Consider the following 56,437-nt stretch of genomic DNA (forward strand, 5'->3'; position numbering starts at 1 on the left):
CAGTCTCTCTGCCGATCCCTTTGATTTTACAAAGCGTAGAGCTGCTGGCTTGAAGAATAGCTGAGGCGGATCCCAATGCCTCAATCAGGCGACGGACACGTACTGGCCCTACTCTTGGGAGGAGATTGAGGGCGATTGTGGCTTCGCGCGTGGTCATGATTATTTATTGTTAGATGAGTGTGTTAGGGTAGCAATGGATTGAGAGTGATGGCAAGAAGGATTGGTGTTGAGTGCTTGTATGGGACAAAAAAAGCCACCGGCACAGAGGTGCGGGTGGCTCATGCGAAAAGCGAAATATAAATATGCTGGCGGCTATTTTTTGTAGACAGCGTCAGGGTCGAAGGTGAGGTCTTCTGTAAAGGCTAGTCCAGCTGGTGCTTTGCCGGCTTCGAGGTCAACTTTACGGTAGAAGCATGAGTTTCGGCCGGTGTGGCATGCTCCAGCACCTTGTTGATCGACGTAGACGATAACAGCGTCTTGGTCACAGTCTGTACGAATTTCGACGACTTTTTGGGTGTGGCCAGATGTGGCGCCTTTGTGCCAGATTTCTTGTCTACTACGTGAGTAATAGACGACTTCCCCCAGTTCGAGGGTCATTTTGAGTGATTGCTCATTCATGTATGCGAGCATGAGTGGCTCTTTTGTCTCTGCGTCCATCGCGACGCAAGGGATCAAGCCATGTTCGTCAAACTTGGGGGCAAAGATTGGCTTTTCCTCTACCGCTTTTTTGTCTTGGCGTTCACCGAATGTAATGGATTCAGACATCGTTCCTGCGGGTTATGCTGCTGAAAGTGCGAGGCGATCATCAGAAGCGATCAGCTCGGTGAGTGAATCCCAACCATTTTCGGTCTGGAGGTTGAAGACGCGAAGGTAGAGGCTGACGAGCTGTGGATCGAATTTTTCCACGAGGGTATCGACAGCTGCCTTGAGCTTATCTGCATCGAGGGTTTCAGGAAGGTCTCCATCTACTGAGCCTTTGCCATCGTGCTCGATGTCCATGGCGTCACAGAAGCTGACAAGGAGGTCTTGTTGGCCTTGCATGAAATAGACTTGGAAGAGGTGCTCGCCCACCATGTCACAGGACTTAAGCTTGAGAGTTTTGTGCATCCAAGCAATTTGGTCGGCGACTGGCTTCTTTTGGATGAAGACGGGTCGAAGTTTACGGTCGTTGGCGAGGGTGGCTACGGTTGTTTTGTAGAGTTCGCGCTCCTCGTTACGCATCCATTGGAAGAGGTCCACGATGATGGATGGTTTGATGTTTTGGTAAATTTCGTATGCGTTCACAATAGTGTCTTGGTGATTGATGCAGCGGGAGTGAAGCAGTTCTTTGCGATCCGTCAAGGGCAGAGCCGAGTGATTCTAGGGGGCTTATTGCCAAGAGGTGGAGAGAGACTCGGGTTCTTCGAGATCTTCAGCGTTGTTGGGAATGCCAGCATTTTTGTCTTGTTCGCCGTAACTCCATATGAGCGAGCGCTTTCCTTTGACTTTGCGAGCTGACTTACCGGTGTCACCAGCGAATGGTTCTTGGATGGTATTGTCGTAATCGCCATCAAGAATGATGTGGAAGTCGGTGCCGAAACTCGAAATGAGATCTGAAATGGATTCATTTGCTGCATATTCAACACCAGTTCTGCCGCTGCTTGCGGTCGGAATGGCCTCAATGAAGTTTTTGCCGTCCACATTACGTGAGCTATCGCTATCATTCAGCCCAGCCAGCTCATTGAGGAGGTCGATTACCTCGGCTTTGGAGAGTTGATTATCGTTGCCAGTCTCAATAGGGAGGTAGCCGTAGTCTGAGTAGAAATCTTCGACGCCGCGTTCAATGATGGTTGCGATTTCAAGGTTTTTCTCCCTTTTTGAGTCACGGATGAGCTTCCCGGCTACTGGATAAATTGCCGCAGCGAGAACCGCAATGATGGTCATGACAACTAGTACCTCGAGAAGGCTGAAGCCATTTCGGGAGCGTGGATTTTTTGATGGGTTGTATGTGATCATAGAAAACTGAGGCACACTACACAGTCTGGAGGGACGATTCCAATCACTTTTTTTCACTGCTTTATGAGGGCATTTGCGGACTTGACCTTGCAGAGTGAGGGTACTACTTTGTATATACATTTTTAGGGGGCTGAGTCAGGCAGCTTCTAATTTCCAAAAAAAGTATTTCCACCTCAGCCAGAAATCCCTAGCGTACCTCGCAATCCATGAAAAACTCTACACAAAACCTAACCAGATCCTCGCGCAATGGCTTTACATTGATCGAGATGCTTGTGGTATTGGTGATCATCTCGACGCTGATTGGCATAGGAGCTCAGGTGATGAAAAATGCAACCTCAGCGCAGGGAACAGACACAGGAGCTTCGATGGCAGAGAGCTTGTTTGCGGAAGCCCGAGGGATGGCAAAAACGAGTGGAGTCTCCACGCGTGTCGTTATTTACGAAGGGGGGGGAACGGGAGAAGAGCGTGAAAAGCACCTTCGCTACATGGGGATTGTACGGCAGTACCTCAATAACGGAGGAACGCCAGGTGATCCCAGTGATGACACCTATACATGGAGTGATCGTTTAGAATCTCGTGGTGTTGAATTGCCTAAGAATGTTTATTTTAACGCGAACTTGAGTGGAGATCCCAACACCATGGACGTGCAGATTCCAGGGATAAGCGGCCCACAAAGCTGCTATTATTATGAATTTAATGCTGAGGGTATCTTGGCCGATCCAGTGGGTTCTGTCCCTGCGGTATTTGCGGTCCAGTCTGGGGTTTTATATCCGACTGATGATACGCCCAGAGAAGCCAAGAAGGGGAGTCGTGAGGTGAGTGGTTTTGCGATTTGGAAGCGAGGCAACACAACGATGTTCCGCAATCCAGATCAAATCCCAGGCTTGGGGAATGGAGATCCCACATTCTAAAACCAGAACTTGAAAGAATTTATGAGAAAAACCCAAATTTCCTCGCGTCGCGGCTTTTCCTTAGTGGAAGTAGTGATCGCAATTGGTATTGTCGCGGTGTTGTTGACGACATTTATGGCGGTATTTGGTCCGGCTCAAAAGAACATCAACCGAGCTCTGGGAGTGGCGGACGCGAATCGCTTGGTGACGACACTTGAGAATGAGATGGCTGTCTTACGTGAAGGAGAAGAAACTGAGTATGTGGATGCAAATGGCAATGCATCGGCATTCGAAAAAGCTTTCCAGTGGATTAAAGATTCAGCAACTGAGAGCAGTGCTCTTGTTGTTTATCAATACCAAGCTGTACCTGATTCAGAAAACGCTGACGGCACCCTGAAAGCTGCTGATTTGGCTTTAGTGAAAGATGAGAGCAAATTTGCAGGGGTGGATTACATCACACAAACCGTCGCGAGATGTATTAGTCGCAATGCGAGCAGCTTCATGCAGGATGAATTAGCCCCAGGTATTGTCCAAGGTAAGGTGTATGCAGTGCGCATGACTCAACTCGTCAAAGGTACTAATTCTGGAGATGGTTTGGTTCTTGGCACACCTGGAACCATTGCGAATCCAGTGGATAGTGATGTCTCCAATCCCACAGACAGTGCGACCTACGATGATGCCTACATCACGCTTCAAGTTGAATTCTTTCCTCTGAACAACAACCTCTATGACTATGTTACTGGAGGGTCATGGGAATTTGATAAATTGGGAGCGCCAGTAGCGACTCAGAACATTGCTGTCCGCCGCTAATACTGTTATGAAAAAATTTAAAGCACAGAGAAAAGGTTTCACTCTCATCGAGTTAATGACTGCAGTGGCGATCACAACAGTCATCATTGGAGTGTTGATTGGGACTACGCGTATGTCCATGGATGCGTGGCAGGAAAGCAGAGATAAGGCAAGGGCGTCGCGACTTGCAAAGGAGAGCATGGAGGTCATGGCTCGAGACCTTGAGGGAATTGTTATTCGTTCAGGAAACGACTATGAATGGCTCTACGCCAAGATGGACGGTAGTGAGCAGCAAGGCCCCCATAGTTCTGCGCAGTTAAATAACCCATTGGAATTTGTTTTCTTAACTGCAGCTACTGATCGTTATGATGGAAAGATTGGTACCTCTGATGACAAAGGTGGGGATATTTCTACAGTCATTTATAAGCTCGTTTACAAAGATCAGTTTGAGGGGGTGTCGAGTGGCACACCTTTTCCTGTGTTCTCACTTTATCGGAAATTGATCAATCCCGATGAGACCTTCAACAAGTATTTAGCCCAGACCTCGATCCAAGGCCTGACCCCCTCTGATGAAATCACCGACCCTAACAATTTCATTGCTGAGAATGTATACAACTTAACGGTGACCTTGGTTTTTGAATATATTGACACTAATACTGGTGTATTAAAGCAGAAGCGGGTTCCAATTATGACGAGTGGTTCCTCTTTTGTGGAGGTGAGTATTAAGGGTGACGAAGTACAGACACCGGGTTCATCTGAGACATTGCCTGTTGATGCAAGACTTGCGGGAGCTGAGCTAGGGATTATGGTGCTTAACGACACTGCTGTGCGCCAGCTGAGCGTTCCAAGTTTACCCGATAGTCGTGTGAAGAGCATTATTAAGGAAAATAGTCACTTCTTCACTAAGTCGGTAGTTCTGCCAAGACCTTAAATAGGCGGTCATCGATCTATCATTCTTCTTCAGCGCTCAGTAAAGAACTGAGCGCTTTTTCGTTGAGTTCGATGCTGTGTGTTGCACCGTCGAGGATGTTATCAGCAAGGGCGTTTTTCTTGGATTGCATTTGCTGAATGCGTTCCTCCACGGTTCCTTCGCAGATCAGTTTGTGGACCATGACGGCTTTATTTTGGCCAATACGGTAGGCGCGGTCGGTGGCTTGGTTTTCCGCGGCAGGGTTCCACCAGGGGTCGTAGTGGATGACAGTGTCAGCTCCTGTTAGAGTGAGGCCCGTTCCTCCAGCTTTGAGCGAGATGAGAAAGACTTCACCTTCACCACCTTGGAATCGCTCAACGAGCGACTGACGGTCTTTGGTAGCGCCGGTGAGGATGAGGTAGGAGATCTCTTGCTCTAACAAGTATGATTCGATGATTTCTAACATCGAGGTGAATTGTGAAAAGATCAGCACGCGATGCCCCTCTTTCCTGAGGGTGGTGAGCATATCGACCAGGTATTTGAGTTTCGCTGATTCAGCGGTCGAGTTTGAGGGGGAATCGTCGTTATCAAAATTGATGAGGGCTGGGTGACAGCAAACTTGTCGGAGCTTGAGCAAGGCGTCGAGGAAGACAATCTGGGCTTCTCCTCCGCGCGCGACGATTGCTTGACGGACTTGTTTATCCATTGCTGAGCGCACAGTTTCGTAGAGGTCTTTTTGCTCTTGGTTGAGTGTGATGGTGTGGAGGATTTCTGTTTTAGGAGGTAGCTCTTTAGCGACATCGTGTTTAGTGCGTCTGAGTATGAGCGGGCCAATTTTTTTATTGAGTGTGTCTTTTTTTAGCTGATCTTTTTTTTGCTCGATAGGGGTGCGATAGTTTTCATTGAAGTGGCTGCGTTCACCAAGGAGTCCTGGCATGAGGAATGCAAAGAGGCTCCAGAGCTCACCGAGATTATTTTCAATTGGGGTGCCAGAGAGGCAAAGCCGGTGTGAGGCATGTAATTGTCTGATAGCTGTGGAGACTTGAGCGGCAGGGTTTTTGATATGTTGGGCCTCGTCTAGAATGATGAGGTGGTATTGTTGCTTCAGGTGGTGTTCTAGGTCTCTATGGATGAGAGCATAGGAGGTGAGAACGATGTCGTATTGGCCGAGTGTAGCGAAATGTTTATGGCGCTGAGGTCCTTGGAGGATGAGAGTTTTCAATTCTGATGTAAATTTAGCCGCTTCTCTCTGCCAATTGACAACCACAGATGTAGGCGCGAGGACTAGGCATGGCCGGTCTTGATTCCGCCTCGCCTCTTTTTCCGCGAGGATATGTGTTAGTGACTGGAGTGTTTTTCCAAGGCCCATGTCGTCAGCTAGGATGCCGCCGAATGCGTGGCGGGTGAGAAATTGCATCCAATAGAAACCATGAAGTTGGTAATGGCGGAGAGTGGCGTTGAGACCTGCAGGGACTGGAACAGGTGTGACTTCGTCAAGGTTTTGAATTTGCTTGGCTATGGTTTCAATCTCCTTGGGGACTTCGAGTGGTATGTCTTCGCCTTCTGCTAGAATGGCGGCATCCAGAGTGCTCACCTTGATTGGGCCTTCAGTGAACTTGAATTCTAACAATTCACCTAAGGTGAGAAGCATGTGGCGGAATCGGCCAACTGGGAGTGCTAGACCTCGGCCATCAGGTAAGAAAATGAGAAACTCTTGTCCTTTAGGGAGTCCTTCTGTCGCCTCGAGAAAGTTATTTTCTAACAACGCTGCGAGTATTGGTTGGAGATCGAAGTGTTCACCATCGATTTCAAAGCCTGCGGAGAGGTTGAACCAGCCTTTTGCTTCCTCTACCATTTCAGCTCTCCAGGTGTCGGATCTAAAGACGAGTGGTTGGTGACCGACGTAGGGGGAGAACTGGACATCCCAGGAGCGAGCTTCAAGTGCTGGGGTGGCTTCGTGGCGGAAGCGTTGCCAGTAGAACTCTGGGTGAGGCCATTCTTTTTTATCGGGCGTCCAGAGTTTAGAACGTTTCTCTTGTGGTATTGCGGAGGTGTCGGCGAGCCATTTTGGGGTGGGATCCCATTTTTTGGATGCTGACTTTTTTGTTGAGGGCTCATTTGGCAGGAGGTTGAGGGCGTAGAGGGTCTGCAGGGCCAGCATCTCAGCTTCTCGGTCACGCTGGATTTTTTTATCTGGAGTGACGATGGGCGGGAGATTACCGGAGGGTTCAAGTGGGACCTTTGTCTCTTCATAGAGAGCATAGGCTTCAGCATAGATCTTGGGAGTTCTCTTGGTTCCGCCGTTTATGGCCTCCTTCTCGACTCTTAGAATAAAGCTTGGCCCTTTTGTGGGCTCTGGAGCTTTCGTGCGATTGGTAGATGGAGCGAGCTGTTTGCCCGTTTGGACATTTTCGAGATGAGGGGTTTCGCCAAATGCAATAGCGAGTCTTTCGCCTCTCGATAAATAGTTTAGTAAGGCAGCGGCATGCTCGCAATTTAATTGAACCGAGCAAGAGCAGGATGCATCGAATTGTAGAGAGTTCTCTTCTAACCAGAATGCGATGATGCTTTCGAATTGGTGTCCACTGCCATCTTGGATGTAGGCAACGATTTCGATGTCACTTGTTTCGAGTACCTCAGCTTTGGGTGGTGACACCTTTTTAGAGCGGGCCAATTTCTCTCCGTTTTGGAGGCAGCTACTGGAAAAGGAACCTTTCCAAGATGCGGATTGTAGAAACTCTGAAAGAGCCTGGGTCGTGAGTGGTTCGCTCATGCTTGCTTTCTTCTAGAGCGAAATCGCGCATTTGCAAAGAGAGCTGATGGAAAAGAATCGATGGGGGAAGCTCTCTGCCGAAATAGGAGTGGTCTGGACGTAAAAGAGCGGCAGATTCGCATCTGCCGCTCTCACACCTACGATCCCAATCGCTTTGGATTGTTATATTATGAAGCCTCTGCAAAGCCACCCGAAAGCGGCTTTATCATCGGCTGATCCTTTTTTCGCAAATTTTTACGCATCTTGGCAAGCGCAACATTCTGTAATTGACGAATTCTTTCGCGAGTGACCCCGAATTCGAGGCCAACTTCCTCTAAAGTCTTAGGTTTCTGGCCATCGAGTCCGAAGCGCGCATCGATAATTCTTTGCTCGCGTTCGTCCAAAACGTCCAATAATCCGTCTAATTCGGTGTGCATATTCTTACTTTCGAGTGCCAAAGCTGGGTCGACAGCCTTTTCGTCGCCAATAATTTCACCGTATTCTGAGGTTTCACCTTCTTGCACTGGGGCATCGAGTGAGGCTGGTCGCTGGGCTGCTTGTTTGAGCATAGCAAGCTTCTTGCGAGGGATGCCGAGCTCTTCAGCGAGTTCACTGTCAGTTGGTTCGCGGCCCAAGTCTTCAGCAAGCATGTTAGCGATGCGTCTCATCTTGGAAATTTTATCGACCATATGGACGGGAAGGCGGATAGTCTTGCTTTGGTTAGCCAGTGCTCGTTTGATGGATTGTTTGATCCACCAAGAGGCATAGGTGCTGAGTTTACCGCCTTTCTCTGGGTCAAATCTCTCGACAGCTTTCATCAGGCCGATGTTGCCTTCAGATATAAGGTCGGAGAGTGGGAGGCCGTAGTTGGCGTAGTCTTGGGCGATTTTTACGACGAGGCGAAGGTTCGCCTTGATCATGTGTGCCCGTGCTTTCTTGTCTCCGTTCTTAATCTTCTCAGCAAGCTCGATCTCTTCAGCTGGTGTGAGGAGGTCGGTTTTGGAGATTTCCCTGAGGTAAATCCGGAGTGAGTTCTCGCTGTCGTATGATTTCATAGTCTTTGTCTTGGTTGTTTAACCTTGTGTAATAAATGTCTAAGTTTTTGTCGATATTGTTATCGAGTTTTTATTATGACACTGCTTATTCAATGGTGTTAGCGCTGTTTGTTTTCCTTTTTGTCTAAATTTTGAAAAAACAATTTGTAACGCCTGTTCAATTGGTAGGAGGCACAATGGGCCGATTTAATTCTGAGAATTTTGCATTTTTTTCCTAACGAGCGTATGTTTCCTATTGGTCTAGGGTTGCTGGGGCCATCTAACGCAATCGGAAGCACCCGTGCTGCGCCTTAACGCAACACGGGTACCGACAACACACATGGGGGGGAATTTAAAATTTTGCAGTGGCCGATCTAGTTTAAGTCGGCAGATCGGTCATTTTGAGGAGTGGGGGTACCGAGCTGTTCAAGCCAGTGAGTGAGGAAGAATTTCTTTTCAGAAAAGTTAAGTAATTTGTCAGATGTACCGATAATGGGTCGCAGGGTGGTGGGGAGCTGTAGGGTGACGAGGGTGAAGACGAGCATCCAGACTTTGAGGTGGCTGGATTTACTAACACCGAGGGACGTGGCACAGCGGCTGAGGAGTTTGAAGCCGAAGGTAAGGCAGATCGTCCATAGTGCAATGCAGAGGAACCCAAAGAAGCTTATGGAGTTACTGGAGGTGGAGAAGAGCCAGACGACAGGGGCAAAACCAACGAGGAGAAGGGATAGAAGGGAGATGGAGCATAAGAGGAGTGCGATGATGGTGAGAAAGCGGACATTGAGGCCTGCTAGACAGGCGAAGATGTAGAGGCTGGGGAGGCAGATGAGGGCGCCGAAGCTGAGGCCTAGGAGTATTTTGAGGGGGGCAGCCCAGAATTGTTCACCGCCGCTGAAGGAGCCAACGACGATGCCAAAGAGTGTGAGACAGAGGCTGGAGATCATTATGAGAGGAAGCCAGGGGAGCTGATCGCTAGATTGGATCGTATGGATGAGATCACGTGGTCGTTTGAGCAGGGCATTTAAGAGAACGGAGAAACTGAGTGGCTCCTTAATTTGGACGGGAGCTTGGAGTCTTTCCGCTTTTTCTGGGGTTGGCGGGGATGGTGGTTGATTCTTATCGTTCATGGAGTGAGTTGATTGTGTTAGAGGAAGTGTTGGAAACTGCGCCATACGGTCTCGTAGAAAGTGCCTCGGAAGGGGTCGTCACGGAGAAAGGCGACTGCGAGATTGGGAGAGCCAAAGAAGGGGCGAAGAACCCAAGATAGTTGTGCGCCAACGAAGAGGTTACCGAGGAGCCAAGCGAAGAAGGTTTGGAGTGCGGCTTGAGGGGATGTACAGAAGTGTTTTAGGAAGCCGAGGAGTGTGGCGTGTGAAATGATGCCAGCATAAGCGATGAGCAAGGTGTGCAATAGCAAGCTTGCGGCGTGAAAGTCTGAAGCCCCGGTCTCGTGTGGGTGTGGAGCTTGAAATGCGAGAGCCAAGGTAATGGGACTGAGCGCGCCGAGAATGATTGCCATGGTGGCGAAGCCGGTTAGCAAGAACTGCAAGCTTTGGCGTATACTTATGCCACTATCTAGAACTTGCGCGAGCAGTCCATTGATCAGGCCATTGACGAGTAATGTGAAAAAGAGAAGGAGGGGAAATTTGATAGCGACATAGCTGGCCATGAGACCTCCATGCCAGAGCCCCATGGAGAAACCATAGCTGGCACAGCCGAGAATGATGCATGGAATCGTGGTGGCGAGGAGACCACGGGGTTTGTGGGTGAGCCATTGGTTAAGTAAACCATGGTCGCCTCGGCATAAGCCGGGAATGAGTTGACCAAACTGTGGGAGGCTGACTGACATCTTGAACTTCTCATAGCATGCCTAAGCATTGTGAAAGTTTGATGAAGCCTCTGTGAATTCTATGTTAGAATTTTAAATTTGTTGGGGGGAGGGTGTGTTTAGTGCTCGCATTCTCCATCGATAATAGGGGCGAAGGGGCCTGTGCGGTAGTAGGTGCCGCCGAAGTATGCGCGAGCCCCGTGGTAGTAGGTGGTGTTTGTTCCAGAGACTTCCATTGTAGAGGACTGGTAGCCCTTACGAAAATCCAGCCAAGTGATGTCTTTTTTATCTTCTAGAGTGCCTTTGTCAGTGAAACGGGCGGCGTCTTGATTGGTAGTGGCTTTACCTTGGACCTGCCCCGTGTGTGCAGTGGGACCGCGAACCACGAAAATTTCAAAATAGAGTGAGCCGTCATCTTGGGTGAAGATTGCCATGGTTCCGCCAAATCCATCTTCATAGGTTCCGTCCCATTTATTCTTAGGATTGGGTTTGACGCTCGAGCGTATGCGCAAGTAGTTCGCTCGTTGGTGAGTGAGCATCGTCATCCGTTCGAGAAGTTCCTCTTGTGGGATTTTTCCGTTGAGTCGCTTTTCTTCAGCTAGTTTATGAGAGAGCCATTCGCGCTGGGTTTTCTGAATCTCGGAAAAGGTGTATTCCGGGAGAAGCTTTCTGGCTTTTTGGTATTGGGCGTTCAGTTCTCTGTCTGCAGCTTGGTACTCACGTGTGACCTCAGCGAGAGATGAGGCATGGGAGTATGAGCATAGTAGAGTGAGTGCGAGGAAACTACGTAAGGAGGTTTTCATGGTGGCTGCTTTTCTAACAGTATATAGACATCTATCAATGTAAGAATTGGTAGAGACTTTGTGGGGTAGGGACTACGGCATCTCATTTGGTTGACTCAAATTGGAGACTGGTGGGGTGGTGTTGATATGAGTGTCTGGGTTGAAATCTTCCCATGGGTTCGAATAGAAATTTTGTAGAGGAGGCGTTCAGTGTCATCAATTTCGGCCCCTCCTGGCTTGGTGACACCGCCCTGCCAAGTGACACGAACGACTTGTTTTGTACCAGGTGGGCAACCGCTACCACCTCCTAAGGGAAGACGGGTAGCTCGCTTACCAATTTCCCATTCAGATTTGGGGACGATTTGGGCGAGTACCATGGTGGGGCCATCTTCGAGCCGTGTGACTTTGGCTTTTTTACCTCGAAAATTTACTTTGTGATCTTTGGAGAGGAGGTTGCCCACGATTTCTACTTCAACTGGTTGGTCGTGAATGCTGCCGTATTCCCCCACTAACAAAACTGTTTTCAATTCGCCCAAGTCATTTGCTGGGGCAAGGGTGACGCAGGTGAGTGATCCAGAGGTGCCTGATTCTGTCGTTATTTTAAAGTCTCCAGCTTGGAGTGAATGGATATCGAGTTCATGAGAGAAGACGACGGGCATGCCGTCTTTTCCTCCAGTATCTTTGTGAATGAATCTATTGAGGATTTGGGGGAGCGAGCTGTCTAGTCCATAGAAGGCTGATAGGAGTTCAGCTTCTCTTCCATCGGGGTGCTTGAAATTTGTAATATTAGTGACAGTGGAGTCTACGGGGGAGTCGTCGGTAAGCGCTGCAAACATGGGAGGGCGTGTCAGCGTGTAGACTAGGATGATCAGTGGTAGAGTGATAAGGGCTGCGAGGGCTAGGTAGCGTTTTTTCATATGCTAGAAGTCAGGCTGTTAGCAAGTGGTGGAGGTGCGCGAATATTTTCTAGCACGACATGTATAGCAGACTATAGAGAGGGCTTGTGGGATGGATAGAAAAAAGCCGCAGGGAGATCTTTGCGGCTTTGGTGTTGGGGGGCTTGGTTTAAGAATGTAGAGGGATCAGGCAATTTCGGTTTTCCCGAAGTACGGCACGAGAGCCTCAGGGATGGTGATAGAGCCGTCAGGATTTTGGTATTGCTCGATGAGGGCGACGTAGAGCCGTGGAAGCGCAGTGCCTGAGCCATTGAGCGTGTGACAGAAGTGGTTTTTGCCATCGGCGTCTTTGAAGCGGAGACGGAGTCGGCGTGCTTGGTAATCACCAAAATTGGAGCAACTTGAGACTTCGAGAAACTTATCTTGGCCGGGTGACCAGACTTCGATGTCGTAGGTTTTGGTTGCGGAGAATCCGATATCACCGGTGCAGAGTTCGATGGTGCGGTAATGAAGGCCGAGTTTTTGTAGGGCGGCTTCTGCATGACCGGTAAGTTCCTCGAGCACTTCAAATGACTTGTCTGGGTGCACGGCTTGGACGAGCTCGACTTTATCGAACTGGTGCATGCGGATGATACCACGGTTGTCGCGACCGGCAGAGCCAGCTTCACGGCGGAAGCAGGGTGTGTGTGCGGTCATTTTGATGGGAAGTTCGCTTTCCTGGAGCAGGGTTTCTCTCACAAGGTTTGTGACGGGAACTTCAGCGGTTGGAGCGAGGAACATGGCGCCATCTTCGAGGCCGTACATGTCATCTTCAAACTTTGGAAGTTGACCGGTGCCTTCCATACAATAGCGGCGGATGATATGAGGCACGTTGACTTCAGAGTATCCGTGTTCTTCAGTCTGGAGGTCTAGAAGGAAATTGATCAATGCTCGCTCGAGTTTAGCGCCACTGCCTCGGTAGACAGCAAATCCAGACCCAGAGATCTTTGCTGCGGCATCAAAGTCAATGAGGCCGTGTTTTTCAGCGAGGGCGACGTGGTCGAGCGGATCGGTGATTTCTGGTTTATTTCCCCAAGTGCGGATTTCTGGGTTGTCAGCCTCATCGCTGCCGACTGGGCAATTTGCATGCGGCAGGTTGGGGATGCTCATGAGGAGGTGGTTTTGGCGCTCGGTGACGGTGTCGGCCTCGGTATCGAGGACTTTGATTTTTTCACCGATGACTTTGACGGCTTCTTTGGCAGTTTCAGCTTCATCGTGCTTCCCTTGAGCCATGAGAGCGCCAATTGCTTTGGACGAGGATTTCCGCTCTGACTGGAGTTGTTGCTTCTCAGTCTCCACAGCGCGACGGCGTTCGTCGCAAGCGAGGACTTCATTGATGAGATTCTGCGCGTCACCACCACGGGTGGCGAGGCGTGCCTTTACTTCTTCAGCGTTATCGCGGATTTCTCGGATGTCGAGCATGGTGGGGGTTTACATGGTCAAGCTTGCGAGGTCAACCCTGACGCGCAGATCTGAGAGAGATTTGAGTGGTGGGCTCGAGTCCGCTCTCAGCGGTGATTTAGTGGGTGTTAGAAATCAAAAATGCTTGTTGTGAGAGTGCGGCGTATTTGCCACCGAGGGCACAGAGTTCATCATGGGCGCCGGATTCGATGATACGGCCTTGGTCGAGGACGTGGATGATGTCTGCATTTTGGATAGTTGAGAGACGGTGTGCGATGACGAAAGCCGTGCGGGTGTGCATGAGGTTATCTAGCGCGTCTTGGATGAGCTTTTCGGTTTTGCTGTCAACGCTGGCGGTGGCTTCATCTAGGATGAGGATGGGTTGGTCTTTTAGAAGGGCTCTGGCAATTGAGAGGCGTTGTTTCTCTCCTCCTGAGAGTTTGACGCCACGTTCACCAACGTTGGTATCTAAACGTTTTGGCAGCTCTTCGATAAAGCCTCGAGCGTTAGCAGCGTCTAGGGCTTTCCAGAGTTCATCGTCTGTGGCGTCGCGTTTACCCAACAAAAGGTTCTCCCTAACAGATCCATTGAAGAGGAAGGCATCTTGGGTGACGTAGGCGATAGAAGAGCGTAGGGAAGGTTTATTGAGGGTGTTGAGTTCGATGCCGTCGATGGTGATAGATCCCTGATCGTATTCGTAGAAGCGGGTGAGGAGGTTAACGAGTGTTGATTTACCAGCACCGGTAGAGCCTACGAGAGCGACAGTTTGCCCAGGTTGGGCAGTGAGGTTGATGTGGTGGAGGGTTGGGATCTCGTCATAACTGAAGGAGACGTCTCTAAAGACGACTTCTCCGCGTGCAGGTTGGGGGAGGAGGACACCTTCGTCGGCGTGAAGTTCATCTTCGGTATCGAGAATTTCAAAGACACGTTCAGCGGCTGCTTTAGAGGAGAGAGCCATTTGGTTGAGGCCGTGGAGTTTGGTGATGGGCTCGTAGAGTGCCCACATGATCGTGAAGAAGTAGAGGTAGATTTCAGTACCTACGCTAGGGTCGGAGATGATGCGGTAGCCGCCAACTCCGAGGACGAGCACGTAGCCTAGGGAGTTCAGGAAGCTCATACTGGGGGAATAGACGGCCCAGTATTTCATGACCTTGAGGGTGGCATGTTTTACTTTGGTGGAGAGTTGGTTGAAACGGTTGAGTTCATCAGCCTCTGCCGCATACGATTTGATCTGGTTGACGCCGGCAATGTTATCGCTGAGCAGTGCGTTCATTTCACCTGTGTAACGCTTCACATCACGGTGTCGGTCACGCGCATTTTTTGTATAGATGCTGGCGCCGATAAGAAGAAAGGGGAGAGGAGTGAGTGCTGTTAATCCCAGAATAGGGTCCTTCCAAATAAGGAAAGCGGCCACTCCAAGGATTTGTAGAACAGCGATGAGTCCTTGTTCTACTCCGTCGATAAGCAGGCGCTCCATTGCTGGCACATCCTCAGCTACGCGTGTCATGATATCTCCAGTGCGACGTGAGTCGAACCACTTGAGGGGGAGCCGTTGGAGTTTTGAATAGAGTTCTGAGCGGAGGTCGTAGATAGCTTTCTGTTCGAAGACGTTATTGATGAGGATGCGCAGGCAGTTAAAGATATCACGTCCGAAGAATGCAGCGAGGGCGATGAGTGCGTATATGAGAACCTGTCTCTTACTTTCTGACTTATAGGAGTCAGAACTGGTATCGGGAATTTGTTGGCGGACTTGGTTCGCTAGATCCGGGGAGTTAGAATTTGCTGGATCTTGTTCGAGCTTTCTGGCAACTTGTTCGATTTGCTCGGCATTTTTTTGATCTTCAATGATTTCCTTGTAAATGCGTCCGGACATTTCAGGGAAGACTGGCAGCATGACAGTCATAAGAATTGCGCAGAGAAGCTGGGCGCAGGCGAGCTTTGGGTAGCGACCGTAGTAAGAGAAAATGCGGCGAATCGTCTTCATGAAGATGCGTTCGAATGTGGGCTGATCTTACAAAAAAGTAAAGCGAAGCGAAAAATCAGTGAATTTTAGGGTTGTAGAGTGGGGGAGGATCCACCTAGTGTCCATCATCACACCCGAAAATCCTACGTAAACAACCGCATACAAAAACCACTATGGCTACAAATATCTTTGGAGGTCTCACCATTGTTGTCTTGGCATTATCCATTTGGATGGGCTTCAAGAACAACGCTGAATTTGAGAAGCAGGTGAAGCTAAAAGAAAAGGCTGAGCGTCGCTTGAAGGCTGGACAAGAAGATCTAGCAGGCGTGACTCAGAAGCGTAACGAAACTGTTGCAACGAAAGACGAGACTCTTGAAGCTGACAAAGCTGAGCAAGAGAAGTTGACGACAGTGAGTGACGAGATCGCAGCAATCAACAGTGACATTAGCGCTAAGGAGAGTGCTGTGTCAGCTAACGAAAGCAAGATTGCTTCTAACGATGACATTTTAAAGGGTCTTCCAGATCCGGACGTATTGGTTCCACAGATCACTGCTACGAAGAACAAGATTGCGACACTCAAGTCTGACATTGCAACAGACGAAGAGAAGCTCAGTAACATGAAGCAGCGTGAGGAGAGCACGAAGGCACTTGCTGCGAATAAGCGCAATGTCATTGAGTACCAAACAAATGGTAAATCACTTCCATCACTATCCACTTCTATCAGCAGCGTCTATCGTAACTGGGGTTTTGTAACTCTCAGTGGAGGTAATGCACAGGGTGTGGTACCTGGATCTATTCTTGATGTACTTCGCAATGGCGAGGTGATCGCAAAGTTGAAGGTGACAGCAGTAGAGCAAAACCGAGCTGCAGCAGACATCATTCCTGATGCGATGCCTGTGACGGTGGCAGTTCGCTCTGGCGACCGTGTTGTAGCAGAGAAAGAGGCCAAGCAATAAGGTTACTCCCGAATTCTAACTCATTATTACTTACTGAATATTATGAAAACACCTTTATTCGCTGTAGCATGTGCTGGTATCGGAGCTGCAGGCATTTTCTCATACACTAAAATTTCTACCCATCAGGCTGAGCTTGATGAGACAAACGACCGCAAGCAACAGATCATCGTTGTAGAGAATTCTTATGCAAGCATGCAGAAGGAATACGACGAGGAGAAAGAAAACCTCAAGAAGGCTGAGGATGCTCTCAACGAGACCAAGGCTGAGATCGAGCTTAAGGAATCACAGAAGTTGACCCTTAAGCGTACTCTCAAGGATCTCGACAACAAGATTGCGACTCAAGAGGAGAAGATTGAAGAAGTTGAGCAGTTGATTGCCAAGGTTAAGGAAGCATTCAAGGGACAGGATGTAGCGCTCGATCAAGTGCCACAATTTGTTGAGCAACTCAACGAAGAGCGCAAAGATCTTGAGAAGAAGAGCGAGGAGCTCGCTATCGCCATTGAAGAAGTCCAGAAGAAGCTTGATACTAACAATGCTGATTTAGCAGATCTCAACAAGCGTGAGTCCGAGCGTATTGCTAGCCTTCGCCAGAACAGCATTTCTTCACTCATTACAGCAGTGAACAACAACTGGGGCTTTGTGATTATCAAGCCACATCCACAGGCGTTGATTAACGAAGATTCACAGTTGATTATTGTCCGCGGTGCTCAGCACATCGGACGTCTCAACATCAATGCAGTGGAAGCCAACCGTGTGATCGCAGACATTGACTATGACAGCTTGGTTGCTGGTGCGCGTGTACGTTCAGGCGACCGCGTGATCTTAGCGAAGGCGAATAGCCGCTAATCTACCAAGGATCTATTACTTTAGACAAACGCACTGTCAGAGATGGCAGTGCGTTTTTTGTTAGTGAGGGGGGGCAATCTGTGCTATGAAACACAACACAAAAAAATGGATGAGGTATTGGTAAAGAAAGAAGGGGAGCCAGTGAGGCAATTTGCGGTGATGTTACAGAACAGAGCTGGGGCATTGGGATCGTTGGTGCGTTTGGTGCGTGGAGCAAAGGTGGAGATCATTGGGATTAGTATTCAGGACTCTAAGGATGCGACAATTGTACGTTTATTGGTGACGGACCCAGATGCTGTTTTTTGTTTATTTGCGGAGCGAGGAATTCCTTACACGATGTGTGACATGGTGGTGGTGGCATTGCGGGAGTCAGGTATTGGTTTAGGGGCATGTTTGGAGGCACTGATGGCTGCGGAAACGAATGTGGACTTTGCGTATAGTTTGATGGCGCATCCCGACAGGCAAAGTTTGGTGGCAATGCATCTGGAGGATTATTCATTTGGGATCGATGTTTTGACGCGTTCTGGGTTTAAGGTATTGTATCAGGAGGATTTGTCCCGATAGATTGGCGCAAAATGACAAGGTTTTTGAGTGAGAGTGAGTTGTGAGTTGCGTATGACTTGGAAAGCGGGGCTCTGACGAAATTGTTGCTTGTCGTTGGGGCCGACTTGGTGAATGGTCGCGCCTGTCTATGAATGAGCAAATTTTACAATCCGCAGCGGCACAGGCTCGTGGGTTAGCAATCGACGCAGTTCACGCATGTTCTTCCGGTCACTTGGGTCTTCCACTTGGCTGTGCAGAAATCGGTGCAGTTCTTTTTGGCGACAGCCTTAACTACAACCCAGCTGCTCCTAAGTGGCTCAACCGCGACCGTTTCATCCTCTCAGCAGGTCACGGTTCCATGTTCATCTACACATGGCTCCACCTCAGTGGCTACGCAGTATCTCTCGAGGAAGTGAAAAACTTCCGCAAGCTTCACAGCATCACACCGGGGCACCCAGAATTTGAGGAAACTCCAGGTGTGGAGGCAACAACTGGTCCACTTGGTCAGGGCATTGCAAACGCTGTGGGTTATGCTCTCTCCGGTAAGCGCGCGGCAGCACGCTACAACACAGCTGAACACACCATTTTCAACCACAACATCGTTGCTCTCGCTGGTGACGGATGTATCCAAGAAGGTGTAGCGCGCGAAGCTATCGAGTTCGCTGGTCACAACGGTCTCGATAACCTCGTTCTTATCTACGATAGCAACGATGTTACTCTCGACGCTATGGCTGACGTCTCCCAAGGAACTCAGGCAGAAGCCTACTTCCAGTCCCAGAACTGGAACGCAGTGACTATCGACGGTCACGACTTTACAGCTGTGAAAGAAGCTGTTGATGCAGCCAAGGCAAACTCTAACGGCAAGCCATCTGTGATCATTGCTAAGACTGAAATCGGTCGCGGTATCCCGCAGGTAGCAGGTACTCAGAAGGCGCACGGTGAAGGTGGCGCAGGTTTCGCTGCTGAAGCACGTGCAGGCCTCGGTCTTCCAGAAGAAACATTCTTCGTGTCTGATGAGGTGCGTTCCTTCTTTGCAGCTAAGGCAGAAGAGTCTGCAGCAGCAATGGCTGAGTGGCAGGCAACATACGACGCATGGGCAGCAGCTAATCCAGCACTTGCTGAAGAACTCAGCAACGGCGTGGCAAAGGCAATTCCATCTGATCTTCTCGACCGTATTCCAGCATTCGATGCAGACTACAAAGACGCAACTCGTGGCACGGGTGGTTCTGTCATCAACACAGTGGCTCAGGAAGTTCCTCAGCTTCTCACAGGTTCCGCTGACCTCTTCGGTTCTACTAAGAACTACATCAAGGACGGCGGCGATTTCTCCGCAAAGGACGCATCTGGCCGCAACATCTGGTTCGGTATCCGTGAGCACGCCATGGGTGGTATCCTCAATGGTATCGCTTACGACGGTTTGTTCCACGCATCTGGCGCGACATTCTGTGTATTTGCGGATTACCTTCGTCCGTCGATCCGTATTGCAGCGCTTGCTAAGCTTCCTGTGACATACATCTTCACTCACGACTCAGTCGGTGTTGGTGAAGACGGTCCTACCCACCAGCCAGTAGAAACAGTTTCCGGTCTCCGCGTGATTCCTAACCTCGACGTTGTACGTCCTGGTGACCCAGAAGAAGTGGCTGCAGCATACGCAGGTGCACTTGGCCGTGTTGATGGCCCTACAGCGCTTATCTTCACCCGTCAGGGTATCCCTAACAACAGCGATGTGCCTGTAGAAGTTCGCCGTGAAGGTGCGCTCAAGGGTGGTTATGTTCTCAAGCAAGAAACTGGTGACCTTAAGCTCATCCTTATGGCTTCAGGTTCTGAAGTTGGCCACATCGTTGAGGCTGCTAAGGAACTCGGCGACGGTGTGCGCGTGGTATCCATGCCATGTCTTGAACGCTTCGAGCGTCAGAGCGACGAGTACAAGAAGTCTGTTCTCCCATGTGAGTGCAAGAACCGCATCGCAATCGAAGCTGGTGTTTCTGGTCTTTGGTACAAGTACACAGGTTGCGAAGGGAAGGTGCTAGGCATTGACCGCTTCGGCATCTCGGCTCCAGGTAATGTGGTTATGGAAGAACTCGGCATGACTGCTGGTCACGTGGTGGCGGCAGCGCAAGAGCTTCTTGGCTAAGCCGACAAGAGATTCAAACATGCAGCCTACCTTCGCGATGAAGGTGGGCTGTATTTTTTCAAGAATTGTGCAACATTTTCTCACGCTAGGGGTTTTACATATCAGAAGAGATCATCATAGATTGGTTAGCGAGAAAGGATTGTTGTATGAAGAGAGCCCTATTTACCAGTAGCATTAGTATTATCGGCATTGCATTTGCTTTGCCTGTGATGGCTCAGGGGCCGGCAAATGGTGAGCGGTCACGTCCGAGTCGAGAAGATTTGCTGAAACGTTTTGATGCTGATGGCGATGGCAGTATTTCCGAAGAGGAAAGGCGTGCGATGCGCGAGGCAAGGGCTGAGCGTGCAAAGCCTGGATTTCATGGCGATAGGGAGCGGGGCGATTGGAGAAAGCGGTCAGCGCATGGTGGGCGTTTTGATAAAGAGGTGATGGAGCGCTTTGATAAAGATGGCGACGGGAAGCTCTCTGATGAGGAAAGGAAAGAGGCTAGAGATGCGATTGCTAAGCGCTACGGTTCACGTGGCGACAAGATGCAGAAAGAATTGCTCAAGCGCTTTGATAAAGATGGGGATGGAAAGTTATCTGAGGATGAGAGGCGCGAGTTGCGCAGATCATGGGAGAAGCGTAAGCGTGGTCATTCAGAGTGGATGGAGCAGGCTAAGAAGCGTTTCATGTTACAATTTGATGAAGACGGTGACGGCCAACTTTCAGAAGAAGAAAAGGCCAAGGCCAAGGAAGTCATCGCCGAGAGAATGTCTGAGCTTAAGAAAGAGCTGATCGAAAAGTACGATCTCGATGGGGATGGGACTCTTTCAGAAGAGGAACGGAAGACTGCGCATGAGAAGGAAAAGGCTGAGATGCTCGAACGTTTTGATGCTGACGGCGACGGTACTCTGAATGCTGAGGAGAAGCAAAAAGCGATGGAACATATGATGGAGCATGCTCCATTCCGTCTGATGCACCAGCTTCGTCAGGGCGGGCATGGTAAGAAACCGCATCACCATCGCGGTGAAAGGAGGGATAGCCCGAGCCCAGAGAAACGTGGGGGACGCGATTTTTAGTCGAGCGTTGCTTGCATTTTTTGGATGGATTTTTGCAGCTCGGAGCTTGGGATGATGAGGCCGAAGGTGCGAGAGAAGCGTGCGATGTGTATCCCAACAAAGCTACCATCTTGGCTAAAGATGGGGGTTCCGGCGTCATCTGCGTAGAGTGGAAGTGCATGGCGGATCGCCGTGGGGTAGGGCGCGCGATGTTTGCTGATGATGGTTTTGTCATCGAGTGGCCCAATAGACCGCTTTTTTGAGACGACACGCGGAGAGTCGGTGGCGACATTCCAGACTGGTCGGCCTTTGTGGTCTGGGGCGAGCAAGAGGGAGCCGGCGCCAACTGGAAGTGCTTTTGTGGGCCAGGTCATAGGGGGGAAGGGCATGGCTTCTTTTGCTTTGAGCAAGGCAATATCCCAAGTTGGGTCGGTAGCTACGAGTTTTAGCGGAGTGTGTTTGGGTCCAATTTTGGCGCTGTATTGGCTTTCTTGTGGAAGGAGGCTGTGCTTGCAGACGATGAATTGGGAATCGAGAGCGATGCCATGTGCGAATGGTTGATGAGGTTGGTCAGAGGGGTGGAGCAATAGGTTGCGTTTTGCATCGGTGGGGAGTTTGGGAAGTTGTGCGAGGTGTGCTGGGTCGTCCAGTCCATGAGAGATAGGTTGTTTGCGAGAGATGGCCATAGCATCTCTGAGCATATGCATGGCTATTTTTTGTTGGTCGATCCGCACTTCACCATTCTCGTCAGCGAGTTCTTGGAGAAAGTCTACTGTGGGTGGGTAATGTTGTTGGACCCGCTGCATGAAGGTTTGCTGGATTTGGTTCAGAGTTTCGGCGTCGAGTGTGACGGAGGTGATGGCTTCACCGTCTGGGGCGTTTTTGGCATCGCCCCACCGCTCACCTTTGGTGAGTCGAGGTCGGTCTTTGTGGAATTGATCAATTGCTGGAAAAATATTGAATCCGAGGAGTCCGGCGGCACTGCTATCCATGCCGATCAGTTTGCCATCGAGAGAGAAGAGTGGGCCACCTGAGTCACCTGGTTGGATGTTGCAGTCGGCAAAGAGGTAATAGGCGCTGCCATCTTCGGATTGGCTATGGCTGGTGATGCGGCCTAGTCGCGCTTGTGCTGGGCGGCCTTCAAGGTAGCCAGAGGGATGGGCAATCGTGAAGCAATAGTTGCCGGTGGTTGGGGCTGATTTTGCGAGTGTGCAGTGTGGCCAATCCTCGGATTTTGGATCTGAGATTTTGAGCAAGGCGAAGTCGCTTTCACGGTTGAAACCGAGCAACTGGGCTTTGAGCTTGCGGCCGTCATGGAGGATGATTTCTGGGGTGGGTTCTTCAGCGAGGTTCCGAAACATGTGTGCAGCTGAGATAACATAGCCACCTGGGGAGATGATCACTCCGCTGCCGGTGCCTTTATTTGAAACGGCGACGCAAGATTCTTTGACTTGCTTGAGGGAATCTTGCATTTGCTGGCAGATTTTCAGTGGTGGCTGGGCGTCGGCTGCAGTAGTGTTGGGGAGGTACGATACGAATGCCAGCAGGCAGGTTGTGAGTAGGTTGAGAACGGTGAGGTTTTTCATGGGCATCTGGGAATGTGTGGATTAGAGCGGGGCTGGGCCAAGTGCTTGTCTGCAAAAAACGATGGATTGTATGCACTCTGGAGAAGAAGTTGAGGTGCGCTGTATGGGGCGTGCGGGAAATGAGAGGAAATTTCCACGTCAGTGGGCATTTGGCGGTTGCGTTTTTGGCCAACATAAGGAAAGTCGCTCTGAGCCAATTTTCAAATTCACATCACATAGAGAGATATGAGCGATTCCAGATACCGCATTGCTATCGGCGCCGACCACGGCGGAGTAGAACTTAAGGATGCTATTGCGCGTCACCTCATGGCGCAAGGCCACGAAGTTGCTGACTACGGCACAAATTCCAAAGATTCTGTAGACTACGCAGACTTTGCTAACGAGGTGGCGATCGAGGTCAGCCAAGAGCAATTTGATTGCGGGATTCTCTGTTGTACCTCTGGAGTTGGTGTGAGCATGGCTGCGAACCGTTTCGTGGGTGTGCGCGCTGCAAACGTGCAAAGCGTGGAAGACACGAAGGTAGCACGCGAGCACAACGACGCGAATATCTTGTGTCTTGGTCAAAAGCATGTGGATGAAGCAACTGCTTTATCGATGGTGGACGCCTTCCTCGGTACCGAGTTTGAAGGTGGGCGCCACGAGCCACGTATCAAGAAAGCATCAGGGAGTGCCATTGCGGTGAGTGATCCGGATGTATTCGCAGCGATCCACGAAGAAGGATTACGTCAGCGTAACAACATTGAGTTGATTGCCTCAGAGAACTTTACCTCACGCGCAGTGCAAGAAGCACAGGGCAGTCTCCTCACTAACAAGTACGCAGAAGGTTACCCAGGCCGCCGCTGGTACGGTGGTTGTGAAAATGTAGACGTGATTGAGCAAATCGCGATCGATCGACTCAAGGAACTCTTCGGTGCTGAGCACGCAAACGTGCAGCCGCACTCTGGTTCTCAGGCAAACACAGCAGTTTATTTCTCCGTTCTCAAGCCAGGCGATAAGATCCTTACGATGGATCTTGCACACGGTGGTCACCTTACGCACGGTCACAAGGCAAACTTCTCTGGTAAGTTCTATGAAGTGACTCACTACGGTGTGAGTGAAGAAGACGAGCGTATCGACTACGATGCACTTGAGAAAGTGGCGGAAGAGCTCAAGCCCGCACTTATTACTACTGGTGCGTCTGCTTACCCACGTGAGATTGACTTCGAGCGCATGGGGCAGATCGCTAAGAAAGTTGGAGCCTACCTCTTTGTAGACATGGCGCACATTGCTGGTCTTGTCGCCGCTGGTGCACACAACAACCCAGTGCCACACGCTGACTTTGTAACATCCACTACACACAAGTCCCTCCGCGGGCCACGTGGTGGTATTATTCTCTGTAAAGAAGAGCACGCTAAGAAGATCGACTCCACAGTCTTCCCAGGTATCCAGGGGGGGCCACTCATGCACGTGATTGCTGCGAAGGCAATTTGTTTTGGTGAAGCTCTCCAGCCTGAATTCAAGGATTACTCAGCTCAGGTAGTGAAGAATGCGCAGGCAATGGCAGCACGCTTGGCGGAGCATGGTTACCGTATCGTTTCTGGCGGTACTGACAACCACCTCATGCTTGTGGATCTTCGTCCAAATGGCCTCGACGGTTCTATTGCAGACGCAGCACTCGATGAAGCGGGTATCACAGTGAACAAGAATTCCATTCCGTTCGACACTGCTGGTCCATTCAAGCCATCTGGTATCCGTATCGGTACTCCTGCGATCACGTCTCGTGGCATGAAGGAAGACGACGTGGTGAAAGTGGCTGACTTCATCCACGCGGCGATCGAAAACCGCGAAGATGAAGCGAAGCTTGAGGAAATCCGTCAGGAGGTCTACGCCTTCAACCGCGCGTTCCCACTTCCTCGTTAGTATACGAGCAAAAGCATTTAGACTAAGCCCTCAGCTGAGTGATCGGCTGGGGGCTTTTTTTGCGAGTTAGCTCGTTGGTTCGTGGTTTGGAGCGGAAAGCTTTTTGAGTGTGAGCAGAGGCTTCTCTCTTTAAACGAAAAAAGCCACCGAGCTGTTACTCAGTGGCTTTTGGTCGAGATAGCAAAGGAGTTTCTTACATCTGAGGCACTCCAACGGCCAGACGAAGGAAGCATTGGTCATCAGTGGCATCGACACTGGCTTCTTGCATGGAGTCTGCGTCGAGTGAGGATTTTGTGACGCCTGAGGTGGTCCAGTTTTTGAGGTCGTTACTGGTTTGAACGGCGTAGAAAATGCCAGCTTTTCCAGCGTAGTACTCGATACTTGCTTTGCCATTGGTGACAGCGAGTTGGGGCATGTTTGATACGTTATTTTCAAGCGGTGAGAGATTGAGTGCGTATTCAGTAAAGACAGTGATGCCGTCTGAGCTTGTGTCTGTGGACATATCGAAGTTAGGTGCGAGACCGAATTCCATGAGCCATGGTGCGGTGTCCATACTGATGTCTGTTCTTGAGATCATTTGGGTATTGAGCCCTTCGAAGGTGGTCCCCCAGCTCGCGGAATTGACCTCGTGGTAGTAGACGATGGCTGAGGTGTTAGTGTTTCTAAAGGTGTTGCTTACTACGGATGGCTGATTGCCCTCGAATAGGATGTATTTGAGGGTGTCCATGAAGGAAAATGCCTCTTTGCCAATTGAGTTTACTGAGTTTGGAATGACTAATGTCTGTATGGCGTCACAGTCGGCAAAGGCTTCTTCGCCGATACTGGTGAGTTGGCTGGGGAGAGTCACTTTGGAAAGGTTCGGGCAGTCGAGGAAAGACTGATAGCCAATGCTGGTAACGGTTTCTGGTAACTCCAAGGATGTAATGGCTGTGTAAGAGAAGCAGGTGTCAGGGATACTGGTGATGTTTGGAGGGTAGGTGATGGAGCTCAGGTTTATGCAGTCATAAAATGCTTCCGCACCAAGGCTAGTGATATGCGTAAGGTCTATCGATTGGAGACTGTCACAGCTGGCAAATGCACTATACTCAAGCGTTGTAATATTTGAGTGAAGGGTGATCGCTGGGAGTGAGGAGCAGCGGTCGAAACAACTGTCAGGAATAGTGTCAATACCACTTGGGAGATTGATCGATATGAGTTTTTCACACTGTCTGAATGCATCGTCACCGAGACTAGTAAGACCAGATGGAAGAGTGAGGCTTACAAGTGACTCACAGCGCTCAAAGCAGCTATCTGGAATCGCGGTAATTCCGGATGGTATATTGATGGAAGCTAGTTTCGTGCTGTATTCAAAGGCTCCCTGACTCAGGGTAGTGATGGTATTTGGAAGTGTGATTCCAGTGATTTGATGAAGGGCGTAGAATGCGCGCTCACCGATGGAGGTTACAGGCTTTCCGTTGATTGTGTCAGGTACGATGACATCGCCTGTGGTATCACTGAGACAATCAGTAATGGTAACTTCCGACTCAGAGCTCGTGAATAGGAGTCGCCCAGGGGGGGTGCCATTGGAAAAAGAGTGAGGCTTTACTTGTGATGGAATCGTATAGTTTTCATCTTCCCAAGACGTTTTATTGCTTTCCAAATAGGCCAATACAGCTTGCTGGTCTGGTACGTTGTCGAATGAGTCTGTGTGAAGTGTAGTCGGTGCTGAGCCATAAAAGACTACGTACTTAAGTTCTAAGCAATCGTAGAAAGCATAGGCCTCAACTGCTGTGATTCCAGCTGGTACAGTAGCTCCGATAAGTTTAGGAGATTCTGCGAAAATGGAATTGGGGAGCGTGGTGATATTACCACTTTCGATTGTTACATACTCAATGTTCGATTCGTAGAGAAGGTATTGGCCAATTGAGGTTACAGAACCTGGAATCACAAGCTCTTTGAGGTCAGGCATGGCGCTGAATGCTTCATTTCCAATGCTGAGCAAACCATCATTTAGAGTGAGGGTTTGAAGAGCTGAAGAGTCAAATGCTTCAACTCCGACAGTTCTGACTGAATCTGGTAGAGTTAAGCTGGTGATGCCACAGGCTTCAAAACAGTTATCAGGAATATCTACTAAGGAGCTATTGAGCGTGAGCTGAGTGAGAGCTGGTGTGTTGTAGAAGGTAGCTATTCCGAGGGTGTCGACCTCAGATATGTCGATGTTAGATAATAGAGTACAACCTTGGAAACATCTGTCTCCTAGTGATGTGATTGTGTTTGGAAGATTAATGGATGTAAGCGCTTCACAGCTGCCAAAAGCCCAATTCGGCAAGGAGGTAAGAGTGGTGGAGAGGGTAACACTCGCAAGGTCTCTTCAGCCGCGGAAAGCGCGGTCGCCAATTTCTTCTACGGAGTCTGGAAGTGTGATAGAGGTGAGCCCAGAGTTGAGGAAGCATTCAACGGGTATTTCATCGATTGTGGCATTGAGAGTGACTTGAGTGAGTGAACTGGTTCCACTGAAGGTGGCTTCATCGAAATACTCGACATTGGAGATATCGATGGAAGAGAGCTTGGAGCATCCGCTAAAGCATTCTGAGCCGAGGCCTTTGATGGAGCTTGGAAGGTGGACAGTTGTCAGTTCTGGGCAGTTGTCAGTTCTGGGCAGTTGGTAAAACAGCCATTGGCAAGGCCTAGGAGGGAGTCTGAGATAGTCGCGGTGTTGAGCAGAGCGCAGTCCTTGAAGGCATTGGAGCCGATGGTGGTGATGTTGGAGCCCATGGTGACTGAGGTGATGAGGTCACAATCGAAAAATGCGTTGGTTCCGATGACTGTGACGTTTCTTCCTCCGATAGAGTCTGGAATGACAAGTGCTCCTGCGTAGCTGGAGTCGCAGTCATAGATGGTGATGGTGGCGCCGCTGCTGTTGTAGCTGAGGTAGTGTGGGAGGATGCCGTTCGAGTAGCTGAGGGTATTGATTACGTCGTATGTGCTGCTCCAGCCTAAATTGTTATTAGGGTCTTTTACGTAGATGGTGAAGCCGCTTGCGACATCGGCGAAGTTGGTAGGTTTTTGGTCGTTCAGGGCTGGAGGGGTGCCACGGAAGGAAACAAATTCGAGGTAGCTATTTTCTGTAAAGACACCACCACCGAGGGAGGTGATGGTGCTCGGCAAGTAGACCGCGATGAGGTCATCGGAGTAATTGAAGGCATTTTCTTGGATTTCCGTGATGCCTTCTTCGAGAGTGAGGTATTGCACCTGGGAATCATAGAGCACTTGCTCGCCAAAGGTGACTACGCTGCCAGGGATGGTGAGATCTGTGTCGAGTAACTCAGCAAAGGCATATTGGCCAATGACTTCTAGACCATCGTTGAGGGTGAGCTCCTTGATGTTGCTTCTTTCGAAGCAAGATTTACCTAAGTGCGTGATGTGTGCTGGAATCTCTAAGGTGCCGAAATTACAATCACGAAAGCAGTTTTCTGGTATGGTGTTGAGGTGCTGTGGGAAATTGATGGAGGTGAGGTTGGAACATTTATAAAAAGAGCTGGTGCCGAGATCGGTGAGATTGTCAGGGAACTGGGCTGAGGTGATGGAGCTGCACTCAAAGAAGGCTGAGGCACCTATGGCGGTGACAGGGAGACCATTAATAGTGTCAGGGATGACTAGGGCTCCTGATAGGGAGGCGTTGTGTCCTGTGATAGTCACTTCTGAACCATCATCTGTGAAGGTGTAGTGATAGGGGGGTGTTCCGTTCGAGAAGGAGACAGTAGTGAAGCCAGCGAAGGTCGTGTCCCAGTTAGCTGCAGTATTGTAGTGGTAGAACTTGAGTGTGCTTGGTACATCGAGGAAGTTGTCAGCTCCTCCGATTTCAGGCTCATCACCTTTGAAGAAGAGGGAAGCAAGTGAATCACATCCATTGAAGGCTTGGTCTGATATTTTGGTAATGTTGGAGGCAAACTCTACGGACTCGAGGAGGTCGCAGTGGATGAAAATGCGTGTAGGAAGGGAGCTTATGTTTGCATTGATTACTGCTGTCTTGAGGTTCACACAGCCGCGGAAGGTGCGCGTTTGCATGGTGGTGACTGAAGATGGAACTTCAACATGGGTGATCGATGTGCAGTTGTAGAACGCGCGCTCTTTGATCGTCTCCAATCCGTCATTAAGAGTAAGGCCGGTCATCGCGACACAATTTTGAAAGGCATGGGTTCCAATCGTACGAACTGTGCTAGGTAGGGTGACGCTTTGCAGTTTCAAGCAATCAAAGAATGCATGATTGCCGATTTCCACGAGGCCTTCATTTAAGTTAAGAGTGAGAAGCTCGTCGCAGCCTCGAAAAGAGCTAGCTCCAATGCTCGTGACGGAACTTGGAATGGTAATACTAGTGAGAAGGTCACAGTCCTCGAAAGCGTTGTCTGCGATCGAGGTGACAGGGAGGGCCGGGGTTCCGAGAGTGTCTGGAATGATGAGTTCACCGGCTTCTGTGGTAGGCAGACCGGTGATTGTGACTTCAGAGCCATCGTCAGTATAGGTGAGTAAATTTGCGTCTGCAGCGAAGAGAGTCGCTGTGATTAGGCAATAAAGCAGAGAGAGAGCTTTCATAAAAATCTTATGTAATGTGCGAATGGGGAGCGTGATAGTAGAACTGGTTTTCGTGAATTTCCGCTCATGTTAGTACCCAAAACGACAGCACGAACTTTGTGTCGTTAAAATGGGGAGGAGTGCCTCCTATGTGGGATCAGCGAGCACTATGAGTTTTCCGAAGTCATCAGGTAGAGGTTGATCTTCAGGAAGCGTTGTTGATCAGTTGTCGGAACGGTGACGGTGCGACTATTGCCTTGGTAGGTGTTGGTCATGCCGAATCGGCTCCAATTGATGAGATCGGTACTGGTTTGAACATCATAGCTGGCGTGGTCAGCTAAATTATCGAGAACAAGGGTGAGTTTATCATTGATGAGCTGTGCTTGAGGAAAATCTGCTGCGCTATTGGCTTGGGTGGGGGTGAGGCCAAATGCGTAGGCGTGGAGGAGAGTGACGCCGTCACCATTCATATCTACGCTCATATCTTGATTATGGTGGTACCCAGAGTGAAGCAGCCAGACGGCAGTAGGATACAGGCCGTCATCGATCTCAACAGTAGGGACCCCATCATAGCTGGTGGTGTAGCCTGTGGTGTTATCGAAATAATAGACTGTTAGGTTATCGCTGGTGTTGGCGAAGTGCGAACCACCTGACTCGGCAATGGCATTTCCGTAAAAAATGACAGATTCAAGTTTTTTACAGTCTTCAAAGGTTTGACTACTCCAACTGCTCAGGCTGCTGGGCAGTTCCACAGTAATGAGGTTACTGCATTTATAGAACGCTCTGTAAGCGATAGTGTTGACACCTTGTGGGACAGCAAAGTTCACGAAGCTGTTGCAGTCATCGAAAGTATACTCACCGATACTGGTGAGTCCTGATGGGAAAGTGAGTTCTGAGAGCTTGTAGCAATTTTGGAAGCAGCGATTTGAGAGAGCAGTCACGAGGCTGCTCATGTTGGCGGTGGTAAGCGCTTGGCAGTCCTCAAAGGCACTATCTCCCAGAGTAGTCAGGGTGCTGGAGAAGGTGATCTCGGAAAGCCCTGTGCAGTATTCAAAAGCACTTGTGGCAAGAGTGGTGACTCCCTCAGGTATAGTGAACGCGCCATTGAGGCCTGGTGGGTAGGCGATCAAAGTGGTTCCATCGATTGAGTAGAGGATGCCGGCTTGAGTTGAGTAGCGTGTGTTACCAGCTTTGATTTGGATGTTTGTAAGCCCTGTGCAGCGGTAGATATGGTTGGCTCTAAATTCTTCGAGAGAATTGGGAATCGTGAGACTCAGCAAGTTCTCACAGCCGTAGAAGACTGCATCTTCCATCACTTCGAGCCCTTCAGGTAATTCAAGATTCACAAGTGCGTAGCATTCGATGAAGGCCTCTTCGTCGATAGTTTTGAGACCGGTAGAGAAGTTGATTGTGGCTAATTTATAGCATTCGCCAAACGTATAGACGCCGATGTATTCCAGAGTGCTAGGGAAGGTGACCTCAAGGAGTTCTTCACAATAGGCATAGGCTTCTTCTTCGAGCGAAGTGACTCCGTGTGGAATGCTTACAGAGGTGAGGGCCATACAGGATTCAAAAGCACTATCGCCAATGGAAGTTAAGCCTGTAGGGAGCGCAAAGTTCTGGAGTGAGCGACAGTATTTGAAGCACGAGTCGGGGATCGTGCTGATGTTGTTGGGGAGTGAAGCTGAGACGAGCTTGTCACAGCTTTCAAAGCTACTATTTCCAAGAGTCAGAGTAGACGCGAGAAAGTAAACGGCAAGTAGTTCATCGCAATCTTCAAAGGCGAAGTTGCCAATGTTGTCCAGTGTGGATGGTCCAGTGAAGGAAGTGAGAGCATCGCAATCTTGGAAACAATTTTTTCCAAGGGTCTGGATGTTTGATGGCAAGCTAAGCGTGCTCAGTTGGGAGCAATTTTGGAAGCAGTCTTGTGGGAGGGAGGTGACGAGATTATTCATATGCGCCGCAGTAAGGCCGTCACAGCCTTGGAACGCAGCGGTGCCAATTGAATTAAGGTGCTCGCAAATTGAATACTGGAGAGTTGATCACAGTTGTTGAATGCACTGTTGGCAATACTGGTGACTCCTTCAGGTATCGTGTACGCACCTGTAAGGCCTCGAGGATAGGCGATGAGTTCTGTAGCGTCGAGGTTAAAGAGCACACCGCCCGTGCTTGAAAATGTGGTGTTTCCAATTTCCACTTGGATACTAGTGAGGCTATTGCAGCCACTCAAATAGCTTGAGGTAAAAGTGGTGATAGCACTGTTGAGTGTCAAAGTCGTAATTTTGTCGCAGCCATCGAGTGCCGTGCTAGCAATCGAGGTGACAGAGAAGGGGATTGTGTAGCTCCCGGAGGTGCCTTCAGTCACATGCTCAAGGGTTGTCAGGTTGTTACTGACTATGGAGCCTCCGTTTGATGCATAAGTGGTATTATTCGGATGAATGGAGACGCTGACGAGAGCTGATGCGTTATCGAATGCTGCTGCCTCAATGTTGCTTACTGTCGATGGGAGTGAGAGGCTGGTCAGCGACTGGCAATTCAGGAATGCATAGGCTTTGATGGTTTGTAGTCCTTCATTAAGAGTGATGTTACTCAAGAGGATACAGTTTTCAAAGAGGCGGGAAGGAAGGCTGCTGACTCCCGCTGGAATTTCGATGGATTCCAAGGCTTGGCAGTAATCGAATGCATCATTCCCAATGGAAGTGAGTGAACTTGGTAGACTCACGCTAGTCATGCCATCTGCTCCGAAGAAGGCATAGGAACCAAGTTTTAGGACCCCTTCCGGAATGACCACATTATCGAGGGAATCACAGGAACGGAAGGTCGCAGTAGCGATGGTGCTGAGGCCTGTGGATAACTGAATCGTTTCCATCAAATCGCAATTAAAGAAACAGTAGGAGCCAATACTGGTGATAGTATTCGGCATGGTCATGCTTGTGATCTTATTACAGCTTTGAAAAGCCCGTGAGGCAATTTTAACGACAGGCAGGCCATCGATAGTCGCTGGAATGTCCATGGCTCCAGTGGCTGAAGTGAGGCAGTCAGTGATAGTGATGCCCGAGCCGTCGCTGGTGTAGGTAAGATCGGAGACGCTGGCAGCTTGGAGCGATGCGAGAGTGAGAGAAAGAAGTGCTGAGAGGCGAAGTGCTGTCCGAGTCATGGTGGTTCGTTGAGGTATCGATGCGGTATGTTACCGGGGGGAAGTAACGAACGGGGGGATGGCTGAGTCTCAGTTTATATGCCCATGAAAGAGGGGTTATCAATGCTAACAACTCATTGATTTATTAATGTAATATTAATGTTTAGTTGGTGGTTAGACGTCAAAAGCCCCTAGCTGAACGGATTCAACTAGGGGCCTTTGTTCGTTATGATAAATCTGTTAGGCGTGCTGTAAGCGCTTAATTAACTGGCAGTTCGATATAGCCACCAGAGTTTTTATTTTCGGGTTCTTGTGGTGTGGGGGGCGATGTTGGCGTTTCTTGAGCGACGACGGGTGGTTCGCTGGGTTCATCGTTAGGAGTTTCGCTCTCTTCTGGTGGGGGGCCAATAAGTTCGGAGAGTTGCTTGGCCCATTCTGGGGCACTGTTATGGCTGATGTTACGTTCTAGGTGGCGGATCATGCGGGAGGCTGAACCGTATTCGTCGCCAGCTTTATAGACGTCGAGCTCCATTTGCCAGATGAGTTTGGGGCGTTCGGTCTCGATAAATTTGTTATATGCGGGTGGTTTGAGATCCTTTTTCATGCCGATAGTTTTGGATTTTGGCACGGGAGCCCAATGTTCGAGCATTGCTTCTTGGTAGCTGATGCGCTCTTTCCAAGCGGAGTGGAGGGTAGAGGCTTTTTTCTTTTCGCGGAGGGTGGGGAAGACGATTTTGTCGTAGACTTGGGGGATGTTGAGGGGGGTGGTTGGCCAGTCTTTAATTTTGTAGCTACCGAAGCCATAAGCTTTGGCGAATACTGAGCTGAGCACGTCTTGTTTTAGGATGCCGTGGTGGTGGTCGAGACGCGAGGCGTCATCGAAGATGTTTTCCACCGCGCCGCGCGCTTTGGCTGAGAGCGCAGAATAGTTGGGTTCTTCGTTGCGTGAAGCTTCGAGTGTGAGCACCAGCCAATTGAGTTGGTGGCGCAGGGCAAGACGGAAGCCTGGTTCTGAGAGGCGTTCTTTTTGGGCGCGTTTCCAGTCTCTGAAGTCGCTGCTTTTTTTACCGGCCTCGATAAAGTTTACTTTTTCGTAGCAGTCGAGGTAGAGCTCCATGGCCTTGGTGCTGGAGCCGAGGGCGTTTTTGTACGCTTTGTAAGCAGTGGCCTGACGCGAGGTGAGGGTTGCTTTACTTTTGTTGATGAGGCGATCAAGCGCTTTGCTGAGTTGCTCGCGCTGGGCTTTTGTCATGCCGTCGGCGTGGGCGCCTTGGACCATGACAGCAGCTGCTGCAACTGGAATGAGTAGTTTTTTGATCATAATATAACAGGATTGGGTCTGCTTAAAAAATGCGGAGGTGTGACGCATTTTTTAAGCTGCTGCATTATTCACAAGGCAGAGGCTGATGCGAGGAAAAACGTTGAGGCGGAAGTCGGTGGAAGCCAGAAGCTAGTGTGGGGTCAGATAAGTCCTCAACATCATTGATTGATCATTGGTTGAGGAATGGCTCCTGTCAGTCACTTCTTTCATGAGGCTCGGGTCATTTTCTTATCAACTTTGTTCTTCGGCAGTCCGGAATGTCTATTCAGGACTGCCTCTAGCCTTGTTGATCAGGAAGCTTACCTTTCGCAATGATGTTCATTACTTCTCTGACAGCACACTAGGCCAATTGCTTAAGGTTGGCTCTGATGCGGTAGCCAAGGCGTTTGGGTTGAGTGCCGACCTTGCGCAGCCAGTCGATGATATCCGCTTCAAGTTCTTTACAGCTTTCGTTCCACGTGTCGGTGCGCTTGAGGATGTGGACACATTCTTCCACATGGCTGAAGTAGACGTCGATGGCACCCGTTTTCTTAAGTTCGACGAGCTCGGTTTGGAGTTCGCGGAAAAAGGCGAGTTCGTAGCCGTCGCCGGCGTCGCGTGCGGCGCGTTCGAGCGAAATGGTCACTGGTGGGGCAACAGGTTCAAGCGCATTGGCAATGGATCCGTAGCCGATGCGGCTGAGCATGTGGGAGAGCCGTTTGTAGAGGTCCTCGAGCTTGAGCATGCGGAGGGTGCATTTGTGTTCGAGGTAGTGGATGACTCCTTCGTAGACGTCATCGGTGAAGGCAAAGTCATCTTGGTGGGCGCGCTGGGCAGCCTGCTCGATGGCAGTACGAATCCACTGGGTGCTGTAGCCAGTCACTTGGTAGCGACCGACTTGGAGAACGGGGAGGTTGCCGACAATACAGATCATAGAGGAATGGGTTTAGTCTTTAAATAGGGGGCGTTGGAGGGCGTTTGTGTGGGAGCGATGCTCGAGCTTCTGGATTTCGCGAATGAATTCGCCGACATCTTCGAACTGGCGGTAGACTGAGACGTAACGCACGTAGGCCACTGGATCGATGTCATGGAGCTTGTCCATGACCTTGACGCCGATGATGTCTGAGGGGCATTCGGCAAGGTGGTCTTTGTGGAGTTCCGCGAGGATTTCCTCGACGGCGCGGTCGAGTCGGTCCATGGAGACTGGGCGCTTTTCACAGGCCTTGACCAAACCGCGGAGGAGTTTTTCGCGGTTGAGTGTCTGGCGTGTGCCGTCGCGTTTCACGACGCGTAGTTCAGTGCGCTCAATTTGCTCATAGGTGGTATAGCGGTAGTTACACTGCAGGCACTCGCGACGGCGACGCGTGGTCGTGCCGTCCTTCGACATCCTTGAGTCGATGACTTTATCTTCGAGTGATCCACATTGAATACAGCGCATAAATTCCCTGAGTTGTCGTCGGGTATGAGGAGCATTACGGAGGAAGTCTATAGTAAAATTGACGAAAAAAATCACGCTTGCTACATAGTTAAGTCGTCTAAAGTAAAAGTTTTAAAAGCTGGGAGTAGTCCACGACTTGTTCACAAAAATGGGTGGTATTTTGTAAAATGTTCGGTCTTGGCAAAAGTGGCGGGAGGTGCATAGTGCCGCAGCGATGAGCGATCAGCCGACCAAACTAATTGAGAAACCTGAACCAGTTTCCCTCCGTCAAGATTTGATGGTGTTGACTAAGGTGCGATTGAACGTGTTTGTATTGATCACGACCTTGTTTGGATTTTTATTGGCATCGAAGTCTCAGGCGGGCGGTTTTACTTGGGGGATGATTGATTGGTGGTTGTTGTTCCACACTTTGTTAGGTACGGCAGCTGCGGCATTTGGATCGGCGGCATTCAATCAGTTGATGGAGATCGAGCAGGACCGCAAGATGGGGAGGACAAGCAATCGACCTTTACCATCGGAGCGGATGAGTGTGACTTCGGCTTTTGTGATTGGTTGGGGACTTTCCGCCTTTGGGGTGATTCATTTAGGCAATATGGTGAATGCAGAGTCGGCGTATATCGCTGCGGCAACCATTGGGATTTACGTTTTTGCATACACTCCGATGAAGCGGCAGCATTCTGCGAATACCCTAGTGGGGGCGATTCCTGGGGCGACACCACCGATGATTGGTTGGGCTGCGGCAGGTGGCGATTGGTATGCCTGGGAGTCGTGGTACTTGTTTGCTTTGTTATTTTTATGGCAGCTCCCTCATTTTGTGGCGATCAATTGGTTTTGCCGTGAGCAATACGAGGAAGCGGGCTACAAGATGTGGTCGAATGGTGATGTGAGTGGGAAGAAGACAGCTCGTTTGGCGTTGATTTATTCTGCAATGTTGGCGGTATTGGCACCGTTAGCGTGTTTGCCAGGGATTGAGATGGCTGGCTGGGTATATGGGATTGGTGGATTTTTGGCGGGGGCGTACATGTGTAAGTTATCGTTAGATTTTGGACGGATTGGTGACCGCAAGTCATCACGGAAACTTTTCTTTTTCACCTTACTTTATTTGCCCCTTGCGCTGGGTTTGTTGACATTCAGCTGGTATTAGCGCATTGAGCGGCTGAGCAAGAGCCATTTGATATGAATCCTACTGTATTGGAACCCGCTGAGCGCGACCCGAAGGCGATACGTCGCACTGTCATCGTTTTATTTTTATTGATGTTGGTTGGGGGGGCAGTGATTTGGTGGAAGTACACCCAACAGCAAGCGAAGGATAAGCAGGAAGAAATTGCTGGGCGCTCTCCTAGAATTAGTCGTCTGACGAAGAACTTTGCGGGAGTGTGTCAAGATGGGGAGTTTCGAGGGCTAGATGATCTGGAAGGGAAAGTTTGGGTGGTGGCGCCGATTGTACCGAATCACCCAGAGGAAAATAAGATTCAGCTGCAGAAGATGCAGGACTTGGCTGAGCATTATAAGGAACGCGATGACTTTCACCTTGTGTGTATCTCCGTGGCGAATCCCCATGAGCATGGATACGAAGAGTTAGCCAAAATAGCCGATGAGGTGGGTGCTGACATGAGTCAGTGGTGGTTCATGGCTGCCGAAGAGAAATCTGTGATCGGCTTTCTTAAGGACCATCTGAAGATGGCCCACATCAAGGAACGCAAGGGAGCTGATGCCGAGAAGTTTGGCGTGCACGACATTCCGGCGCAACTGCGCATAGTGGATCAATCACGGCGTGTGCGTGGGGAGTTTGAGCAATTCGATTTCGATTTTGCGTTGGCGCGCCAGAATGAGGTGAGGGAGCGACTGAAGACCCAGCCGACATTGCTTGATGACAAGCAGAGCAGGGAAGGGCAATTGTTGAATCTCTACCATGATATGGAAGAGATTTGGACGAAGCGCATGTACAAGGTGATTGATTATACCTTTACGGAAACGGAGACGGATCAGGATCCGAATTACGGCAGTGCTATTGTGGTAGCGCTGACGATTTTAGCATTTATTATTATTATGGGGATTCGCTTGCGCAAACACAGAAATGCGACGACAGGAGGGTAATACGACCATGAAGGATAAGACAAAAATCATATTCATTTATTCAAGCGTAGCGGTACTGGCTATTGGGCTTTTGGTGTTGTTCAACTGGATGGGGCAACAGCGCAAGAAGATGGCAGAGGAGAGCGAGAGGAAGCGCATTGAGAATCTAGCAGCTCAGGTGGAAACTGTACCGATGATGCAGGATTTAGATCATCAGTTAACACAGGATTTGCGAGGAGTGAATCAGGATGGGGAAGAAGTGGGCTTGTTTGACCTCAAGGGAAAGGCCATCGTTTTTGCTCAGTTTTACAGCCGCTGCAACATGTGTCTAGGTCACAACAAGACCATCATGCAAGAGCTGCACGAAGAGCTTAAAGACAACCCGAAGGTGCACTTTGTGACAGTGACTCTGGATCCAGAGTTTGATACGCCTGAGAAGTTGAAGCAATCCGCTGAGGTTTGGAATGCGAACAGCAAGTCATGGTGGATGCTCAATGTCCCGAAGGATGAGTTGGTGCGTTACTGTCGCGAACAGCTGTGGTATATCGACTTTAAGGAGAATGCTAACAAGACTAGTGCGTCGGATGCGATTACCCACGATATGGGCATTGCTGTGATTGATACGAACTCTAAGTTGCGCGCTAAAGAAAACCTCTTTGAGCTTTTAGCCAATGATAAGCACGACCTGTATCAAGCGAAGAAGAGTCAATTGTTAGACATGATTGATGTGGCGATTGGTGAGGCGGGAGAGGCCTCTGAATAGCAAACTTGAGATATGAGGCAACAAAGTGATGGAAGACTATAAGAGTTATTTGCAGCGCGAGCCCAATGTGGTGCTTGGAAAGAAGTTGAAAGTAGCGGCTTGGGTGCTGACCGCAGCAGTGTTGGTGCTTGTTGGCTTGATGCGACGTCCGGAGCTGCGGATTCCTTTGCCAGAAGGCTTTAGTTTTAGTTTTTTACCTCCGGTTCACGCGGTGCTGAACACGATCGTTTCCATCGCATTGGTGGTGGCGTTGTTAGGGATTAAGAAGAAGAATATTCAGCTCCATGTGCGCGCGATCAGCGTGGCGATGCTTACATCGGTGCTTTTTTTGCTGTGTTACGTAGCCTACCACTTCACGACTCCTGAGGTACTTTTTGGTGATATCAATGGCAATGGTGTGCTTGAGGATCACGAGCGTGCTGAAGTTGGGAGTTCCAGAACGGTTTATCTATTGGTGCTCGTGAGTCATATCGTGTTAGCAGGGGTGAGTTTACCATTTATTTTATTTACGTGGATCAATGGGGCGACGCATCAGTTTGCGAAGCACCGGAAGTTAGCGCGTTGGGTTTATCCGATGTGGTTATATGTCGCCGTGACGGGCCCCGTTTGCTACTTGCTGTTGAAACCCTATTACTAAAAAGTGAGAAGTTGGTAGTCGGAAGTTGCTAGTTGGCTGCATCGTCACTTAAACATATCACAACTAAATAACAAGGCATCGAGCCTGTCACTCGCTTGAATGGTCAATCGAGTCGTTGATAGAAAGTGGTGCTAAGGTACAAAAGAAAATGAAAATTGTTCGATATCAAGATGCTGAATACGCAGAGTTTGTTCAGCAATTAGACCGTCAGGCTATTCCCAGCACTGAGCTGTATGAAACTGTTGCGGGTATTGTTGATGCGGTGAAGCAGCGAGGTAATGCAGCCTTGTACGCATACACGGAACGCTTTGATAAGTTGGTGCTCGATGATTCGACACTTTTTGTGAGTGAGGAAGAGCTTGCGGAGGCGGAAGCGGTGGTAGAAGACTCCGTGAAGGAGGCGATAGCGGCATCAAAGAAGAACGTGCATGCCTTTGCTCGGCAGAGCATGCGACAAGACTGGTCCTATACGAATGCCGAGGGGGCCGAGGTTGGTGAGCGCTTTGTTCCCTATGATCGTGTGGGTGTGTACGTGCCTGGAGGTAAGGCTCCCTTGGTCTCGACAGCTTTGATGACGGCGGCGATCGGGCAGGCTGTAGGGGTGAAAGACATCTTGGCTGCGACTCCTGCAGGCGCGAATGGTAAGGTGAATCCCTCGCTTCTCTACGCACTGAAAGAGTCTGGTGCGACTCAGATCATCAAGGTGGGAGGAGCGCAAGCAGTGGCCGCGATGGCTCTCGGGACTGAAACCGTAAAGCCCGTGGAGAAGATTTTTGGTCCAGGCAATAGCTTTGTCGTAGAGGCGAAGCGTCAGCTTGTGGGGGCGGTATCTATCGACCTACTTCCAGGGCCGAGCGAGGTGCTTATCATTGCGGATGAATCCGCAAACCCTGCATTTGTGGCAGCGGATTTGTTAGCTCAGGCAGAACACGGTGGTGACAGTGTGGTGGGTTTTGCGACGACATCTGTTGAATTACTAGCTAAAGTAGAGGTCGAGATAGAACGCCAGATCCAAGCGTTGAGCCGTGCGGAGTACATTCGTAAGGTGCTGGATGATGGGACCTTTGCCTTAGTTGTTGAGAATTTGGAGGAGGCGATTCGCATCTGTAATGTGTTTGCGCCCGAGCACTTGTCATTGATTGTGGGGGATGAAAACCACTGGTTAGATCAGGTGAAGACAGCTGGGGCGATTTATGTGGGAAATTTTGCTGCAGTGGCAGTAGGTGACTTCCTTGCAGGTCCGAGCCACACTTTACCAACTGGTGGTTCAGGGAAGTCATTCTCGGGGATTCGTGCGGATCAATTCCAACGCCGCACGAGTATTGTTCGCATGGATCAAGCGAGTGTGCAGAAGTCCGAAAAATATGTGGCTGAATTTGCGCGAGTCGAGGGATTAGATGCCCATGGTGCTTCTGTGAGTATCCGAGCTAATGCCTAGGGGTGACAAGCGGGATGCTTTTCATCCTGAGGACCGACAAGCTGTCGACTTTATTTAGTTGATAGGTCAGCGATTCTTTATTTTTGGAGCTTTTGCTTGCTAGGCTGACTTAAAATACTCTTCACAGAAGGGCGTCCTCGGATTATCGAAACGGCATGGAATTTAACAATGTAACAGCGAAGGCTCTCGCAAACGTGTACTTCGATGGGAAAGTCGTTTCTCACGGGATCACTCTTGAGGACGGAACAACGAAGACCTTTGGAGTCATTTACCCGGGAAATTACCACTTTGGTACCGAAGCTGCAGAGCGAATGGAAGTGATTGCAGGGCAGTGCAAGGTAACTCTCGATGGTGCTGAGCAGGTGCAAAGCTACGCAGCTGGTAGTTATTTTGATGTGCCAGCAAACTCAGGTTTCACCATTGAGGTAGAAGGTGAGCTTGCTCAGTATATTTGTTCTTATCTTCAAGATTAAGGAATGAAAAAAGCTCAGGCGCTTGCCTGAGCTTTTTTAATAGGAAGGGAGTGAGTCGTAGCTTACTTCTGTGAGCTTAAGTTCGCGTTGATACGCAGTGACTTCTTGAGTTGAAATTCAGCCCATGCGATACGTTCTACTGCGCCATTATTAAATGGAGTGACGGTAACGAGCTCGACCGTGTAGTAGCCATCTTCCAGGGCGACAATTTCGGGCTCGGTATTGTTGAGCATGAGGACGCCATCTTGAGGCTGGATGGTGTTGAAACTCGCAGGTTCCGATCCATCGACGAGCTCGAGGTCGGAGACAACGAGGTCACCGAGGTTGTCGAGTGTGCCTTTGTAAAGGCGGATAGTGGTGACACTAGTGGGGTAAAGTTCGTTACAGACGGCGTAGATCGAAGGGACTGAGGTGTATTCAGTATTCGAGTTTAGTTCGAATGTTGTGGCGAAGTTATCGTGAGAAGCGATGATCTGAGCGGAAGGCAGAGGGAAGACACGAATCTTTTTTTCTGCAATTGTGACCCAATCTGAGGTGGATGATGGTCGTGCATAGACGACAACTTTTTCTTCTCCGCATTGGTAATACTCTGTCGATTCGCCATTCTCATTATTAGGTGAATCGAGTGAGGTAAGTGCGGTGCCAAGGCCATCGTCAGGGTCAGGGATTGTAATGGTGAGCGTGCCGTCCTTAACGATGAATACTCCGGCATCTTCCCCACTGGAGTTTTGTTTGGCTAGGCGCCAATCCGCTGGGTTCGTTGTGGAGAAAGTGTAGGATCCTACTGGGTATTCGTCGATCAAGTGTTCGACGTATACTTGTTTCATTGAGAGTGGGGCTTCAGGGTCAGCACTAATATTGGATACCGTGACAGAGGCTCCGAATCGCTGGTCAGCTCTTGTGCGTGTCTCAATGTAGGGGTCATTGGAAGTCATGCTGATGCTTGCGGTTGGGTAGGGGCCTACCACTGAGCTGCCTAGATGATATACCCGGCGCCCTGAACTCGTTTCAATGGTGGTGTAGAGGTCGAAACGGGAACCGTAGGGGCCAATAGGAAAGGCGGCTGGTGTGGAGCCATCAATGGAGCCGATACCGTCAGGGCCTTCGATATCAATTTTTGCATTTTGTGCTATTTCACCATCTGCAACAGGGGTGAGATCAGTTTGAGTAATGTAGTCTTCGGCGATTGCACTGAGCGTTGAGCCAAAGAGGTAGGCGCAGGCGCCTATGATGAATGGAGAGGTTTTCATGATGCTATTTAGGTTGAGTTTCTTTTGTGGAGCGCACGGAAATAGGGTTTTTCTTGTACTGGGCAATGATGACTCTTCCTGATTGTTGGAGAGTTTTCATTTTCTGTTCTGGAAGGGGCGCGGTGCCTCTAGCTTGCTCGAGTGTGACTTCGTGTGTCGAAAGCCAAGCGTAATTTTTACTGATAAATTTCTTCAAGGAAATGTAGTCCCCAGTGGGAGCATTCGCCACGCGTTTTTTGTGCCTCTCAGGGAGGAAGAGAATGGAGCCTTTAGGGACCAGCGTGTGGTATTTGCCTGAAACGAGTATCTCGGAATTGAGATAAGGATCAGTGACTGAAATTTTAGGTCTTTTGAATTCAGCAAATAACGGCTGCGATACAGTGATCGCAGCCGTTATGACTAAAGCTTTAAGACCTAATGAGCAGAGTGAATTGCGCATTTTAGGTGGGTCTTGTATGGTCGTATTTCTTAAGCGATTTAGGGGAGACTATTTATTGGAAGGAGCTGCGCCTCCACCCTTGGACTCGTCATCGACTGATGTGTCGTCAGTGATGCCCCATTTGTCCTGCCATTTTTGAGCAGATTTACCGGGGTTGCTGACATCGATACCGTCGGCGTTGTTGCCGTGCCCGTTATTGGTCTTGTTCTTATCACAGTTTTTGGAGACACATTCTGTGTCTTCTTCGATGGGGTCCGTTGCGCCACCTGAAGAGTCTGTGTCACCAGGTGTGATGACGTCTCCCTCGCCGGGCTCATCTGGGCCTGCACCTAGATCTGTGTATGACCATGATCCTGAATCTACTTGAATCTCAGGTGTGGTGCCAGTGTCACCTTCTTTGGTGATTCTCCAATTGATAGTGGGAACGTCACCGACTGAAGCAATGTAGTAATTCTCGGCATCCGTTTCAGTGAGGTCAAAGGGGCTGATGGAGCCAGAAGGTGTTGGGGATTGCTTGATTGCTACTCCGATGAGCTGGATGTAGGTGCCCGAGTCACCGGACATCTCAGTGTCCTGTGTGATGGTGAAGCCAACTTGTTGGTTTGAGATCACAATCGGCTCTTCTAAAGTTTCTGTGCCACCAGTAGTGGCGTAGCCGCCCTCTTCATTAGCAATGCGATCGGTGCTCCAGCTTTCATCGACGATGGTTTTACCGTTGATTGAGAGTCCCATCTTCGTGGTGCGTGAAACTTTGGCGCCAGAGTTGTTGCGGAAGTAACCGTCTTTGTCGACGCTGCCTTCCAATGGGCTACCAGCTGAAAGCTGCCATTTGTAACCGGTGATTTTGTATTGCCAGTGGGTGCCCACGCTGACGTTCTTGTTGATTTGAGAGCCAGATACGCTTCCGACGTCATTAAGTCCCGGCATAGAGTAAGAAACGTCTCCATAGGATTGCGCAATCATGCAAGCAACTACTGAGGAGGTTAATGCGATGTATTTCATGTGTCTTCTTAAGGGTTGTTGATGAAGGGGGGACTTTTCTTTAGGGAGAATTCAGGATACCTTAACTAAATCAACTGCTGAAGCACACCAAGTGGGTGTATCTATTGAGTTTTCTAGTGAGGAGCCACGTATGGCATGGAATATCTTATAGCTTAGTGTGCAGGGGTAAGGCAAGGTTAAAAGGTTAAGATGAGCGTTAGGGCTTGCGAATAAGAAAAGCTCAGGGATAGCCCTGAGCTTTTGAAAGATGAAATTAGCAGCTATTTTGAGTGTTTATTGGGTGTTCCTATTGCCGCGTACTTTGAGCTGGCTGAGTATTTGTTTGTTGCTCATTGTATTTAAGCTACTCGTGTTTTCTCTATTAACTGAAATTAATTAATTTTAATTATTTGAATTTAAGTTCGCATTGACCCGGATAGTTGGCTGGTAATTGAAGGTGATGGCATCGAGTCGGTCAATTCCGTGGACTGTGGTTTGGATGAGTTCAACAGTGTAGGTGCCTTCTCCTTCGCGAGCCGCCTTTTGCCTAATTTTACTCATGCCGACCCCTTTGTTAGATATTGAAGTTGGGGTAGATTCAGTGGTGGTACTGCGACTGACTGTGCTGTGTGCTTCAATATCGGAAGAAGTGATTTGGGATTTTTGGGATCCCTTATAGAAGAGGATGGTCCACGCTGAGGTGTTGCCGAGGTCATTGAGGCCTGGGTAGAGGTCCGTGATATTTGCTTTGATATTGTCTATTACTTGTACGGTGTCATTGTTCTCGATACCTGTGAGGTTTCCTGTTGTGAGGGGCCAGACGATGATTTTATCTGACGCGAGTTCAGTGGGCGACTCGAAGCCAAAGTCTGGCTGAGCGTAAACTGTAATAGTTTCCTCCCCCCTGAGTGTGGGGAGGTTATTCGATGGGATTTGAGTGATAACGTTGTCGAGAAGGGTGTGTTGCCCATTGCTATTGAGTTCAATCGGGTTAGGAGATTCGGATGTGGTTTCTTGGCCGTCTGCGGATGTGGCTCCAGCAGCGTATTCTGTGTAGTACTGGTAGACGTTGACCCATTTGGCTGCATCTTGGACAGTGGGGTCATTAGTGATGAGACCATCGACAGTGACTTGAACACTGAATGGGGAGCTTACCCGTGTTTTTGCTACTCCATTCGCTTTATCGAGAGCGAGTATTTCGATTTGAGCACTGGGTAGGTAGGTGGCGACGGCTTGTTTACCGTGTTCTCTCTGAACGCCATTTTCATCGATTGAGAAGAGTTCGAAGAGAGCCGATTTTTCAATTTCTTGAATTGCCTGAGCAGTACCGGAGAGACCCGTGACGTTAGCTAGAAACTTGGGGCCTGCGACGCTGCCGTCGTCGAGGGTGGTGGTTTGGGAAATAACTGGAGTAAACTCTGCCATGCAGAGAGATGAGCTGGCTAAAAGCAGCTGGGTGATGTGTTTCATTGAGTTTGCTTGTTAGAAGTTGATAGATGTAGCAATGGACTATTTTGTTTTGGTCATTTCGATGGTCCCAGGAGTGACGCTTATCGGACCTTTGTTGTGTACCGCTACAATAATTTTGCCTCGTTGTTTAACTGGTTCGAAGGTTTCGAAATCGATTTTGTCACTGCCTGATGAGTTTTTCAGGCTCACTGGGTGTGTGCTAAGCCATGCAGGGTTTTTTGTGAGGAAGGTTTGCCAATTCACAAATTTTCCATTTGGCGCTGAGACGACCTTCGACTGTAGTCGTTGGGGTACATAGAGGATGGCATTTTTTGGGACTAGCGTCCAAATGTTGCCATTACTGAGTATGTCAGATCGCTCAAGCAGACTAGGCAAGTTAACCTTCTCGTACTTTGGTTTCTTTTTATCGTGTACGGGTTGCTTGGTGGCACTATTTTTTTGGAGTGCGAGAAGTTCCTCATGGGTAGTTGCTGGAAGTTCGGAGCTGAGCAAGGTGCACGATAGGAGCGATAAGAATGACAAATTCTTAACCATAACGAAAGTTGGTTTTGTTAGGTCTTATTCGCTAGTAACGTTAGAGAACGAAACTAAGATGATGAGGTCCTGTAGGTCGTAACCTCCAGCGTTTTTGTCAGTATGTGTAAGCTCAGCGACATAGATAACGTCATAGTCACCGATGCTGATTTTACCATTGGCATCGAGGTGAGGTTTGAGGTAGTCCTCAGCTGAGGCAACGGCTTCGTTTTCTGGTTTGTTAGATGGGATGGTGTCTCCATCAGTTAGGGTGAGGACTTCATCTGAGCTTTCATGTCTGAAGTCTTTCCAACCGTTATAGTAATATGCGGCTTGGAAGCGGATTGGTTCACCTTGTTTTGCCACAGTTTGGTAGACTACTTTGCCTGGGGTGACTGCATCTTCGTTGCCGTTGTGAACGGTGACCCAAGAGTTGTCGCCAAACTTGAGTTTTCCTGCAGTGGTGTAGGAAGTGTAGCTACTACCTGAGCCACTTGTTACCCCGGTGCCGAGCACGGTGACGGTGGCTTGGAGGTCAATTTTAGGAGTGAGTTTACCATCTTCGCCAAATGTGATGATTTCTTTGAGAGTCTCTTTTACGGTGAGATCCCAGCTGATCATTGGCTTAGAGTTTTTTCGTACAAGTTTTTCAACTTGGAGGTCACCTCTTGTCACTTCTGCGACTTTTTCAGTTTTTGTGACGGTACCTGAGTTTGATTCAGCAGCTTGTGTTGAGCTGAGAGCTGACGAAGCAGCCACGACGTGGAGTAATGTCCTTACTTTCATGTTATCTCTTTCTTTTTGTAAGGGGGAGATATTTTTGTAGGGGAAACTAAGGGGTTGATGTAGTGATAGACTGAAAAAACCTTTGCTGTAAACTGAATAAATTTGCCTCGCTTCTCTGGGGTAGAGATGGAAAGTGGGCAAATCTTTGATTTTATAAGGTTTAGAGTGTGTTGCGGGTTATGGGATTTTTTTGAATATTCTTGCTCTCGGTGGAGGAGGGTGCGGTGGATTCTAACAGATTTACTAACAGGTGATGTGGAAATAAACAGAAAAAAACCTCAATGCGCGTGGCGCATTGAGGTGTTAGGATATGAGAAAGAGTATGATTAGCTAAATTTTTTGAGGGCGTTTCTCCAGATTTCGCGACTTTCTTCGATGAGTTTTACATGGTCACGGTCGGAGAGAGTGCCGTCTGCTTTAGCTTTGTCTTCTTTAGATTCGAGAGAATCGAGCTGACGGCGTAGTGAGTTGATATCGCCTGAGCTGAGTCGGTCGGTATCTTCTCCGAAGCGAATGACTTCTTCCATGTGGAATTGGAGTCGGTTCACTTTGGGGGTGATTGTGCCAGCTGGGGCTTTATCAGTCATTTTAGATCTGATGGATTGCTTCAGTTCGCTCAGTTCTTTAGAGGTTGCTTGGGCTTCAGAAGCGTCGCCACCGGCAAGGTGTTTTTGGCCGATTGTGAGGAGGGATGCGATGGCGTCGCGTGCGTCTTCTTCGCTAATACGGTCTTCGGTGACCGCGAATTGGATCGTTCTGTAGAGCTGGGCATGTTCGGCACGCAATTTGGCCTCGCTTTTTTCGTAGTAGGCACCGCCGCCAGATGTGAGACGCTGGTGTTCACGGAATTTATCAGTGAGGGCTCCAAACTCTGCTGGGTCGCCAATGAGTGCTTTGGCACGGTGGTTGTTTTTATGTTTTGGTCCGACTTTGGCACGGATTTGTGCGGAGGCCGAGGTGACAATGAGGCTGAGTGCGAGGAGGTTAACGATGGTTCTTTTCATGTTTCTTGTGTTTTTGGTATCTGGGTTATGAAACAGGGAGGGTGGAAGTTAGTTGCAAAATTCTTGAGCTTTTTGGACGAGGCCAGACTTGCTTGCTTGTGTGACTTGTGGTTTAGATCCGGGTATGGCGAAGCAAGTCACTCCCGAGCATTACACATTCAAGGTTATGTTATATCAGATCGAGCCTACGATTTGGCGAGAGGTTTCGATACCATCCACAGCTACTTTTTTTCAATTACATGAAGTGATTCAAGCTGCGATGGGGTGGGAAGATAAGCATCTTCATGAGTTTCGTCACGGTAAGGGTAAGAGACTTACCAGTGTGATTGCCTCAGTGGATGAAGACATCGTTCAGGGGGATGATTTTAGAGATGAGAATGTGACGACTCTTAGAGAACTATTTGGACGTAGGCGTTTTCCTATTCGCATGCTCTATCGCTATGATTTCAGAGAGGATTGGATCCACGAGATCGCTTTTGCGAAGAAGGTGGAGAATGATTCCTTATGCCCTGAGCTGATAGGGGGGGAGCGCAATTGTCCTCCAGAGGATGCAGGTGGGGCTCATGGCTACCAAGCGTGTGTCGACGGGGATTTAGACTGGATGGATGACAGTTATGATCCTGAGCATTTTGATGCTCAAAGTGCGCAGAAGCGCTTGAATAAGCTTAAGATAAGCTAGGGCTTACCGCTAACAAAATAGGTCCTCAAGTAGAGTGTTTAGGACCTTGCGAAATGGGCTCGGTATAGGGAGAGCCTCTAGTTGCTGAATATCGTGCCACGCTTCATTTTTTTGAGGAGATGGCACTTGAGAGGCTTGGTATATGTAGAGGGTTACCTTGTGGTGGGTGATTGCGTATGTGGACTTGGAGAGAAGAGGGAGGTTTTCTAACAAGTGCAATGGTCTTTCAGGGAGTTTCCACATTCCGGACCTTCTAGCGGAGCTATCAGCTTGGTGTAGTAGGATTTCATTGGCATGGACAGCGAGGAGGCAATGTTCTTCAATCTGAACGGTCTTTTTTCTCTCTTTCTTTTTTGGAAGTTGCTCGGGGGTATTGGTAGTGCACCATTGTTGGATGGGGCACTTGGTACATTGTGGCGACTTGTTGGTACAAATTTGCTGCCCCAACTCCATCAAGGCTGAGTTGTATGCTCTGGGGTTTGATGGGGAGACGAGTTCCGAGGCCCAATGCCATAGCTGTTTGCTGCCTTTTGAACTATCAACTTTCTGGTGGTAATCAAAGATACGGGCGAAGATGCGGGCGACATTGGCATCAACCAGTGCTTGTGAGTCATTGTAGGCGAAGGAAGCGACAGCGCCAGCTGTGTACTGGCCAATGCCAGGGAGTTGAAGGATATCTGCGTGACTTGTCGGAAATGATCCACTGTGGATTTCGCAGATGGCTTGGGCGGCTTTTTGGAGGTTACGGACTCGGCGGTAGTAGCCTAAGCCTTCCCACGCGCTAAGGATTTCTTCTTCAGGAGCGATTGCGAGAGATTGGGGGGTGGGATATTTTGTGGTGAAATTGGTATAAAAGCCTTTATCGAGGACTGTTTTCACCTGCGTTTGTTGGAGCATAATCTCTGAGACAAGGATCAACCATGGATCAGAGGTTTGGCGCCAAGGGTAGTCTTTAGCTGTTTTTTGGAACCAAGTGATAAGTGCCTGTTGAAAGGCCTCGGGATGATCAGTTGCTAGCATTGCTTATGCGTAGGAAGTCGCGGTTATGGTCGTTGCGAGAGTGTGGCTTTCGTCTTGGCCAATAGAGTGTGTGTCGTCTAGTGCATTTGCGGCTTCGATGCAGACAAATTCATGGTATTCGTCGTCTAGTAGATCCGAAAGAGCTGTTGCTTTATCTATCCATGGGTTCCAGACGACAGTCGTGCGGCTACCTTTTTTGGCGACCTGAATGCTACGCTTGAGGACGGGGTCGTGGAGGGTGACAGGCTGAGTGGCATTGAGATAGATAGCGTCAGTCTCTGCAGCAAAGGTAATCTCTGAGTTTTGGGTTTCTCGCATTGAGGCGACTGTATCGAGATATTCGTGAGACTCGAGCCCTTGGATAGATGCTTGTGCAATGTCACCTACGGTGAGATAGGTGTGGAGGGCTCCACCTATTTCGATGGCGTTCTGGCCAAGGTTAGTAGTGGTGAGTTCAAGGGTCAATTCAGCTCCTACTGAAATTGTGAGTGTTAGTGCTACTTTTGACGGCAAAGCATCAATCGATTCGGTGTCGAGGGTGAGAGTGAGTTCGGTGCCAGTGTCTGATGATCGGGTAGATGTGAGTTGCCAGAATCGGTTACGAGCGAAGCCGTGGGCTGGTTGGCTGGCATCCTCTGGGTGAGCGCCGAACCATGGCCAGCATACGGGAACTCCACCGCGGATGGCTTTTCCTTCTCTGAAGACAGCTTCTTTGCTGGTAAAGATAACTGGTTCATGGCCCTTGGGTATGTAGTCAATCACTTGGGCGCCATGCAGAGCGATGGTGGCAGAGGCAAACTCGTTGCTCACTCGGATAGTGGGGTAGTCGGGAGCGAAGTCTTCGAACCACAATTCAAATGGTAGAGTGAGTGATTTATCGAGTGTTGGAGCCATGGCCATAGGCTTCATGTGATCGGATGTGAGTCAATAGCAATACACTTAGATTTTGTGAGATAATGAGCTGGTGGATTTGTTGATTCCAAGGTTGCTTGGAGCATTGGCTGTGAGATAGTCAGCGGCATGGATGTTGAGGCATTGATAGAAGCATGTGACATGGGCCTGATGGCACTGGGGGCGGAAAGGAGCCTGCTTTGTGAGGTCGAGGGGTATCCCATCTATGCGTATATGATTTTATCTGAGCAGAGTGAGCGCACTGTTTACTTGTCAGCAGGTATGCATGGTGACGAGCCAGCAGCGCCTCTGGCTTTGCTGGAATTGATAGAGAAGCGCGCGATTGAGTCCACTTGTTCATGGTTTATTTGTCCTGTGCTAAATCCGACGGGTTTAGCTGCGGGGACACGCGAGAATTATCAGGGAATAGATTTGAACCGTGACTATTTAAAGTGTGCCTCTCGAGAAGTCACGGCTCACAAAGCGTGGTTAGAAGGCAAGAAAATTGATTTTGCGATCTCTCTTCATGAAGACTGGGAGAGTACCGGATTTTATTTTTATGAAATTAATCAAGTTGAGGACAGGCCTCAGAGGTACCAGCGGATGGTAGAAGCTGTTTCTTCAGTCATGCCAATGGAGCCTTGTCGCGTTATTGATGGTCATGAGGTTAGAGAGGCTGGATGGATCTATCACGGGGCAGAACCAGATGAACCCAAGAATTGGCCAGAGGCCATCTATCTTGCGGCAGAGGGGTGTCCACTTTCTTTCACCTTTGAAACTCCAAGTTCGCTTGAGTTGCCTCTGCGGGTGGAAGCGCATCAACTCGCTGTGTGTGCTGCATTAAGGATCTGTCTTTGAGGTTGATTTATGAGCGATTTTTCTTACTTTTTTCTGAGAATTCCCCAATACTGTAGGCGTAAGATAGTCTAAATCGATTGAGATATGGGAGCGACAGCTGAAAAGGAATGGTTTTATTTGACCCTGGGGCACCGCAGAGGACCTGTAACGAAGGACGAGTTCTGCGACAAAATCGCGAAGCAAGAAGTTTTTATTGATTCCACTCAAGTCTGGAAGCAAGGCATGACCCAGTGGGTTAATCTTGCTGAGTCTAAGGCGTTCGCTGCGGATATTAAGAAGATACGTAGCGCGGCCTCGCAAGCTGATGCTCGGGTACGCGAGGAAACTGCAGTCAAAGATATGGACGAGGATATTTCCTGTAGAGGGGTATCGCGTGCATTATTTAACCTTTTCTTTTATGTGGGGTGGCTAGTGCCCATGATGATCGGGATTGTTGTACTAACAGAGTTGCAAGTACAACAATATCTGGATCCTGCAAGGTACAGGACGAGTGTGTTGCTTCAGTTGGTACCGAGTATATTGTTAATGATTGCGATGTGGCAGATGGCAGCAAGTCGCATGCAACACGCAGGGTATTCTAAAGCGCATGGCTTAGGTGTCTTTGTACCAATCTATAACTTGTGGGTATTCTTGGTCTGTTTATTTGCGCCAAGGAATTATAGTAGACGTAAGAAGTTAGGTGCGGCTGCATTTGTTTATTTATTTCTGATGTTGGGAGGCTTGGCAGCTAGTGCGCTTATCGTTGTGCCAAAAGTGGGGGCGACAAGTTTGAGTCCGTTGGCTCTAACTGAGGGGCTAACAGATTTCTATAAAGAGAAGACTAACTATACTGGTCGTTATAATACGAATGTTGCTGAGGCAGCCAGTTCAGAAGCGCGTCAGGAGCAAATGAAGAAGCAAAAAGAGCTTCAGAAACAAAATTCTCGAGGGTCCTTGAGACGGGATACTCAGTAGAGGTTACATCTCGCTGGGTTCTAGCAGTCTATTGTAACGCGTGATGGTACGTGCTTTTCCGGATTCTGGGTCTACGTCAATAATGGCTCCACAGAGGCGGACTGGGCCTTTGGCGACGGGAAAGCGAGTTGGTAGAGATGATTTAAATCGATAGACGATACTCTCAACATTTCTTCCTAGTATGGACGTCTCTGGGCCGCACATTCCAGCATCTGTGAGGTGGGCTGTACCATTAGGGAGAATTCTTTCGTCGGCGGTTTGTACGTGAGTATGCGTACCCACGACGGCTGAGACTTTACCATCGAGATGGTATCCCATGGCGATTTTTTCGCTAGTTGTTTCGGCATGGAAGTCGAGGAAAACCATCTTGATTCCTTGGTCATGGATGAGACTGACTTGTTCTTCCATAATGAGGAAGGGGTTTTCTAGGGCTTGTCCCATGAAGGTTCTACCTTGTGCGTTAAAAACGGCGATTTTGCCTTTGGGGGTATCTGTGATAAAGAGTCCTGCCCCAGGGACTCCGCTCGGGTAGTTGATGGGGCGTAGTATGCGGGGTTCTTTTTCAAGGTGGTCGGCGACTTCACGTTGGTCCCAGACGTGGTCACCAGTGGTGATGACGTCAGCACCAGCACGGAACAGGTCATTGGCTATGACAGGGGTGATGCCGCGTCCACCCGCAGAGTTTTCACCATTGAGAATGGTGAAATCGATGTCATGGTCAGACTGGATGGCTGGGAGGTATTTAATGACAGCTTTTCGGCCGGGTTCCCCGACGATATCTCCTAAAAAAAGAATGCGCATTGCGTAACTTGGTCTTCGTTTCACTCGTAGAGCACGTTATCATTGCACACGAGCCTGATAACGAAACCACAGCTCTGCGATACTTACCAGCCTGAAGATCCACTATGCCACGTAAAAATCTAGCTTTAGAAGTAGCACTCGTCGTTCTAGCATTGCTTGGCGCGTTCATCGTTCAAGCTGTCATATCCCAGACAAAGCCCCCTCGCATGCCAGAGCTAGGAGGGCAAGAGAAGGGGGGGGGGGAAGAGCAGACAGTTGTTGCGTCTGAGACGCTTGTTGTTGAGAACTCTGAAGACCAAAACCATGCTATTCCGGCTGCATTCTCTAAGCATCTTTCATCATTGGGGACGATTCCAGACTGGAGTGTGTTAGATAACTATCAGTACACGGTAACGAAGAGCGATTTTGTTAGATTGATGACCGATGTGTACTCAGTCGGCGACTATTGGAAAGAATGGTTTAAAGTAGAGGACGACCATGTGATGGTGAGAATGTCGGCTGAGGATGAGACGAAGGAATACAAGCTGTCATTCATGAATGAGGTGGTCGAAGCGAAGGCTAAACGCTATTGGCGCGCTAAGAAAGAGATAGAGATCCCAGAGGGGACTAAGCCATTGTTAGGAGTGAGGATTGCCATAGACCCAGGGCATATTGGTGGTGATTTTGCAAGTGTTGAGCAGCGACGCTTTGTGCTCAATGAAGCCACTCCACCCATACAGGAAGGGAATATGACATTGATAGTGGCTGAGCAATTAGTTGATCAGCTAGAGATGTTAGGTGCCCAAGTGACACTCGTACGTTCTAGTAATCAGCCGGTGAATCCATTCCGTCCCGAGGACTACTATGCGTATGCAAAGTCTAAGTTACAGGTTTTTAAATCGGCAGTGACGGAGGCATCGGTGAAGCGTGAAGCACAAAAGCTTTTTTATCGGAATGGAGAAATTCGCGAGCGTGCTCGTATTATTAATGAGCAGATTCGGCCGGATATTGTTCTTTGTTTGCATTTCAATGCAGATCCTCAGCCAGACCCTTTGAACCCCATTTTGATAGAGAATGAGCATTTTCATATGATTTTGAATGGCGCCTACACGAAATCTGAGATGGCGCATGATGATGAACGTTTCAAATGTCTCTTAAAGGTTGTTCAAGGGAATCATGAGGAGGAGGCTAAACTTGCTGCGGCAGCTGCTAAAAGTTTAGCGGAGGCGACTGGCTTAGCGGCCTATCAATACGCACCGAATTCGAGTCGCGCGGTCAATGTGGCGGGCAATCCTTATCTTTGGGGGAGGAATTTGATAGCGAATCGTCTCTTTGATTGTCCGGTTTTATACTACGAGCCGTATCTTATGAATGGTAAAGATTCATTTGAGAGGATGCAGGTAGGCGACTATGAAGGTTTACGTTTCATTAATGGTAAGTTGCGTTTTTCTATCTATAGAGAATATGTGCAAGCAGTGACTCGCGGACTCGTGGACTACTACAGTGCAGCCGAAAAAGCAGAAGTGCCAGCAGAGGCTGAGGATGACTCAGCACTGAGTTTAGAAGAAGAAAGTGATATGTTAGGTATAAAGTGATGGGGCATTTATTGATTGTGGGATACGGGTTTGTGGGGCAGGCAGTAGCAATGCTTTTTCGTGAAGCTGGGTGGGAGGTCAGTACCTTAGGCAGGAGTGAGGGGAATACTATTCGAGCAGACATCAGTGATTTTGACTCATTGTCTCAAGCGGTTGCTGACAGCGGTATCGTACCGAGCCATGTTCTTCATTGTGCGAGTGCGGGAGGGGGAGGTTTGGAGGCCTATAGTAAGGTTTACCAAGAGGGGGCAGAACATTTATGCCGTTTATTCCCCAGGGCTCATATATTATTCACGTCAAGTACATCAGTCTATCCGCAGATAGATGGGAGTCTGGTGGATGAATCTGCAGAGACCGAGAAGAGCCGTGAGACTGCGCTATGTTTGTTGGCGGCTGAGAAAGTGATTCTTTCGTCTAAGGGGACGGTCATGCGCCTAGCGGGAGTTTACGGGAATGGGCGTTCGTATTTATTGAGGAGATTTCTAGCTGGTGAGGCGCGGATGGAGGAGAGTGGCGAGAGGATTTTGAACCATACGCATCATCATGATGCAGCGACAGCAACGCTATTTCTTTGTTCTCTTGGAGATGAAATCAAGGGGGGGATTTATAATGTGTGTGATTCGGAGCCTCGGTCGCAGCGTGACACCTATCTGGGACTTACTGGAATTTTTGGAGGAGCTGTCCCTGCTAGCGCGCCACGCAACTTGCATAGTAAGCGTGGTTGGTCAAACAAGGCGGTTTCAAACAAGAAGCTGTGCGGGATGGGCTGGCACCCGACGTATCCGGATTTTCTCTTAGCGGCACGTGAGGTAGCCGAATCTCTGGAATGAATGGAGTTTGCTCTGGTGCCCGCGATTGTGCTGGTCTATCAGTCGGTATGGTTTCGGAAATATTTCATCAGGAAGATTGGAAGCAGGTTGAGGGGTTTGAGTTTGAAGACATTACTTACCATGAGGCTAATGTCGGGGGGACGGTACGGATTGCATTCAATCGTCCTGAGTGTCGTAACGCATTTCGGCCTCAGACTGTTGATGAGCTGCATACGGCACTGGAGCATGCTCGTGTGAACCCTTCCATTGGTGTGGTATTGCTCACAGGCAACGGGCCAAGTCCAAAAGATGGTGGCTGGGCGTTTTGTTCGGGTGGTGATCAACGGGTGAGAGGTAAAGATGGGTATAAATATGAGGGGACTGAAGATGCCACTGGTGCGAACATGGGACGGCTCCATATATTGGAGGTGCAAAGATTGATTCGTTTTATGCCGAAGGTGGTGATTGCGGTCGTTCCTGGGTATGCCGTTGGTGGGGGGCATTCTCTGCATGTTGTGTGCGATCTAACTCTGGCGTCTGAGGAACATGCGGTTTTTCAGCAAAAAGATGCTGATGTCGCGAGTTTTGATGCGGGGTATGGTTCGGCTTATTTGGCGAAGCAAGTGGGGCAAAAACGAGCAAGAGAGATTTTCTTTTTGGGCTTAAGGTATACGGCTCAGGACGCCTACGAGATGGGAATGGTCAACAAGGTGGTGCCCCACGCAGAACTTGAGAAGAAAGCCTTGGAATGGGCTTGTATCATCAATGATAAGTCACCTACGGCTCAAAAGATGTTGAAGTACGCATTCAACCTTACTGATGATGGGTTAGTTGGGCAGCAGGTTTTTGCTGGGGAGGCCACACGCCTTGCTTATGGTACGGAAGAAGCTGCTGAGGGCCGCAGTGCATTTGTGGAGAAGAGAAAGGCAGATTTTTCTAAATTCTCTCGGCAGTATTAGATTGGTTTTGAGTAAAGTGCATTGAGCCAGCAAATGGGTGAAAAAAATCTTTCGCTCACTGGGACGTCTGTTTAGCTTCGCAATTAGAGAATGCGGCGGATGAGTACGCATTGGAGATTTGATTCAGTGAAATAATGACAAGCATTGTAGTTTCTAGCCAAAAAGGAGGCGTCGGTAAGACTACCGTTTCTATCAACTTAGCCTATGCATTTGCGCGGGCAGGGTGGAATGTGCTTCTTGTGGACTCTGACCCCCAAGGATCTGTCGGCCTGTCATTGACTCGACAGTCCCGTAAGTTGTTAGGATTCTTCGACTATTTAGGGGATGAAGGCCGCAGTTTCGATTCATTGATTGTTCCGACTCGGATGGAGACCTTATCGATGGTTCCTGCAGGCCAGGGGGAGGGGTACGAGTTAGGTGGTGGTTACAGTGAGAGTGTAGCGAAGAGAGTGGATGCTTTTTTAGGAGAGGCTGAGATCAAGGGCTATGACATTTGTATCATGGATAGTGCTGCAGGACTTTTTGGGATCACTCGGGATGTGTTGGTTTGTGCCGATGCAGTTCTGGTTCCTCAACAAGCGGAACCTCTGGGGATTCGCTCCATCCCCAAAATGCTTCAGGGGCTTACTGAGTTGCGCAGTCAGAACGAGAAGCTTCAGATTTTAGGTGTGTTACTCACCATGGTGCAGCGTGATTTAGTCGAGAGCGCAGAAGCAGCAAATGGCATGAGGCAGTTATTGCCTAGTGCTATGGTGATGGAAGCTGAGGTCGCTAGAGACGACTTATTTCTCAAAGCGAGTGGCAAGGGGGTGCCAGTGGGAGTACTACAAGGGGCTACGTCTCTCTTAGATACCTTTAACTCATTGCGCATGGAGATAGAATCAAAGCTTGGACTCAGTCGGTAAGGTGGCTATTCTGAAAAATAAATTTTTGTAAGGTATGGATTCAATCAACCCATGGCTCGATGTCGAAGAGCTCAATAGACTGGCAAAGGCGCTGATGGAGCCGGTATCTGAGAGCTCGAAAAGGGAGGATAAAGTAGAGGCCTCATCAGTGGCGCGAAGTACTGCTGGGAAAGTGCTAGCGCAAGCGAGTGCCTTGGCCAAGAAGGCTGGAATCTTAGCGCAAACTAAGGAGGAAGTGAGGCATGCTTTACTTCCAGAGTTGGGTGAGTGGCTTTATAACAACGCGAAATGTCGGGGCCTTTGTGTGGTTGATAGAGATGGAGATGTTCTGCACGCTGCTATGCCGAACCCAGAGTGGACTCAGCTGGCCATTTCAGCAGCTACTGAGCGGAATCTGTCTGCAGCAGCACAGGTGCCCAATATCAGGATTCGTGTAACAGCTAATAGTT

Annotated in this window: 54 protein-coding genes and 1 pseudogene (2 of these 55 only partly in view); 23 read left to right on the forward strand and 32 right to left on the reverse strand. The window is 49.3% G+C overall.

Annotated features, from left to right (window positions below):
• The 4 genes from dprA to ACFSW8_RS13800 all read right to left on the reverse strand — a co-directional run.
• Positions 1 to 157 carry the 5' end (the start) of a DNA-processing protein DprA gene (gene dprA, locus ACFSW8_RS13785; RefSeq protein ID WP_377088936.1) on the reverse strand. It extends 959 nt beyond the left edge of the window, so the window shows 157 of its 1,116 coding nt (coding positions 1-157); it begins with the start codon at positions 155 to 157; the stop codon falls past the left edge of the window.
• Positions 158 to 312: 155 nt separating this feature from the next.
• Positions 313 to 765 carry a phosphoribosyl-AMP cyclohydrolase gene (gene hisI, locus ACFSW8_RS13790; protein ID WP_377088938.1) on the reverse strand — a complete coding sequence of 151 codons (453 nt, stop codon included), beginning with the start codon at positions 763 to 765 and terminating at the stop codon, positions 313 to 315.
• Positions 766 to 777: 12 nt separating this feature from the next.
• A complete protein-coding gene (locus tag ACFSW8_RS13795; protein WP_377178519.1) occupies positions 778 to 1,284 on the reverse strand; it encodes a hypothetical protein in 507 nt (168 codons plus the stop codon).
• Positions 1,285 to 1,368: 84 nt separating this feature from the next.
• Positions 1,369 to 1,995 (reverse strand): type II secretion system protein, encoded by a 627-nt coding sequence (locus tag ACFSW8_RS13800; protein ID WP_377178521.1) that lies wholly within the window; start codon positions 1,993 to 1,995, stop codon positions 1,369 to 1,371.
• A 206-nt stretch (positions 1,996 to 2,201) separates the two neighbouring features.
• Between ACFSW8_RS13800 and ACFSW8_RS13805 the strand changes: the two genes are divergently transcribed.
• The 3 genes from ACFSW8_RS13805 to ACFSW8_RS13815 are packed head-to-tail and all read left to right on the forward strand — an operon-like array spanning position 2,202 to position 4,605.
• On the forward strand, positions 2,202 to 2,906 hold the full coding sequence (locus ACFSW8_RS13805; RefSeq protein ID WP_377088941.1) for a pilus assembly FimT family protein: 705 nt from the start codon (positions 2,202 to 2,204) through the stop codon (positions 2,904 to 2,906).
• 21 nt (positions 2,907 to 2,927) lie between these two features.
• Complete coding sequence (locus ACFSW8_RS13810) at positions 2,928 to 3,695, forward strand: type II secretion system protein (protein ID WP_377178523.1); 768 nt, start codon at positions 2,928 to 2,930, stop codon at positions 3,693 to 3,695.
• A gap of 7 nt (positions 3,696 to 3,702) precedes the next feature.
• On the forward strand, positions 3,703 to 4,605 hold the full coding sequence (locus ACFSW8_RS13815) for a PulJ/GspJ family protein (protein ID WP_377178525.1): 903 nt from the start codon (positions 3,703 to 3,705) through the stop codon (positions 4,603 to 4,605).
• A 19-nt stretch (positions 4,606 to 4,624) separates the two neighbouring features.
• On the opposite strand, the gene ACFSW8_RS13820 is transcribed toward ACFSW8_RS13815, so the two are convergent.
• From ACFSW8_RS13820 to ACFSW8_RS13855, 8 genes are all read right to left on the reverse strand, one after another.
• Positions 4,625 to 7,357, reverse strand: a complete 2,733-nt coding sequence (locus ACFSW8_RS13820; protein WP_377088944.1) for an SNF2-related protein — start codon at positions 7,355 to 7,357, stop codon at positions 4,625 to 4,627.
• A gap of 167 nt (positions 7,358 to 7,524) precedes the next feature.
• A complete protein-coding gene (locus ACFSW8_RS13825; protein WP_377088946.1) occupies positions 7,525 to 8,391 on the reverse strand; it encodes a sigma-70 family RNA polymerase sigma factor in 867 nt (288 codons plus the stop codon).
• A 353-nt stretch (positions 8,392 to 8,744) separates the two neighbouring features.
• Entirely contained in the window at positions 8,745 to 9,497 is a 753-nt protein-coding gene (locus ACFSW8_RS13830) for a hypothetical protein (RefSeq protein WP_377178527.1), read from the reverse strand.
• A 17-nt stretch (positions 9,498 to 9,514) separates the two neighbouring features.
• Entirely contained in the window at positions 9,515 to 10,219 is a 705-nt protein-coding gene (locus ACFSW8_RS13835) for a hypothetical protein (protein WP_377088948.1), read from the reverse strand.
• Positions 10,220 to 10,317: 98 nt separating this feature from the next.
• On the reverse strand, positions 10,318 to 11,001 hold the full coding sequence (locus ACFSW8_RS13840; RefSeq protein WP_377088949.1) for a lysozyme inhibitor LprI family protein: 684 nt from the start codon (positions 10,999 to 11,001) through the stop codon (positions 10,318 to 10,320).
• Between the two features lie 95 nt (positions 11,002 to 11,096).
• Positions 11,097 to 11,897 (reverse strand): hypothetical protein, encoded by an 801-nt coding sequence (locus ACFSW8_RS13845; RefSeq protein WP_377088950.1) that lies wholly within the window; start codon positions 11,895 to 11,897, stop codon positions 11,097 to 11,099.
• A 165-nt stretch (positions 11,898 to 12,062) separates the two neighbouring features.
• Positions 12,063 to 13,337 (reverse strand): serine--tRNA ligase, encoded by a 1,275-nt coding sequence (gene serS, locus ACFSW8_RS13850; RefSeq protein ID WP_377088951.1) that lies wholly within the window; start codon positions 13,335 to 13,337, stop codon positions 12,063 to 12,065.
• A gap of 97 nt (positions 13,338 to 13,434) precedes the next feature.
• Positions 13,435 to 15,300 carry an ABC transporter ATP-binding protein gene (locus ACFSW8_RS13855; protein ID WP_377088953.1) on the reverse strand — a complete coding sequence of 622 codons (1,866 nt, stop codon included), beginning with the start codon at positions 15,298 to 15,300 and terminating at the stop codon, positions 13,435 to 13,437.
• Positions 15,301 to 15,452: 152 nt separating this feature from the next.
• Here ACFSW8_RS13855 and ACFSW8_RS13860 point away from each other — a divergent pair, with 152 nt between their 5' ends.
• The 5 genes from ACFSW8_RS13860 (at position 15,453) to ACFSW8_RS13880 (ending at position 20,819) form a co-directional block, all read left to right on the forward strand.
• On the forward strand, positions 15,453 to 16,235 hold the full coding sequence (locus ACFSW8_RS13860; RefSeq protein ID WP_377088954.1) for a hypothetical protein: 783 nt from the start codon (positions 15,453 to 15,455) through the stop codon (positions 16,233 to 16,235).
• Between the two features lie 42 nt (positions 16,236 to 16,277).
• Positions 16,278 to 17,081, forward strand: coding sequence for a hypothetical protein (locus ACFSW8_RS13865; protein WP_377088955.1), 804 nt, complete (start codon positions 16,278 to 16,280; stop codon positions 17,079 to 17,081).
• Between the two features lie 105 nt (positions 17,082 to 17,186).
• The gene (locus ACFSW8_RS13870) at positions 17,187 to 17,645 is read left to right on the forward strand and encodes a hypothetical protein (protein WP_377088956.1); all 459 of its coding nucleotides are present in this window, start codon (positions 17,187 to 17,189) and stop codon (positions 17,643 to 17,645) included.
• Between the two features lie 127 nt (positions 17,646 to 17,772).
• The gene (gene tkt / locus ACFSW8_RS13875) at positions 17,773 to 19,758 is read left to right on the forward strand and encodes a transketolase (RefSeq protein ID WP_377088958.1); all 1,986 of its coding nucleotides are present in this window, start codon (positions 17,773 to 17,775) and stop codon (positions 19,756 to 19,758) included.
• Positions 19,759 to 19,904: 146 nt separating this feature from the next.
• Positions 19,905 to 20,819 carry an EF-hand domain-containing protein gene (locus ACFSW8_RS13880; protein WP_377088959.1) on the forward strand — a complete coding sequence of 305 codons (915 nt, stop codon included), beginning with the start codon at positions 19,905 to 19,907 and terminating at the stop codon, positions 20,817 to 20,819.
• Here the strand turns inward: ACFSW8_RS13880 and ACFSW8_RS13885 are convergent.
• Entirely contained in the window at positions 20,816 to 22,384 is a 1,569-nt protein-coding gene (locus ACFSW8_RS13885) for a S1 family peptidase (protein WP_377178529.1), read from the reverse strand. The two genes, ACFSW8_RS13880 and ACFSW8_RS13885, sit on opposite strands and share 4 nt — an antisense overlap.
• A 225-nt stretch (positions 22,385 to 22,609) precedes the next feature.
• Here ACFSW8_RS13885 and rpiB point away from each other — a divergent pair, with 225 nt between their 5' ends.
• Entirely contained in the window at positions 22,610 to 24,283 is a 1,674-nt protein-coding gene (gene rpiB, locus ACFSW8_RS13890; protein WP_377178531.1) for a ribose 5-phosphate isomerase B, read from the forward strand.
• A gap of 193 nt (positions 24,284 to 24,476) precedes the next feature.
• Here the strand turns inward: rpiB and ACFSW8_RS13895 are convergent, their stop codons facing one another.
• The 9 genes and pseudogenes from ACFSW8_RS13895 to nrdR form a co-directional block, all read right to left on the reverse strand.
• Positions 24,477 to 25,931 (reverse strand): leucine-rich repeat domain-containing protein, encoded by a 1,455-nt coding sequence (locus tag ACFSW8_RS13895; RefSeq protein WP_377178549.1) that lies wholly within the window; start codon positions 25,929 to 25,931, stop codon positions 24,477 to 24,479.
• Positions 25,932 to 25,964: 33 nt separating this feature from the next.
• Positions 25,965 to 26,615 (reverse strand): annotated as a pseudogene (locus ACFSW8_RS13900) (leucine-rich repeat domain-containing protein); the annotation flags it as partial.
• Between the two features lie 18 nt (positions 26,616 to 26,633).
• Positions 26,634 to 26,993 carry a leucine-rich repeat domain-containing protein gene (locus ACFSW8_RS13905; protein WP_377178551.1) on the reverse strand — a complete coding sequence of 120 codons (360 nt, stop codon included), beginning with the start codon at positions 26,991 to 26,993 and terminating at the stop codon, positions 26,634 to 26,636.
• On the reverse strand, positions 26,894 to 28,855 hold the full coding sequence (locus ACFSW8_RS13910; RefSeq protein ID WP_377088963.1) for a leucine-rich repeat domain-containing protein: 1,962 nt from the start codon (positions 28,853 to 28,855) through the stop codon (positions 26,894 to 26,896). The genes ACFSW8_RS13905 and ACFSW8_RS13910 overlap by 100 nt, the downstream gene beginning before the upstream one ends.
• A 146-nt stretch (positions 28,856 to 29,001) precedes the next feature.
• Entirely contained in the window at positions 29,002 to 30,789 is a 1,788-nt protein-coding gene (locus tag ACFSW8_RS13915; RefSeq protein WP_377088964.1) for a leucine-rich repeat domain-containing protein, read from the reverse strand.
• A complete protein-coding gene (locus ACFSW8_RS13920) occupies positions 30,786 to 31,991 on the reverse strand; it encodes a leucine-rich repeat domain-containing protein (RefSeq protein ID WP_377088965.1) in 1,206 nt (401 codons plus the stop codon). Before ACFSW8_RS13920 ends, ACFSW8_RS13915 begins: the two co-directional genes overlap by 4 nt.
• A gap of 238 nt (positions 31,992 to 32,229) precedes the next feature.
• The gene (locus ACFSW8_RS13925) at positions 32,230 to 33,291 is read right to left on the reverse strand and encodes a hypothetical protein (protein WP_377088966.1); all 1,062 of its coding nucleotides are present in this window, start codon (positions 33,289 to 33,291) and stop codon (positions 32,230 to 32,232) included.
• A gap of 340 nt (positions 33,292 to 33,631) precedes the next feature.
• Positions 33,632 to 34,204, reverse strand: a complete 573-nt coding sequence (locus tag ACFSW8_RS13930) for a hypothetical protein (RefSeq protein WP_377088968.1) — start codon at positions 34,202 to 34,204, stop codon at positions 33,632 to 33,634.
• A 12-nt stretch (positions 34,205 to 34,216) separates the two neighbouring features.
• Positions 34,217 to 34,708, reverse strand: coding sequence for a transcriptional regulator NrdR (gene nrdR / locus ACFSW8_RS13935; protein ID WP_377091449.1), 492 nt, complete (start codon positions 34,706 to 34,708; stop codon positions 34,217 to 34,219).
• A gap of 214 nt (positions 34,709 to 34,922) precedes the next feature.
• Between nrdR and cyoE the strand changes: the two genes are divergently transcribed.
• From cyoE to ppnP, 6 genes are all read left to right on the forward strand, one after another.
• Entirely contained in the window at positions 34,923 to 35,852 is a 930-nt protein-coding gene (cyoE, locus tag ACFSW8_RS13940; RefSeq protein WP_377178533.1) for a heme o synthase, read from the forward strand.
• Positions 35,853 to 35,884: 32 nt separating this feature from the next.
• Positions 35,885 to 36,805, forward strand: coding sequence for a hypothetical protein (locus ACFSW8_RS13945; protein WP_377088970.1), 921 nt, complete (start codon positions 35,885 to 35,887; stop codon positions 36,803 to 36,805).
• 7 nt (positions 36,806 to 36,812) lie between these two features.
• Positions 36,813 to 37,547, forward strand: coding sequence for an SCO family protein (locus ACFSW8_RS13950; protein ID WP_377178535.1), 735 nt, complete (start codon positions 36,813 to 36,815; stop codon positions 37,545 to 37,547).
• A gap of 28 nt (positions 37,548 to 37,575) precedes the next feature.
• Positions 37,576 to 38,184 carry a DUF420 domain-containing protein gene (locus tag ACFSW8_RS13955; RefSeq protein WP_377088972.1) on the forward strand — a complete coding sequence of 203 codons (609 nt, stop codon included), beginning with the start codon at positions 37,576 to 37,578 and terminating at the stop codon, positions 38,182 to 38,184.
• Between the two features lie 148 nt (positions 38,185 to 38,332).
• A complete protein-coding gene (gene hisD / locus ACFSW8_RS13960; protein ID WP_377088973.1) occupies positions 38,333 to 39,622 on the forward strand; it encodes a histidinol dehydrogenase in 1,290 nt (429 codons plus the stop codon).
• A gap of 155 nt (positions 39,623 to 39,777) precedes the next feature.
• Entirely contained in the window at positions 39,778 to 40,095 is a 318-nt protein-coding gene (ppnP, locus tag ACFSW8_RS13965) for a pyrimidine/purine nucleoside phosphorylase (protein ID WP_377088974.1), read from the forward strand.
• Positions 40,096 to 40,157: 62 nt separating this feature from the next.
• Here ppnP and ACFSW8_RS13970 read toward each other — a convergent pair whose 3' ends face one another.
• The 7 genes from ACFSW8_RS13970 to ACFSW8_RS14000 all read right to left on the reverse strand — a co-directional run bounded on the left by ACFSW8_RS13970 (position 40,158) and on the right by ACFSW8_RS14000 (position 46,538).
• On the reverse strand, positions 40,158 to 41,345 hold the full coding sequence (locus tag ACFSW8_RS13970; RefSeq protein ID WP_377088975.1) for a hypothetical protein: 1,188 nt from the start codon (positions 41,343 to 41,345) through the stop codon (positions 40,158 to 40,160).
• Positions 41,346 to 41,349: 4 nt separating this feature from the next.
• The gene (locus ACFSW8_RS13975) at positions 41,350 to 41,784 is read right to left on the reverse strand and encodes a hypothetical protein (protein ID WP_377088976.1); all 435 of its coding nucleotides are present in this window, start codon (positions 41,782 to 41,784) and stop codon (positions 41,350 to 41,352) included.
• A 48-nt stretch (positions 41,785 to 41,832) separates the two neighbouring features.
• Entirely contained in the window at positions 41,833 to 42,786 is a 954-nt protein-coding gene (locus ACFSW8_RS13980; RefSeq protein WP_377088977.1) for a hypothetical protein, read from the reverse strand.
• Between the two features lie 381 nt (positions 42,787 to 43,167).
• Positions 43,168 to 44,190, reverse strand: coding sequence for a hypothetical protein (locus ACFSW8_RS13985; protein ID WP_377178537.1), 1,023 nt, complete (start codon positions 44,188 to 44,190; stop codon positions 43,168 to 43,170).
• Between the two features lie 84 nt (positions 44,191 to 44,274).
• Positions 44,275 to 44,727 (reverse strand): hypothetical protein, encoded by a 453-nt coding sequence (locus ACFSW8_RS13990; protein WP_377178539.1) that lies wholly within the window; start codon positions 44,725 to 44,727, stop codon positions 44,275 to 44,277.
• 66 nt (positions 44,728 to 44,793) lie between these two features.
• A complete protein-coding gene (locus ACFSW8_RS13995; RefSeq protein ID WP_377088982.1) occupies positions 44,794 to 45,534 on the reverse strand; it encodes a hypothetical protein in 741 nt (246 codons plus the stop codon).
• A 326-nt stretch (positions 45,535 to 45,860) separates the two neighbouring features.
• Positions 45,861 to 46,538, reverse strand: coding sequence for a hypothetical protein (locus ACFSW8_RS14000; protein WP_377088984.1), 678 nt, complete (start codon positions 46,536 to 46,538; stop codon positions 45,861 to 45,863).
• Between the two features lie 124 nt (positions 46,539 to 46,662).
• Between ACFSW8_RS14000 and ACFSW8_RS14005 the strand changes: the two genes are divergently transcribed.
• Positions 46,663 to 47,217, forward strand: coding sequence for a plasmid pRiA4b ORF-3 family protein (locus tag ACFSW8_RS14005; RefSeq protein WP_377178541.1), 555 nt, complete (start codon positions 46,663 to 46,665; stop codon positions 47,215 to 47,217).
• A 9-nt stretch (positions 47,218 to 47,226) separates the two neighbouring features.
• Here ACFSW8_RS14005 and ACFSW8_RS14010 read toward each other — a convergent pair whose 3' ends face one another.
• Both ACFSW8_RS14010 and ACFSW8_RS14015 read right to left on the reverse strand, forming a co-directional pair.
• The gene (locus tag ACFSW8_RS14010; protein ID WP_377088986.1) at positions 47,227 to 48,237 is read right to left on the reverse strand and encodes an A/G-specific adenine glycosylase; all 1,011 of its coding nucleotides are present in this window, start codon (positions 48,235 to 48,237) and stop codon (positions 47,227 to 47,229) included.
• Positions 48,238 to 48,240: 3 nt separating this feature from the next.
• Positions 48,241 to 49,131 carry a D-hexose-6-phosphate mutarotase gene (locus ACFSW8_RS14015; protein WP_377178543.1) on the reverse strand — a complete coding sequence of 297 codons (891 nt, stop codon included), beginning with the start codon at positions 49,129 to 49,131 and terminating at the stop codon, positions 48,241 to 48,243.
• A 126-nt stretch (positions 49,132 to 49,257) separates the two neighbouring features.
• Between ACFSW8_RS14015 and ACFSW8_RS14020 the strand changes: the two genes are divergently transcribed.
• Together ACFSW8_RS14020 and ACFSW8_RS14025 are read left to right on the forward strand one after the other, a co-directional pair.
• A complete protein-coding gene (locus ACFSW8_RS14020; protein WP_377088988.1) occupies positions 49,258 to 49,986 on the forward strand; it encodes a M14 family metallopeptidase in 729 nt (242 codons plus the stop codon).
• A gap of 84 nt (positions 49,987 to 50,070) precedes the next feature.
• Positions 50,071 to 50,940, forward strand: a complete 870-nt coding sequence (locus tag ACFSW8_RS14025; protein WP_377178545.1) for a DUF4339 domain-containing protein — start codon at positions 50,071 to 50,073, stop codon at positions 50,938 to 50,940.
• Positions 50,941 to 50,943: 3 nt separating this feature from the next.
• On the opposite strand, the gene ACFSW8_RS14030 is transcribed toward ACFSW8_RS14025, so the two are convergent.
• Positions 50,944 to 51,741, reverse strand: a complete 798-nt coding sequence (locus tag ACFSW8_RS14030; protein ID WP_377091451.1) for a TIGR00282 family metallophosphoesterase — start codon at positions 51,739 to 51,741, stop codon at positions 50,944 to 50,946.
• A gap of 104 nt (positions 51,742 to 51,845) precedes the next feature.
• Between ACFSW8_RS14030 and ACFSW8_RS14035 the strand changes: the two genes are divergently transcribed.
• The 5 genes from ACFSW8_RS14035 to ACFSW8_RS14055 all read left to right on the forward strand — a co-directional run.
• Positions 51,846 to 53,315: an N-acetylmuramoyl-L-alanine amidase gene (locus ACFSW8_RS14035; protein WP_377088991.1), complete on the forward strand. Its 1,470-nt coding sequence runs from the start codon at positions 51,846 to 51,848 to the stop codon at positions 53,313 to 53,315.
• Entirely contained in the window at positions 53,315 to 54,145 is an 831-nt protein-coding gene (locus tag ACFSW8_RS14040) for an NAD-dependent epimerase/dehydratase family protein (protein ID WP_377088993.1), read from the forward strand. The genes ACFSW8_RS14035 and ACFSW8_RS14040 overlap by 1 nt, the downstream gene beginning before the upstream one ends.
• A 47-nt stretch (positions 54,146 to 54,192) precedes the next feature.
• On the forward strand, positions 54,193 to 55,083 hold the full coding sequence (locus ACFSW8_RS14045) for a 1,4-dihydroxy-2-naphthoyl-CoA synthase (RefSeq protein WP_377091452.1): 891 nt from the start codon (positions 54,193 to 54,195) through the stop codon (positions 55,081 to 55,083).
• Positions 55,084 to 55,217: 134 nt separating this feature from the next.
• The gene (locus ACFSW8_RS14050) at positions 55,218 to 55,988 is read left to right on the forward strand and encodes a ParA family protein (protein WP_377088994.1); all 771 of its coding nucleotides are present in this window, start codon (positions 55,218 to 55,220) and stop codon (positions 55,986 to 55,988) included.
• Between the two features lie 34 nt (positions 55,989 to 56,022).
• Positions 56,023 to 56,437: the 5' portion of a hypothetical protein gene (locus ACFSW8_RS14055; protein ID WP_377088995.1), read on the forward strand. Its footprint extends 146 nt past the window's final position; the window shows 415 of its 561 coding nt (coding positions 1-415); the start codon lies at positions 56,023 to 56,025; its stop codon lies beyond the right edge, outside the window.

The organism is Rubritalea tangerina (genome assembly GCF_042683245.1).
GTDB lineage: Bacteria > Verrucomicrobiota > Verrucomicrobiia > Verrucomicrobiales > Akkermansiaceae > Rubritalea > Rubritalea tangerina.

Coding starts and splice junctions, on each gene's coding strand:
- hisI (WP_377088938.1), bottom strand. CDS start 765: ATGTCTGAATCCATTACATTCGGTGAACGCCAAGACAAAAAAGCGGTA.
- ACFSW8_RS13800 (WP_377178521.1), bottom strand. CDS start 1,995: ATGATCACATACAACCCATCAAAAAATCCACGCTCCCGAAATGGCTTC.
- ACFSW8_RS13805 (WP_377088941.1), top strand. CDS start 2,202: ATGAAAAACTCTACACAAAACCTAACCAGATCCTCGCGCAATGGCTTT.
- ACFSW8_RS13810 (WP_377178523.1), top strand. CDS start 2,928: ATGAGAAAAACCCAAATTTCCTCGCGTCGCGGCTTTTCCTTAGTGGAA.
- ACFSW8_RS13815 (WP_377178525.1), top strand. CDS start 3,703: ATGAAAAAATTTAAAGCACAGAGAAAAGGTTTCACTCTCATCGAGTTA.
- ACFSW8_RS13820 (WP_377088944.1), bottom strand. CDS start 7,357: ATGAGCGAACCACTCACGACCCAGGCTCTTTCAGAGTTTCTACAATCC.
- ACFSW8_RS13825 (WP_377088946.1), bottom strand. CDS start 8,391: ATGAAATCATACGACAGCGAGAACTCACTCCGGATTTACCTCAGGGAA.
- ACFSW8_RS13830 (WP_377178527.1), bottom strand. CDS start 9,497: ATGAACGATAAGAATCAACCACCATCCCCGCCAACCCCAGAAAAAGCG.
- ACFSW8_RS13835 (WP_377088948.1), bottom strand. CDS start 10,219: ATGTCAGTCAGCCTCCCACAGTTTGGTCAACTCATTCCCGGCTTATGC.
- ACFSW8_RS13840 (WP_377088949.1), bottom strand. CDS start 11,001: ATGAAAACCTCCTTACGTAGTTTCCTCGCACTCACTCTACTATGCTCA.
- ACFSW8_RS13845 (WP_377088950.1), bottom strand. CDS start 11,897: ATGAAAAAACGCTACCTAGCCCTCGCAGCCCTTATCACTCTACCACTG.
- serS (WP_377088951.1), bottom strand. CDS start 13,337: ATGCTCGACATCCGAGAAATCCGCGATAACGCTGAAGAAGTAAAGGCA.
- ACFSW8_RS13855 (WP_377088953.1), bottom strand. CDS start 15,300: ATGAAGACGATTCGCCGCATTTTCTCTTACTACGGTCGCTACCCAAAG.
- ACFSW8_RS13860 (WP_377088954.1), top strand. CDS start 15,453: ATGGCTACAAATATCTTTGGAGGTCTCACCATTGTTGTCTTGGCATTA.
- ACFSW8_RS13865 (WP_377088955.1), top strand. CDS start 16,278: ATGAAAACACCTTTATTCGCTGTAGCATGTGCTGGTATCGGAGCTGCA.
- ACFSW8_RS13870 (WP_377088956.1), top strand. CDS start 17,187: ATGGATGAGGTATTGGTAAAGAAAGAAGGGGAGCCAGTGAGGCAATTT.
- tkt (WP_377088958.1), top strand. CDS start 17,773: ATGAATGAGCAAATTTTACAATCCGCAGCGGCACAGGCTCGTGGGTTA.
- ACFSW8_RS13880 (WP_377088959.1), top strand. CDS start 19,905: ATGAAGAGAGCCCTATTTACCAGTAGCATTAGTATTATCGGCATTGCA.
- ACFSW8_RS13885 (WP_377178529.1), bottom strand. CDS start 22,384: ATGAAAAACCTCACCGTTCTCAACCTACTCACAACCTGCCTGCTGGCA.
- rpiB (WP_377178531.1), top strand. CDS start 22,610: ATGAGCGATTCCAGATACCGCATTGCTATCGGCGCCGACCACGGCGGA.
- ACFSW8_RS13910 (WP_377088963.1), bottom strand. CDS start 28,855: ATGAAAGCTCTCTCTCTGCTTTATTGCCTAATCACAGCGACTCTCTTC.
- ACFSW8_RS13915 (WP_377088964.1), bottom strand. CDS start 30,789: ATGAATAATCTCGTCACCTCCCTCCCACAAGACTGCTTCCAAAATTGC.
- ACFSW8_RS13920 (WP_377088965.1), bottom strand. CDS start 31,991: ATGACTCGGACAGCACTTCGCCTCTCAGCACTTCTTTCTCTCACTCTC.
- ACFSW8_RS13925 (WP_377088966.1), bottom strand. CDS start 33,291: ATGATCAAAAAACTACTCATTCCAGTTGCAGCAGCTGCTGTCATGGTC.
- ACFSW8_RS13930 (WP_377088968.1), bottom strand. CDS start 34,204: ATGATCTGTATTGTCGGCAACCTCCCCGTTCTCCAAGTCGGTCGCTAC.
- nrdR (WP_377091449.1), bottom strand. CDS start 34,708: ATGCGCTGTATTCAATGTGGATCACTCGAAGATAAAGTCATCGACTCA.
- cyoE (WP_377178533.1), top strand. CDS start 34,923: ATGAGCGATCAGCCGACCAAACTAATTGAGAAACCTGAACCAGTTTCC.
- ACFSW8_RS13945 (WP_377088970.1), top strand. CDS start 35,885: ATGAATCCTACTGTATTGGAACCCGCTGAGCGCGACCCGAAGGCGATA.
- ACFSW8_RS13950 (WP_377178535.1), top strand. CDS start 36,813: ATGAAGGATAAGACAAAAATCATATTCATTTATTCAAGCGTAGCGGTA.
- ACFSW8_RS13955 (WP_377088972.1), top strand. CDS start 37,576: ATGGAAGACTATAAGAGTTATTTGCAGCGCGAGCCCAATGTGGTGCTT.
- hisD (WP_377088973.1), top strand. CDS start 38,333: ATGAAAATTGTTCGATATCAAGATGCTGAATACGCAGAGTTTGTTCAG.
- ppnP (WP_377088974.1), top strand. CDS start 39,778: ATGGAATTTAACAATGTAACAGCGAAGGCTCTCGCAAACGTGTACTTC.
- ACFSW8_RS13970 (WP_377088975.1), bottom strand. CDS start 41,345: ATGAAAACCTCTCCATTCATCATAGGCGCCTGCGCCTACCTCTTTGGC.
- ACFSW8_RS13975 (WP_377088976.1), bottom strand. CDS start 41,784: ATGCGCAATTCACTCTGCTCATTAGGTCTTAAAGCTTTAGTCATAACG.
- ACFSW8_RS13980 (WP_377088977.1), bottom strand. CDS start 42,786: ATGAAATACATCGCATTAACCTCCTCAGTAGTTGCTTGCATGATTGCG.
- ACFSW8_RS13985 (WP_377178537.1), bottom strand. CDS start 44,190: ATGGCAGAGTTTACTCCAGTTATTTCCCAAACCACCACCCTCGACGAC.
- ACFSW8_RS13995 (WP_377088982.1), bottom strand. CDS start 45,534: ATGAAAGTAAGGACATTACTCCACGTCGTGGCTGCTTCGTCAGCTCTC.
- ACFSW8_RS14000 (WP_377088984.1), bottom strand. CDS start 46,538: ATGAAAAGAACCATCGTTAACCTCCTCGCACTCAGCCTCATTGTCACC.
- ACFSW8_RS14005 (WP_377178541.1), top strand. CDS start 46,663: ATGGCGAAGCAAGTCACTCCCGAGCATTACACATTCAAGGTTATGTTA.
- ACFSW8_RS14010 (WP_377088986.1), bottom strand. CDS start 48,237: ATGCTAGCAACTGATCATCCCGAGGCCTTTCAACAGGCACTTATCACT.
- ACFSW8_RS14015 (WP_377178543.1), bottom strand. CDS start 49,131: ATGGCTCCAACACTCGATAAATCACTCACTCTACCATTTGAATTGTGG.
- ACFSW8_RS14020 (WP_377088988.1), top strand. CDS start 49,258: ATGGATGTTGAGGCATTGATAGAAGCATGTGACATGGGCCTGATGGCA.
- ACFSW8_RS14025 (WP_377178545.1), top strand. CDS start 50,071: ATGGGAGCGACAGCTGAAAAGGAATGGTTTTATTTGACCCTGGGGCAC.
- ACFSW8_RS14030 (WP_377091451.1), bottom strand. CDS start 51,741: ATGCGCATTCTTTTTTTAGGAGATATCGTCGGGGAACCCGGCCGAAAA.
- ACFSW8_RS14035 (WP_377088991.1), top strand. CDS start 51,846: ATGCCACGTAAAAATCTAGCTTTAGAAGTAGCACTCGTCGTTCTAGCA.
- ACFSW8_RS14040 (WP_377088993.1), top strand. CDS start 53,315: ATGGGGCATTTATTGATTGTGGGATACGGGTTTGTGGGGCAGGCAGTA.
- ACFSW8_RS14045 (WP_377091452.1), top strand. CDS start 54,193: ATGGTTTCGGAAATATTTCATCAGGAAGATTGGAAGCAGGTTGAGGGG.
- ACFSW8_RS14050 (WP_377088994.1), top strand. CDS start 55,218: ATGACAAGCATTGTAGTTTCTAGCCAAAAAGGAGGCGTCGGTAAGACT.